Source organism: Belliella marina (assembly GCF_042682445.1).
Lineage (GTDB): Bacteria > Bacteroidota > Bacteroidia > Cytophagales > Cyclobacteriaceae > Belliella > Belliella marina.
This window is the reverse complement of the sequence record NZ_JBHUHR010000038.1, coordinates 1-56497: the sequence shown is the minus strand read 5'-3', so window position 1 is coordinate 56497 and position 56497 is coordinate 1. Positions and strand designations below refer to the sequence as shown.

General features: G+C 40.2%; 61 protein-coding genes and 4 tRNA genes (1 of these 65 cut by a window edge). 55 read left to right on the top strand and 10 right to left on the bottom strand.

The window, feature by feature from the left end:
* Together ade and ACFSKL_RS12350 are read left to right on the top strand one after the other, a co-directional pair.
* A protein-coding gene (gene ade, locus ACFSKL_RS12355; RefSeq protein WP_376886887.1) for an adenine deaminase crosses the window boundary here: on the top strand, positions 1 to 1251 show its 3' portion. 384 nt of this gene lie to the left of the window's left edge; the window shows 1251 of its 1635 coding nt (coding positions 385-1635); its start codon lies off the left edge, out of view; the stop codon is at positions 1249 to 1251.
* A gap of 234 nt (positions 1252 to 1485) precedes the next feature.
* On the top strand, positions 1486 to 2625 hold the full coding sequence (locus ACFSKL_RS12350; protein WP_376886886.1) for an acyl-CoA dehydrogenase family protein: 1140 nt from the start codon (positions 1486 to 1488) through the stop codon (positions 2623 to 2625).
* Positions 2626 to 3193: 568 nt separating this feature from the next.
* Here ACFSKL_RS12350 and ACFSKL_RS12345 read toward each other — a convergent pair.
* The 3 genes from ACFSKL_RS12345 to ACFSKL_RS12335 form a co-directional block, all read right to left on the bottom strand.
* Entirely contained in the window at positions 3194 to 3940 is a 747-nt protein-coding gene (locus ACFSKL_RS12345; protein WP_376886523.1) for an MIP/aquaporin family protein, read from the bottom strand.
* Positions 3940 to 5430, bottom strand: a complete 1491-nt coding sequence (gene glpK, locus ACFSKL_RS12340) for a glycerol kinase GlpK (RefSeq protein WP_376886522.1) — start codon at positions 5428 to 5430, stop codon at positions 3940 to 3942. The genes ACFSKL_RS12345 and glpK overlap by 1 nt, the downstream gene beginning before the upstream one ends.
* A 324-nt stretch (positions 5431 to 5754) precedes the next feature.
* Positions 5755 to 7317: a glycerol-3-phosphate dehydrogenase/oxidase gene (locus tag ACFSKL_RS12335; protein WP_376886521.1), complete on the bottom strand. Its 1563-nt coding sequence runs from the start codon at positions 7315 to 7317 to the stop codon at positions 5755 to 5757.
* A gap of 125 nt (positions 7318 to 7442) precedes the next feature.
* On the opposite strand from ACFSKL_RS12335, the gene ACFSKL_RS12330 reads away from it, so the two are divergent.
* Both ACFSKL_RS12330 and ACFSKL_RS12325 read left to right on the top strand, forming a co-directional pair.
* Complete coding sequence (locus ACFSKL_RS12330; protein WP_376886520.1) at positions 7443 to 8204, top strand: DeoR/GlpR family DNA-binding transcription regulator; 762 nt, start codon at positions 7443 to 7445, stop codon at positions 8202 to 8204.
* Positions 8205 to 8406: 202 nt separating this feature from the next.
* Positions 8407 to 8643 (top strand): hypothetical protein, encoded by a 237-nt coding sequence (locus ACFSKL_RS12325; protein ID WP_376886519.1) that lies wholly within the window; start codon positions 8407 to 8409, stop codon positions 8641 to 8643.
* Between the two features lie 400 nt (positions 8644 to 9043).
* Here ACFSKL_RS12325 and ACFSKL_RS12320 read toward each other — a convergent pair whose 3' ends face one another.
* The 6 genes from ACFSKL_RS12320 to ACFSKL_RS12295 form a co-directional block, all read right to left on the bottom strand.
* Complete coding sequence (locus tag ACFSKL_RS12320) at positions 9044 to 9547, bottom strand: SixA phosphatase family protein (RefSeq protein ID WP_376886518.1); 504 nt, start codon at positions 9545 to 9547, stop codon at positions 9044 to 9046.
* Between the two features lie 120 nt (positions 9548 to 9667).
* Positions 9668 to 10402: an RluA family pseudouridine synthase gene (locus ACFSKL_RS12315; protein WP_376886517.1), complete on the bottom strand. Its 735-nt coding sequence runs from the start codon at positions 10400 to 10402 to the stop codon at positions 9668 to 9670.
* A 178-nt stretch (positions 10403 to 10580) separates the two neighbouring features.
* A complete protein-coding gene (locus ACFSKL_RS12310; RefSeq protein ID WP_376886516.1) occupies positions 10581 to 12161 on the bottom strand; it encodes a peptide chain release factor 3 in 1581 nt (526 codons plus the stop codon).
* Between the two features lie 214 nt (positions 12162 to 12375).
* A complete protein-coding gene (gene frr / locus ACFSKL_RS12305) occupies positions 12376 to 12936 on the bottom strand; it encodes a ribosome recycling factor (RefSeq protein WP_376886515.1) in 561 nt (186 codons plus the stop codon).
* 21 nt (positions 12937 to 12957) lie between these two features.
* Entirely contained in the window at positions 12958 to 13668 is a 711-nt protein-coding gene (gene pyrH / locus ACFSKL_RS12300; RefSeq protein WP_376886514.1) for a UMP kinase, read from the bottom strand.
* 103 nt (positions 13669 to 13771) lie between these two features.
* Positions 13772 to 14266 (bottom strand): acyl-CoA carboxylase biotin carboxyl carrier protein subunit, encoded by a 495-nt coding sequence (locus tag ACFSKL_RS12295; RefSeq protein ID WP_376886513.1) that lies wholly within the window; start codon positions 14264 to 14266, stop codon positions 13772 to 13774.
* A 48-nt stretch (positions 14267 to 14314) separates the two neighbouring features.
* Here ACFSKL_RS12295 and ACFSKL_RS12290 point away from each other — a divergent pair, with 48 nt between their 5' ends.
* The 50 genes from ACFSKL_RS12290 (at position 14315) to eno (ending at position 51163) form a co-directional block, all read left to right on the top strand.
* Positions 14315 to 16903 carry a M1 family aminopeptidase gene (locus tag ACFSKL_RS12290; RefSeq protein ID WP_376886512.1) on the top strand — a complete coding sequence of 863 codons (2589 nt, stop codon included), beginning with the start codon at positions 14315 to 14317 and terminating at the stop codon, positions 16901 to 16903.
* A 154-nt stretch (positions 16904 to 17057) separates the two neighbouring features.
* A tRNA-Tyr gene (locus tag ACFSKL_RS12285) sits at positions 17058 to 17140 on the top strand.
* Positions 17141 to 17253: 113 nt separating this feature from the next.
* Positions 17254 to 17326: transfer RNA gene (locus tag ACFSKL_RS12280), tRNA-Gly, on the top strand.
* Between the two features lie 33 nt (positions 17327 to 17359).
* A tRNA-Thr gene (locus tag ACFSKL_RS12275) sits at positions 17360 to 17431 on the top strand.
* Between the two features lie 65 nt (positions 17432 to 17496).
* Entirely contained in the window at positions 17497 to 18684 is a 1188-nt protein-coding gene (gene tuf / locus ACFSKL_RS12270; protein ID WP_376886511.1) for an elongation factor Tu, read from the top strand.
* 116 nt (positions 18685 to 18800) lie between these two features.
* Positions 18801 to 18871, top strand: a tRNA-Trp gene (locus ACFSKL_RS12265).
* Between the two features lie 18 nt (positions 18872 to 18889).
* Positions 18890 to 19078: a preprotein translocase subunit SecE gene (gene secE / locus ACFSKL_RS12260; protein WP_241275180.1), complete on the top strand. Its 189-nt coding sequence runs from the start codon at positions 18890 to 18892 to the stop codon at positions 19076 to 19078.
* Positions 19079 to 19095: 17 nt separating this feature from the next.
* A complete protein-coding gene (gene nusG, locus ACFSKL_RS12255; protein ID WP_376886510.1) occupies positions 19096 to 19653 on the top strand; it encodes a transcription termination/antitermination protein NusG in 558 nt (185 codons plus the stop codon).
* A gap of 3 nt (positions 19654 to 19656) precedes the next feature.
* The gene (gene rplK, locus ACFSKL_RS12250; protein ID WP_076501241.1) at positions 19657 to 20100 is read left to right on the top strand and encodes a 50S ribosomal protein L11; all 444 of its coding nucleotides are present in this window, start codon (positions 19657 to 19659) and stop codon (positions 20098 to 20100) included.
* 10 nt (positions 20101 to 20110) lie between these two features.
* A complete protein-coding gene (rplA, locus tag ACFSKL_RS12245) occupies positions 20111 to 20809 on the top strand; it encodes a 50S ribosomal protein L1 (RefSeq protein WP_376886509.1) in 699 nt (232 codons plus the stop codon).
* 2 nt (positions 20810 to 20811) lie between these two features.
* Positions 20812 to 21348 carry a 50S ribosomal protein L10 gene (rplJ, locus tag ACFSKL_RS12240; protein ID WP_014772286.1) on the top strand — a complete coding sequence of 179 codons (537 nt, stop codon included), beginning with the start codon at positions 20812 to 20814 and terminating at the stop codon, positions 21346 to 21348.
* A gap of 51 nt (positions 21349 to 21399) precedes the next feature.
* A complete protein-coding gene (gene rplL, locus ACFSKL_RS12235) occupies positions 21400 to 21780 on the top strand; it encodes a 50S ribosomal protein L7/L12 (protein WP_241275184.1) in 381 nt (126 codons plus the stop codon).
* Between the two features lie 153 nt (positions 21781 to 21933).
* Positions 21934 to 25809, top strand: a complete 3876-nt coding sequence (gene rpoB, locus ACFSKL_RS12230) for a DNA-directed RNA polymerase subunit beta (RefSeq protein ID WP_376886508.1) — start codon at positions 21934 to 21936, stop codon at positions 25807 to 25809.
* A 47-nt stretch (positions 25810 to 25856) separates the two neighbouring features.
* The gene (rpoC, locus tag ACFSKL_RS12225; RefSeq protein ID WP_376886507.1) at positions 25857 to 30164 is read left to right on the top strand and encodes a DNA-directed RNA polymerase subunit beta'; all 4308 of its coding nucleotides are present in this window, start codon (positions 25857 to 25859) and stop codon (positions 30162 to 30164) included.
* 255 nt (positions 30165 to 30419) lie between these two features.
* Positions 30420 to 30743 carry a DUF3467 domain-containing protein gene (locus tag ACFSKL_RS12220; RefSeq protein WP_376886506.1) on the top strand — a complete coding sequence of 108 codons (324 nt, stop codon included), beginning with the start codon at positions 30420 to 30422 and terminating at the stop codon, positions 30741 to 30743.
* Between the two features lie 101 nt (positions 30744 to 30844).
* Entirely contained in the window at positions 30845 to 31228 is a 384-nt protein-coding gene (gene rpsL / locus ACFSKL_RS12215) for a 30S ribosomal protein S12 (RefSeq protein WP_014772291.1), read from the top strand.
* Positions 31229 to 31251: 23 nt separating this feature from the next.
* A complete protein-coding gene (gene rpsG / locus ACFSKL_RS12210) occupies positions 31252 to 31719 on the top strand; it encodes a 30S ribosomal protein S7 (RefSeq protein ID WP_241275188.1) in 468 nt (155 codons plus the stop codon).
* Between the two features lie 5 nt (positions 31720 to 31724).
* Positions 31725 to 33842 (top strand): elongation factor G, encoded by a 2118-nt coding sequence (gene fusA / locus ACFSKL_RS12205; RefSeq protein WP_376886505.1) that lies wholly within the window; start codon positions 31725 to 31727, stop codon positions 33840 to 33842.
* Between the two features lie 13 nt (positions 33843 to 33855).
* Complete coding sequence (gene rpsJ, locus ACFSKL_RS12200) at positions 33856 to 34161, top strand: 30S ribosomal protein S10 (RefSeq protein WP_241275190.1); 306 nt, start codon at positions 33856 to 33858, stop codon at positions 34159 to 34161.
* Between the two features lie 248 nt (positions 34162 to 34409).
* Complete coding sequence (rplC, locus tag ACFSKL_RS12195) at positions 34410 to 35042, top strand: 50S ribosomal protein L3 (protein WP_041779291.1); 633 nt, start codon at positions 34410 to 34412, stop codon at positions 35040 to 35042.
* Positions 35043 to 35046: 4 nt separating this feature from the next.
* Positions 35047 to 35676: a 50S ribosomal protein L4 gene (gene rplD, locus ACFSKL_RS12190; RefSeq protein ID WP_376886504.1), complete on the top strand. Its 630-nt coding sequence runs from the start codon at positions 35047 to 35049 to the stop codon at positions 35674 to 35676.
* A 4-nt stretch (positions 35677 to 35680) separates the two neighbouring features.
* Positions 35681 to 35968: a 50S ribosomal protein L23 gene (gene rplW, locus ACFSKL_RS12185; RefSeq protein ID WP_376886503.1), complete on the top strand. Its 288-nt coding sequence runs from the start codon at positions 35681 to 35683 to the stop codon at positions 35966 to 35968.
* Between the two features lie 13 nt (positions 35969 to 35981).
* A complete protein-coding gene (gene rplB, locus ACFSKL_RS12180; protein WP_241410236.1) occupies positions 35982 to 36806 on the top strand; it encodes a 50S ribosomal protein L2 in 825 nt (274 codons plus the stop codon).
* A gap of 2 nt (positions 36807 to 36808) precedes the next feature.
* Entirely contained in the window at positions 36809 to 37087 is a 279-nt protein-coding gene (gene rpsS, locus ACFSKL_RS12175) for a 30S ribosomal protein S19 (RefSeq protein WP_009034213.1), read from the top strand.
* Between the two features lie 2 nt (positions 37088 to 37089).
* Positions 37090 to 37479 carry a 50S ribosomal protein L22 gene (rplV, locus tag ACFSKL_RS12170; protein WP_376886502.1) on the top strand — a complete coding sequence of 130 codons (390 nt, stop codon included), beginning with the start codon at positions 37090 to 37092 and terminating at the stop codon, positions 37477 to 37479.
* Between the two features lie 9 nt (positions 37480 to 37488).
* Positions 37489 to 38223 carry a 30S ribosomal protein S3 gene (gene rpsC / locus ACFSKL_RS12165; RefSeq protein ID WP_241275195.1) on the top strand — a complete coding sequence of 245 codons (735 nt, stop codon included), beginning with the start codon at positions 37489 to 37491 and terminating at the stop codon, positions 38221 to 38223.
* Between the two features lie 22 nt (positions 38224 to 38245).
* Positions 38246 to 38665 (top strand): 50S ribosomal protein L16, encoded by a 420-nt coding sequence (rplP, locus tag ACFSKL_RS12160; RefSeq protein WP_241275196.1) that lies wholly within the window; start codon positions 38246 to 38248, stop codon positions 38663 to 38665.
* Between the two features lie 8 nt (positions 38666 to 38673).
* Positions 38674 to 38868 (top strand): 50S ribosomal protein L29, encoded by a 195-nt coding sequence (gene rpmC / locus ACFSKL_RS12155; RefSeq protein WP_241410238.1) that lies wholly within the window; start codon positions 38674 to 38676, stop codon positions 38866 to 38868.
* Positions 38869 to 38876: 8 nt separating this feature from the next.
* Positions 38877 to 39140, top strand: a complete 264-nt coding sequence (gene rpsQ / locus ACFSKL_RS12150; protein ID WP_241275198.1) for a 30S ribosomal protein S17 — start codon at positions 38877 to 38879, stop codon at positions 39138 to 39140.
* Position 39141: 1 nt separating this feature from the next.
* Positions 39142 to 39510 (top strand): 50S ribosomal protein L14, encoded by a 369-nt coding sequence (gene rplN, locus ACFSKL_RS12145; RefSeq protein ID WP_009053184.1) that lies wholly within the window; start codon positions 39142 to 39144, stop codon positions 39508 to 39510.
* 2 nt (positions 39511 to 39512) lie between these two features.
* Positions 39513 to 39857, top strand: a complete 345-nt coding sequence (gene rplX / locus ACFSKL_RS12140; protein ID WP_376886501.1) for a 50S ribosomal protein L24 — start codon at positions 39513 to 39515, stop codon at positions 39855 to 39857.
* The gene (gene rplE / locus ACFSKL_RS12135) at positions 39850 to 40410 is read left to right on the top strand and encodes a 50S ribosomal protein L5 (RefSeq protein ID WP_376886500.1); all 561 of its coding nucleotides are present in this window, start codon (positions 39850 to 39852) and stop codon (positions 40408 to 40410) included. Before rplX ends, rplE begins: the two co-directional genes overlap by 8 nt.
* A gap of 2 nt (positions 40411 to 40412) precedes the next feature.
* Positions 40413 to 40682, top strand: coding sequence for a 30S ribosomal protein S14 (gene rpsN, locus ACFSKL_RS12130; RefSeq protein WP_376886499.1), 270 nt, complete (start codon positions 40413 to 40415; stop codon positions 40680 to 40682).
* A gap of 83 nt (positions 40683 to 40765) precedes the next feature.
* Positions 40766 to 41161, top strand: a complete 396-nt coding sequence (gene rpsH / locus ACFSKL_RS12125; protein WP_241275201.1) for a 30S ribosomal protein S8 — start codon at positions 40766 to 40768, stop codon at positions 41159 to 41161.
* A 9-nt stretch (positions 41162 to 41170) separates the two neighbouring features.
* Positions 41171 to 41728, top strand: a complete 558-nt coding sequence (gene rplF, locus ACFSKL_RS12120; protein ID WP_376886498.1) for a 50S ribosomal protein L6 — start codon at positions 41171 to 41173, stop codon at positions 41726 to 41728.
* 5 nt (positions 41729 to 41733) lie between these two features.
* Positions 41734 to 42081: a 50S ribosomal protein L18 gene (rplR, locus tag ACFSKL_RS12115; RefSeq protein ID WP_376886497.1), complete on the top strand. Its 348-nt coding sequence runs from the start codon at positions 41734 to 41736 to the stop codon at positions 42079 to 42081.
* Between the two features lie 8 nt (positions 42082 to 42089).
* On the top strand, positions 42090 to 42608 hold the full coding sequence (gene rpsE, locus ACFSKL_RS12110; protein ID WP_376886496.1) for a 30S ribosomal protein S5: 519 nt from the start codon (positions 42090 to 42092) through the stop codon (positions 42606 to 42608).
* A 4-nt stretch (positions 42609 to 42612) separates the two neighbouring features.
* Complete coding sequence (gene rpmD, locus ACFSKL_RS12105) at positions 42613 to 42792, top strand: 50S ribosomal protein L30 (RefSeq protein ID WP_376886495.1); 180 nt, start codon at positions 42613 to 42615, stop codon at positions 42790 to 42792.
* A 2-nt stretch (positions 42793 to 42794) separates the two neighbouring features.
* Positions 42795 to 43241, top strand: a complete 447-nt coding sequence (rplO, locus tag ACFSKL_RS12100) for a 50S ribosomal protein L15 (RefSeq protein ID WP_376886494.1) — start codon at positions 42795 to 42797, stop codon at positions 43239 to 43241.
* A gap of 3 nt (positions 43242 to 43244) precedes the next feature.
* On the top strand, positions 43245 to 44567 hold the full coding sequence (gene secY, locus ACFSKL_RS12095; protein ID WP_376886493.1) for a preprotein translocase subunit SecY: 1323 nt from the start codon (positions 43245 to 43247) through the stop codon (positions 44565 to 44567).
* Positions 44564 to 45337, top strand: coding sequence for a type I methionyl aminopeptidase (gene map, locus ACFSKL_RS12090; protein WP_376886492.1), 774 nt, complete (start codon positions 44564 to 44566; stop codon positions 45335 to 45337). The genes secY and map overlap by 4 nt, the downstream gene beginning before the upstream one ends.
* Before the next feature lie 2 nt (positions 45338 to 45339).
* Positions 45340 to 45558 (top strand): translation initiation factor IF-1, encoded by a 219-nt coding sequence (infA, locus tag ACFSKL_RS12085; protein WP_040480068.1) that lies wholly within the window; start codon positions 45340 to 45342, stop codon positions 45556 to 45558.
* Positions 45559 to 45564: 6 nt separating this feature from the next.
* Positions 45565 to 45681, top strand: coding sequence for a 50S ribosomal protein L36 (gene rpmJ / locus ACFSKL_RS12080; RefSeq protein ID WP_014772314.1), 117 nt, complete (start codon positions 45565 to 45567; stop codon positions 45679 to 45681).
* A gap of 5 nt (positions 45682 to 45686) precedes the next feature.
* The gene (rpsM, locus tag ACFSKL_RS12075) at positions 45687 to 46064 is read left to right on the top strand and encodes a 30S ribosomal protein S13 (protein WP_014772315.1); all 378 of its coding nucleotides are present in this window, start codon (positions 45687 to 45689) and stop codon (positions 46062 to 46064) included.
* Positions 46065 to 46079: 15 nt separating this feature from the next.
* Positions 46080 to 46478: a 30S ribosomal protein S11 gene (gene rpsK, locus ACFSKL_RS12070; protein WP_014772316.1), complete on the top strand. Its 399-nt coding sequence runs from the start codon at positions 46080 to 46082 to the stop codon at positions 46476 to 46478.
* A 20-nt stretch (positions 46479 to 46498) separates the two neighbouring features.
* Entirely contained in the window at positions 46499 to 47104 is a 606-nt protein-coding gene (gene rpsD / locus ACFSKL_RS12065; RefSeq protein WP_376886491.1) for a 30S ribosomal protein S4, read from the top strand.
* A gap of 31 nt (positions 47105 to 47135) precedes the next feature.
* On the top strand, positions 47136 to 48125 hold the full coding sequence (locus tag ACFSKL_RS12060; protein ID WP_376886490.1) for a DNA-directed RNA polymerase subunit alpha: 990 nt from the start codon (positions 47136 to 47138) through the stop codon (positions 48123 to 48125).
* Positions 48126 to 48130: 5 nt separating this feature from the next.
* Positions 48131 to 48640, top strand: coding sequence for a 50S ribosomal protein L17 (rplQ, locus tag ACFSKL_RS12055; protein ID WP_376886489.1), 510 nt, complete (start codon positions 48131 to 48133; stop codon positions 48638 to 48640).
* Positions 48641 to 48764: 124 nt separating this feature from the next.
* Positions 48765 to 49862: a glutamine-hydrolyzing carbamoyl-phosphate synthase small subunit gene (gene carA, locus ACFSKL_RS12050; RefSeq protein ID WP_376886488.1), complete on the top strand. Its 1098-nt coding sequence runs from the start codon at positions 48765 to 48767 to the stop codon at positions 49860 to 49862.
* A 23-nt stretch (positions 49863 to 49885) separates the two neighbouring features.
* Positions 49886 to 51163, top strand: coding sequence for a phosphopyruvate hydratase (eno, locus tag ACFSKL_RS12045; protein ID WP_376886487.1), 1278 nt, complete (start codon positions 49886 to 49888; stop codon positions 51161 to 51163).
* Between the two features lie 916 nt (positions 51164 to 52079).
* Here eno and ACFSKL_RS12040 read toward each other — a convergent pair.
* On the bottom strand, positions 52080 to 53576 hold the full coding sequence (locus ACFSKL_RS12040) for a Do family serine endopeptidase (RefSeq protein ID WP_376886486.1): 1497 nt from the start codon (positions 53574 to 53576) through the stop codon (positions 52080 to 52082).
* Positions 53577 to 53856: 280 nt separating this feature from the next.
* On the opposite strand from ACFSKL_RS12040, the gene ACFSKL_RS12035 reads away from it, so the two are divergent.
* Positions 53857 to 56358 (top strand): mechanosensitive ion channel domain-containing protein, encoded by a 2502-nt coding sequence (locus ACFSKL_RS12035; protein WP_376886485.1) that lies wholly within the window; start codon positions 53857 to 53859, stop codon positions 56356 to 56358.
* Positions 56359 to 56497 lie beyond the last annotated feature (139 nt).

Here is a 56497-nt window from a genome sequence, read left to right as displayed (position 1 = left end):
ACTGCAGCTGATATCAATAAACTTCTTGAGAGAAAAGAGATAGTATACTTGGCAGAAATGATGAATTGGCCGGGTACTGTGAACAGGGATCCCCAGGTTATGGAAAAGATAGCCTTGGCTAAAAAGTATGGGAAACCTGTAGATGGACACGCCCCTGGATTGAAGGGGGAAGTTGCTGCAAAATATGCATCGGCTGGCATCACGACAGACCACGAGTGTTTTACCAAAGAAGAGGCGTTGGACAAACTCCAGTTGGGGATGAAAATAGCCATCAGGGAGGGGAGTGCTGCCAAGAATTTTGAGGCTTTGATCGATTTGATTGATCAGTATCCGGGGATGATTATGTTTTGCTCGGATGACAAACATCCGGACAACTTGGCTGTTTCGCATATCAATGAACTGGTGGCAAGGGCATTGAAGAAGGGGAAAAATGTTTTTGATGTTTTGAGGGCAGCATGCATTACTCCGATTGAGCATTACCGGTTGGAAGTTGGCATGCTCCGTGTAGGGGATGCTGCTGATTTTATCCTTTCGGAAGACATGGAAGAATTCAGAATAAAGGCTACCTATATCAATGGTGAACTTGTCGCAAAGGATGGAAAGACCTTGATTGGTAGGGTGGAAAATAAAGTCATCAACAACTTTCGGACTTCCTTGAAGACAAGTGTTGATTTTCGGATCAAAGCAGATAGTGCAGGAGTGAGGGTGATAGAAGCCTTGGATGGGCAATTGATCACACCTGAGATTCATGGGGCAATCAAGGTGGTGGGTGGATTTGCCAATTCCAATGTAGCCGAAGACATTCTGAAAATCACGGTAGTCAACCGCTATGAAGATGCACCACCAGCAGTAGCATTCATCAAAAATTTCGGGATCAAATCTGGGGCAATAGCTTCATCAGTCGGGCATGATTCGCATAATATCATTGCTGTTGGGGTGGATGATGACGCCATCACCAAAGCTGTAAATCTCTTGATCCAAGAAAAGGGAGGGGTCTCAACGGTTGATGGGGAAAAGGAAATGGTGCTCGCGCTTCCGGTTGGTGGAATCATGTCAACAGAAGATGGCTATAAGGTGGCAGAAGCCTATACGAAAATCGATCAGATGACAAAGTCTATGGGATCCAAACTCCAGTCTCCATTTATGACTTTGAGTTTTATGGCACTTTTGGTTATTCCCGATCTGAAGTTGAGTGATAAAGGGCTTTTTGATGGGCAGAAGTTTGAGTTTGTGGATGTGTTTTTGGCTTGAAATCAATTGGTTATGTAAATTACACTTCTTCAATTTTAAAATTTATATTTTGAGTTTTGGAAAGGATATGGAATAGAGTTTTTCAATATGGACTTTGTGAGGATTTATTCTTTTGGTTTTTAGGGAAATATATGCAGAATGATAGGTTTTAAGGAGTGATTTCGAACTTATGGTTTGGAAGGAAGTTTCTATATTAGAGGAAAATATAACCCAAATAAATAACTTGATATTATGATGAATTTTGAGCTCAATGAAAATCAGGCGATGATCGCCCAGATGATTAGGGATTTTGGAGCAAAAGAGATTACCCCATTCAGAAAAGAATGGGATGATAAACAGTATTTCCCAATCGAAGTATTCAAAAAGCTAGGAGAACTTGGTTTGATGGGTGTATTGGTTCCTACCGAATATGGTGGGGCTGGTTTTGGATACTTTGAATATGTCACAGCTATTTTGGAATTGTCTAAGTTGGATCCATCCATCGGGTTATCTATGGCAGCTCACAACTCACTTTGCTCAGGCCACATCATGATGTTTGGGAATGAAGAGCAGAAAAAGAAATATTTGCCAAAACTCGCCACCTGCGAGTATTTGGGTGCTTGGGGATTGACTGAGCCGAATACGGGGTCAGATGCAGGCAATATGCGTACTGTGGCTGTCGAAGATGGGGATTATTATGTAATCAATGGAGCGAAGAACTTTATCACACATGGAGTATCTGGTGATGTGGCAGTCGTGATAGCAAGGACAGGAGAAGTAGGTGATTCCCACGGGATGACGGCTTTTGTAGTGGAAAGAGGTACACCTGGATTTAAGGGAGGCAGGAAAGAAGACAAGCTCGGCATGCGTGCTTCGGAGACTGCTGAGATGATTTTTGAAGATTGCAGAATCCACAAGGATCAAATCCTTGGAGAGGTGGGTGCAGGCTTCATCCAATCTATGAAGATCTTGGATGGAGGAAGGATTTCTATTGCAGCCTTGTCATTGGGAATAGCAGAAGGTGCATTGGAAGCATCAATTCAGTATTCCAAAGAGAGGCAGCAGTTCAATCAGCCGATCAGTAAGTTTCAGGGCATTTCTTTTAAGTTGGCAGATATGGCCACTCAGGTGGAGGCTGCCAAGTTGTTGACTTTCAAGGCTGCGGATCTCAAAAACAGAGGAGAAAAAGTGACTTTGGCAGGAGCCAAGGCAAAACTATTTGCCTCAGAGGTTTGTGTTGCTGTTTCCAATGAAGCAGTCCAGATTTTTGGTGGTTATGGGTTTACAAAGGATTATCCTGTGGAGAAATATTATAGAGACTCTAAGCTTTGTACCATTGGTGAAGGTACTTCTGAGATTCAGAAGCTGGTGATATCGAGAGAAATATTGAAGTAGTCAACTACGCCACGGCACAAGTGTCGACTGTCAATAGACAACGGAGTTCAAATGACATCTTCTAACTTATGATGGTTATCCGTAGCTTTCATTTAGTTGATTTGATAGATAATCACGTAGTTATATATTAAGAGTCTAACTCTTCCAAAGTTTTAAACTTTGGAAGAGTTTTTTTATTCTATTGCTTTCCAGTTTCTGATTTGGATTTCTTCTCTTTCTTGATCGTCTTAAGCCTATTATATTATTGCAAAAAAAAAGGATGTCGTCCAAATAATGCCAAAGCCTTATTCTTGCAGGTTTCTTTTCGTCATTTTATGTAATCTTGGAATCCAATTCCTTATTTGCATAAAATATTATAATTTTCATAACGTATGAAAATCTTAGCGATAATTGCAATTTGGTAATATCTGGTTGATAAGATAGGTCAGCGCTCATTGATATCAAACTGTCACGTATTGATTCAGTACGCAATAGAACACTGATGATGCAGATTTAGCTGATTGGCACGGATAAAAATCAGCGTTCATCAGCTCAATCCCGATTCGGGACAGGCTCAGGGGCATTTCGATTAAACCATCCCACCGACTCCGAGCAAGAGATAGATCCCGGCGGCCAAAGAAGCCCCTATGATCGGACCTAGTATCGGTACCCAGCTGTATGCCCAGTCACTTCTGCCTTTGCCTTTGATCGGGAGGATCTGGTGCATGATCCTTGGTCCTAGGTCACGAGCAGGATTGATCGCATAGCCGGTAGTTCCTCCCAAGGATAAGCCTATCACCCATACCAAAAAAGCCACTGGCAATGCGCCAAGTGAGCCTAAGCCTATAGGAGTATTGTTCCCATCTTGCAAAATGGGCTCTGTAGAATAGAGTATCACAATAATCAATACTGAGGTGCCAACAATCTCAGAGATCAGGTTGGAGGAAAGGTTCCTGATGGCTGGTGCTGTTGCAAATGGAGCGAATTTCAAGCCTGGGTCATCTGTGGCATCGAAATGGTCTTTGTAGACCAGCCAAGCGATTCCCGATCCAAACATAGCTCCAAGAACTTGTGCCAATACATACTTGGGAACATCTCTCCAAGGGAAATCTCCTGTGATTGCCAGAGCAATACTGACAGCCGGATTGAGGTGCGCGCCACTGTGTGGACCAGCGACCACTACTCCTATAAATACGCCCAATGCCCATGCAGTGGTGATGACAATCCATCCTCCATTTTGTCCTTTGGTCTTGTTCAAGACCACATTGGCAACTACTCCCGAGCCCATGGCTAGCAAAAGGGAGGTGCCTACAAATTCTGCTACAAATACATCCATTATTCTACCCAGTTTTTAGATCTTTCTACTGCCTTATGCCAAAAATGTAGATATTTCTCGACTTTTTTCTTATCCATTTCTGGATCGAAGCTCTTATCTACTTCCCAGAGTGATTTGAGCTCTTCTTCATCTTTCCAAAATCCAACCGCCAATCCTGCCAAAAATGCTGCGCCGATTGCAGTGGTTTCGATGATCTTTGGCCTGGTGATTTTGCAATCGAGGATGTCAGCTTGAAATTGCATCAGGAAGTTGTTGGCTGTAGCTCCTCCATCTACCCTCAGTTCCTTTGTCGGTTCTCCACTGTCTTTTTCCATGGCTTTGAGGACATCATTCACTTGGTAGGCGATGGCTTCCAGGGCAGCCCTAGTCATATGGGCAATGGTTGTCCCCCTGGTAATCCCAAAAAACGCTCCCCTGGCATCCTGATCCCAGTGTGGAGCACCGAGACCAGATAATGCTGGGACAAAATATACTCCATCGTTGTCTTCTAGGCTGACCGCAAGTTTTTCGCTTTCTTTTGCATCTCCAAAAAACTCAATTCCATCCCTCAGCCATTGGATGGCAGCTCCACCAATAAATACTGAGCCTTCCAAGGCATAATTTACTTTTCCATTGATCTCCCAAGCCACGGTAGTCAGTAATCGATTCTCAGATTTTACAGGCTTTTCTCCTGTGTTCATTACCAAAAAACATCCTGTGCCATAGGTTGTCTTGGCCATGCCTGACTGGGTACAAAGTTGTCCGAAAAGTGCTGCCTGCTGGTCTCCGGCAATTCCGGCGATTGGGATTTTGACGGATAAAATATCACCGGATGTCTTGCAGTAGATTTCTGAACTTGATTTGACTTCAGGGAGCATGGATTCTGGGATGTCAAACAGTTCCAGCAATTCTTTGTCCCATTGCTTTTCATGGATATTGAAAAGCATCGTTCTACTGGCATTGGAAATGTCGGTTAGGTGGTTTTCACCTCCAGTGAGTTTCCATACCAACCATGTGTCTATTGTCCCAAAAGCCAATTCTCCATTTTTTGCTTTCGCTCTTGCGCCTTCTATATTATCAAGAATCCATTTGATTTTGGTAGCCGAAAAGTAGGCATCTAAGATTAACCCTGTTTTTGAAGCGATCGGCTCGGCTTTCCCTGCTTCCTTCAATTCATCACAGTAAGCGGATGTCCTTCTGTCTTGCCATACTATTGCGTTGTAAAGCGGTTTTCCTGTTTCTCTGTCCCACACGATGGTGGTCTCCCTTTGGTTGGTGATACCGATTCCGGCAATCTGATTTGCTTTGATATCTTCATTTGCCAATGATTCAATCATTACAGCTGACTGGCTGGTCCAGATTTCCTGCGGATCATGCTCCACCCATCCGGATTTTGGGAAATGTTGCTTAAAGTCTTTCTGTGCCACAGACACTATCTGACCTTTCTTGTCAAATATAATGGCTCGTGAACTTGTAGTGCCTTGGTCAAGTGCTAAAATATATTGGGACATTTTCTTTGGGTTAATGGTTAATTAGGTATTTGGTTATTTGTTGAATTATAGTTGGGAATAGGTTTGAGATATAATAGAAATATTGTAGAAATAAGATTGAAATACAATGGAAATAAAGTTGATATATTGCGGAAATACTTTTGATCAACAGCTATTATTTCTGAGAAGCCATATCTCAATAATATTTCGCCAGACTTGTCTGCAAAAGCCAAAGGCATATTTCCATTTATTTCACGCCAGTAATATTTCGCCATAGGCTTATTTCACTTCCAATATCTACAATATCCAAGAATATCAATCAATAACTTGTCCGCAGTGGCGGATCTATTTCAATATATATTTATTTGCTGTTTTTTCGAAATCGGTGATTGCTTGTTCTATCCATGTTTCGTCCATTTTGAGTTCTCTTGCCATGATTTCTGCAACTTTAGGTGCCATTGCGATAGCGGCTTTGGCATCGAGAAAGAGAATCCTAATCCTTCTGGCGAGAAGATCTTCTACTTTCATTGCCATTTCATTTTTTACAGCCCAGACCACTTCTGCTTCGGTATAGGGATAGGATGGGTGCAACAAGTTGCTAAATTGGGGGTTTTCTTCAATCATCTTTTGGATAGTGGCTGCATCTGCCCCGTAGCCTTGCCAGTGTCCTTTTTGCGGAGCAGTGGTATAGCCTCGGTAATGAATATTTGCTGAAGCACTTGGTTTGATGTTTTCTCCGGTTACTGTGGTGAATTTTTCCACAGTGTCTTCTCCCATTTTTCGGAATGTCGTCCATTTGCCGCCTGTGATGGAAGTCAAGCCACTTTCAGAGACGATTACCTTGTGGGAACGGGAAATCTCTTTGGTTTTGGTACTTCCTTCTTTAGGTGCTGCAAGTGGTCTTAGTCCCGCATAGACAGAAAGGACATCCGCTTTGGTGGGTGTTTTCACCATGTAAGCAGCGGCTGTTTCCAGCACAAAATCTATCTCTTTACTCAAAGCTTCTGGTTCCAGTTTGGCTTTTTCACGCAACGTGTCCGTAGTACCTACTACCAATTTGTCTTGCCACGGAACAGCAAAAAGAACCCGTCCGTCCGAAGTTTTTGGGATCATCAAGGCATCATTTCCACCAAGAAAAGATTTGTCCAAAACCAGATGGATTCCCTGGCTAGGTTGAATACTTTTCGGTGCATCTGGCTGGTCGAGTTGAAGGATTTTGTCTGCGAATACCCCTGTTGCATTGACCACCATCCTTGCCTTGATTTTATAGTTTTTCTTACCGATCAAATCCCTGACCTGAATCCCAGTAATCTTTCCTTTCTGGTTTTTGACCAAAGCATTGACTTTGGTATAATTGAGCATATTGCCCCCCATTTCATTGCAGGTGATGGCAATGCTCAAAGCCAATCTCGCATCGTCAAACTGACCGTCGTGATAGACCACGCCTCCCTTGAGACCATCTTGTTTGATCTGTGGAAGCCTGCTGAGTGTTTCTGCTTTTGAAATAAATCTGGATTTTCCCAATCGAAGCCTACCTGCCATCCAGTCATAGATTTTCAATCCTATGCTGTATTGAAGTCGATCAAAAAATGTATAGATCGGTATGATAAAAGGTTGGTTGTGGGTGAGGTGTGGGGCATTTTGTAAAAGCCTTCCCCTTTCTTTGAGCGCTTCCAAGACAAGCATTACATCTCCTTGTGCCAAGTATCGAACTCCTCCGTGAACTAGTTTTGTGCTCCTACTGGAAGTGCCTTTTGCAAAATCCGCTTTTTCGACCAATACCACAGAAAGCCCTCTCGAAAGTGCATCCAAAGCTACACCAAGCCCCGAAGCACCACCTCCAATGACTGCGATATCCCAAGTTTTGGTTTCTATTTCTAGTTTTTTAAGGTTTTCTATCCTATTCATTTCATCAGTATTTACTTCAAACATAATACAAAAAGAAACAAAAAGAAATAAATAGAAACTAAAAAATAGAAATTATTTATTTTTTGTATCCAAAAGCCTATCTTTAACAAAAAAAGAAAGCTTACATGACCATCACAGAAAGGCATAAATATATTTTGGATAAACTCAATGAAGCGGGGATTGTCCATGTAACTGATCTTAGTAAGGAGCTGGATGTTACTGTGGTGACAGTGAGAAAGGATCTGAAGTTGTTGGAAGACAAAGGGCTGCTTTACCGTTCCCATGGTTCGGCGACCCAAAATTCCCCCTATGTCAATGACAGACCTGTACATGAAAAGAAGCTTGAACGGGTGGAGGAAAAACTAAAAATCGCCCAAGCTGCAGTTCAGCTTGTGGTGGAGGATGAGGCGATCATTATCGGATCTGGAACTACAGTGGTGTCATTTGCCCAGATGCTTCCAAAAAACCAAAAATTGACAGTGCTTACAGCGGCCATGAATGTCACCTTGGCGTTGATTGACTCATCTGAAGTGGAGATCGTACAGCTTGGAGGAGTAGTCAGGAAAAGCAGTAGTTCTGTTGTGGGTAATTATGCTGAGGAAATGATGCGGAATTTTGCCTGCAGCAAATTGTTTTTGAGTGTGGATGGGATCAGTTTGGATTTTGGACTCACTACCTCCCATATGATGGAAGCACATCTCAATGCCCAAATGATCAAATCTGTACAAAAGACCATCGTTTTGGCGGATTCCAGTAAGTTTGGGAAAAAAGGTTTCGGTAAGATTTGTAATTTGGATGATATCGATGTGGTCATTACCGATTCCGGAATTCAGGAAATGTATAGGGAAAAATTGGAAGAAATGGGGATAGAGGTGAGGGTGGTTTGATAGCAGCTTTTCAAAAGTTTATATTATTGCCTAAAATCTTTCAGGTTTTTTCGATAACCATTCAGGATACTGGAATAAATTAATGTAGATATAGTGAAGGCTTTCCTTTTAGGAGATGCACCTTTTAGGATAGTTTTTTGCGTTTTTAAGTCTTAATATAAATAAGATTCATTAATTTTATTTTGCACATTCAAGCTTAATTATGACTATTAAAGCAAAAATTATTGAAAAAATCGAACACATTGATGATGAAGAGCTCTTAAATGAAATTTATTCATGGGTAGAAAATATTGAAGGAACTGGATGGAATCATTCATTTGAAAAAGCTGAAATACTAGCTGTTCAAGAAGGCTATGAGCAATATTTGGCAGGAAAAACATTCTCTCAAAAGGAAGCGTCTGAACAATTTGAAAAATGGCTGTCTCAAAAAGAGAAATAAAGTGGACCCAAAGAGCAATAAATGATAAAGTTTCTATTTTAGATTATTGGTATAATAGGAATAAGTCTACCTATTACCCGATTAAACTTAACTTAGAATTTAAGAAAACTCTTATTCTTTTAGCTAAATCTCCAGAAATTGGATTGAAATTCAATGGTAATCCGCAAATTCTTTTTAAATTAGTTAGAGGCTATAGACTCTACTATTGCTATGACAGTATTTCTTTAACATTGTTAACGATATGGGACACCAGAAGAAACCCTGATACTTTTAAAGTTTGAATTTACCGAAGTTCGGTTTATTCTTTTTGAATGATTTATAAACTAGGGGGCATTAACAGAAAAGATTACTTGCAATAAGGATACTAATCAAGTGGGTATTCAGGCATAATTGTAGAGAATTAAAACTCTTTATACAACCTTCTCACTACACTCGAACTTCCGTCAGATTCCAGAGTCACTTCGAAGATATAATCATATTCTATATCCTCCAGTTCTTCAAACTTACCACCCTCGTCTACGAAATAATTGACAAGGTGATGAATGGTGTTGCTGTGGCCTACTACCACCACATTTCCTTTCCTTTTCTTTAGCTCTTCTACCAAATCGTCATGATTTTGGGGGTCATAGATCTCAATGGCTATTCCTGCAATATTGGAAATGGGCTGCAAAGTAGCTTTGGTCCTTACCGTACTTGTGCTGAATGCATGCTTGATTTGCTTGTCTGTCAATATTTGGCCCAACTTTTTGGATCTCACTGTGCCTGCTACACTGAGTTGGGGATCGTCTGTGTCCAGCATTTTTTCGGCATGCCTTACGATGTAGACTGTTTTGGCCTCTTGCTTTGGCGAACAGCCAAAACCAATAATGATCAATGTCAGGATGATAAGAAAGCTATTCTTCATTTGGTGATTCTTTTAACTTTTCAATTCGGGCAATAACTACAAATAACCTGTCCGCAGTGGCGGATCAAATATCAATCAATATCAAAATATCATACCTTCTAAATTAACAGAAGATTTACATTACCCACTAAACGTATTGTCCAGATACTGATCCTTGGCTTTGATCTCTTCAAACTCCAGGTATTGCTCCCAAAATGGCTCTTCCGGCAAAGCTGCACGAAGGATTAATTTTTCTTTCTTGATGGGATGGATAAATACCAAATGGAAGGCATGTAGATTGATACTCAAATCAGGGTTTGGTTTTACGAAACCATATTTCACATCTCCCCTGATCGGACAGCCTATGGATGCCAGTTGAACTCGGATTTGGTGCGGCCTTCCTGAAACCGGCCTTACTTCCATCAGCCAATGGTCATTGAGCTTGCCCAATCTTTTGTAATTCAATTCTGCTTTTTGTGAGCCTGGAACTTCTTTTTCAAAAGCACTCACATAATTGCGCTGCTCGTCTTTGACCAAATAATGGGTCAATTTGTCCATTTCCTCCCTTGGTTTCTTTTTCACGATAGCCCAATAGACTTTGTGGATGTCTCTTTTTCTGAAGAGTTCCATCATTCTCTCAAGTCCCTTGGAAGTACGGGCAAAGACTACCAGTCCACTGACAGGTCTGTCAAGCCTATGAACAGGATGAAGAAATACATCACCTGGTTTATTGTATTTTTCTTTGATATACTCTCTACAATAATCTGTGAGGGTCTTATCCTTGGTTTTATCTCCTTGTACCAATATTCCGGCAGCCTTATTCACCACCAAAAGATGGTTGTCTTCATAGACGACTGAGAATGGTTTTTTTTTCATGTTTTATAAACTGTTTTTCAATTGTCACATGGTCCCGAAAGCTCGGGATGACGATTAAAATAATCATTTTTGTGTATTTTGATGATTATTTTAATCGTGTCGATTTCATATTTCTAAATTTAACAAGTTCAAAAAATATCTACAATACCTTTGATATAATAGAGTCACTCAATTTTCATCAAAATTCCGAAGTGAAATGGAATTCGATTTCAGGGTAATTGTCCTGTACCATTTGTAGCCAAGATTTGGATTCTGCCATGAAGACGAATTTCCCGTCCTTATCCCTTGCAATGTGCCTGTTTTTTGATTGGACAAATTCATCCAGCTTCTTTTTGTCCAGACTGCTGATCCAACAAGCCTTGTAAAGCTGCATAGGTGCAAACTCCACGGATGCGTTGTATTCCTGCTTCAGCCTAAATTGAATTACCTCAAACTGAAGCTGACCAACTGTGCCGATGACTTTTCTAGAACCCATATCAAAAGTGAATAGTTGCGCTACTCCTTCTTCCATCAGCTGTTTCAGGCCTTTTTCCAATTGCTTGGTTTTCATGGCGTCCTTGTTGATGACTTCTTTGAAAATCTCTGGGGAAAAACTGGGAATGCCTTTGAAGGTCATGTTTTCGCCATCAGTCAGGGTATCACCTATTTTTAGGTTTCCTGTGTCATAAAGACCGATGATATCTCCTGGAAATGCCTCATCCACCATTTCCCTATCCTGCGCCATGAATTGTGTCACATTCGAAAACCGAAGTGGTTTTGGTCCTCTGACATGATTGTAAGGCTTGTTCCTTTCAAATTTCCCCGAGCAGATCCGAAGAAAAGCGATTCTGTTTCTGTGGTTCGGATCCATGTTAGCGTGGATTTTGAACACAAATCCAGAAAACTTAGACTCTGACGGAAGTACTTCCCTGTCTTCGGTATTTCTGCTTTTTGGAGCAGGGGCGATACGGATAAAGGTGTCCAGCATCTCATTCACCCCAAAGTTGTTCACGGCAGAGCCGAAAAAGACTGGGGCAACTTTTCCTTCCAAGTATTCTTTGGTATCAAAATCGGGATATACTCCTTCTATCAACTCTACATCCTCTCTCAGTTGATCCGCATTGTTGCCACCAATCAATTCGTCTAAACGACTCTCTGAAAGATCATCAAAAACTGCACGGTCATCACTCAATTTTCTTTGGCTAGGACTGAAGAGGTTGAGTTTCCTATCATAAAGGTTGTAAACTCCCTTAAAGCCTTTTCCCATTCCTATAGGCCAAGACAAAGGGCGTACTTGGATATTCAATTTCTCCTCTACTTCATCAAGCAATTCGTAAGGGTCGCGCCCTTCACGGTCGAGCTTGTTGATAAAACAGATCACTGGGGTATTTCGCATGCGACATACTTCCATCAACTTTTCTGTCTGTATCTCCACGCCCTTCACACAATCAATCACCATAATAACGGAATCGACCGCAGTCAATGTTCTATAGGTGTCTTCTGCGAAATCCTGGTGGCCTGGAGTATCGAGTAGGTTGATTTTGATGTCTTTATATTCAAATCCCATCACGGAAGTAGCCACAGAGATACCTCTCTGTTTTTCTATCTCCATCCAATCGGATTTGGTTGCAGTATCGATTTTATTGGATTTGACTGCACCGGCAGTCTGGATTGCCCCTCCAAATAGAAGCAACTTCTCTGTCAATGTGGTCTTCCCTGCATCAGGGTGGGCAATAATGGCGAAAGTTCTTCGCTTGGCTATTTCTTTATTCAAACTCATCTGGAAGGGATTCAATATTTTTCCAAGGGGCAAAGGTACGCTTTTATATGGGATTATTATAAATGTTGGAACAAGTCCATTTTGAAAAGTACAGACATAAAAAAGTCTTCCCCTTGATGATTGGAGAAGACTTTTTTTATGAATATGTAATGCTGTATATCTGCTTTCAAACCAGTAGCCACATATATTTCTGGCTGCTGTTGAATGTTGAGGATTATACGGTCATGATCTCCACCTCTTTTTTTGCAAGAAGTTCATCGACTTTTGTTGAATACTGGTCGGTGAATTTTTGTACGGTGTCTTCTGCTCTTTTGATGTCATCTTCGGATGCGCCATCTTTTTGGAGTTTCTTCAAAGAATCATTGATGTCTTTTCTGACGGTTCTGATGCTTACCTTTCCTGATTCAGACTCAGCTTTAGCCATTTTGACCAATCCTTTTCTTCTCTCTTCGGTAAGTGGTGGGATTGTAAGGATGATGATTTCACCATTATTCTGAGGGGCAAGGCCCAAATCGGAATTGACAATGGATCTTTCTATTTCTGAGATCAAGTTTCTTTCCCAAGGCTTGATAGACAAAGTTCTTGCATCTGGAGTAGTCACAGATGCCACTTGCTGAAGTGGGGTGGGTGCTCCATAATAGTTCACCATGATGCCGTCAAGCAAATTAGGCATTGCTTTGCCGGCACGTATTTTTACTAATTCCTGAGCAGTGTGGTCCACTGCCTTTTGCATAAGTTCTTTAGCTTCGTCTAAGTGCAATTGAATTTCTTCCATGATTTAGTTTCTATATATGGATTATAATGATGTGATTAATGTCCCAATTTCTTCACCAGTCGCCAATTTCATCAGATTTCCTTCTTTGTTCATATCGAAGACGACTATTGGCAGATTATTTTCCTGACAAAGTGTAAACGCAGTCATATCCATTATGTTGAGGTTTTTTTCATAAGCCTCTTGGAATGAAAGTGTATTGTACTTTGTGGCAGACTTGTCCTTCTCTGGGTCGGCAGTGTAGACTCCATCTACTCTTGTGCCTTTCAGCACGACTTCAGCTTCAATCTCAATCGCCCGTAAACTGGCAGTGGAATCTGTAGTGAAATATGGATTTCCAATCCCGGCACCAAAAATTACGATTCTGCCTTTTTCCAAATGTCGGATCGCCCGTCTCCTGATAAATGGCTCACATACACTTTCTACCTTTATCCCCGACATCAGTCGCGTAAACATGCCGTTTTGTTCCAAGGCGCTTTGAAGCGCCATCGCATTGATCAATGTAGCCAACATGCCCATGTAATCGCCCTGGACCCTGTCTATACCTGTTTTTTCTGCTTGTACTCCCCTATAAATATTACCCCCGCCGATCACAATGGCAATCTCAACACCAAGTTCTTTTACCTTTTTGATTTCTTCGGCGTACTTTTGCAGTCTATTGGGGTCGATGCCATAATTGTTCTCGCCCATTAGTGACTCCCCGCTCAGTTTTAGCAATATTCTTTTGTACTTCATTTTTAGTGTTTATTTTGAAAAGCGATGCTTGTTTGAAAGATTTATGAAAATGATAAATTTTACAAATATAAACGCTTCATTTCAGAATTCTAAAGGTGAATACTTAAAATTGAATAAGTACTTGGTTTTTCTCAACACTGTCGCCCTTTTTTATTTTGACCGCCTTGACGATGCCGTCTCCCGGAGATTTGATGATGTTCTCCATTTTCATGGCCTCAAGGATCAATACTGGGTCTCCTTTTTTTACTTCATCTCCTACGGAGACTTTGATGTCAAAAATCAAACCAGGCATTGGTGCTTTGATGTCTTTTGCAAGGTTTCCTTGGTTGGTGTTCATCCCCAATTTCTCCAAAAGCAAATCAAATTTATCTTGGAGTTTAACTGTCGCAGGCTTGTTGTTCAATTTTAACTTGATGGTTTTTTCAGCTGGGTTTATGTCTACTAACTCCAGGTTGAAAGACTTACCACCATGGATGATATGATAGAACCTTTCTCCTGTTTTTTTGAAATCCCAGCTAACAATTTCTTCGTTGACAAGAATTGAGTCACCTGAATTCTCAACTTTTATTACGGAATTATCGATACTTACTGAATACATTTCTTTTATTTTGCGCCAATATACGATTTATCTTTAAAAGGTCTTTTTATGAAAACCCAATATATCCAGCTTCTTCCCTGTCTGATAATCCTGTTTTTGTTTTCTTGCAAAAGCAACGAAAGCTTGACCAGCGCAGACAATGCCATTATAGAACCCGTCAGCGAAAAATTCGAGAACAACTTGAATCTCATGAGGGAGAAGGAAGCATTGATCTCGGACTACAATCCTTCAAGGACCAGACATTTTGATTTGTTGCACACCAAGCTGGATCTGGCCTTTGATTTTGAAAAGGAATGGGTATATGGAGAAGCACGATTGACGCTGAAGCCTTATTTTTTCGACCAAAGCACATTGGTTCTTGATGCAAAGGATTTTGACATCCATTCGTTTAGATTAATCATCGGGAATGAAGAAAGGGAATTGAATTATCGATATGATTCTAGGCAGGTTACTGCCTATCTTCCCAGTAGTTTCTCTGCAAATGATACACTGAATGTGGTGATAAAATATACTGCGAAGCCAAACGAAAACCCCAAATCAGGAAGTAAGGCAATCACCGATACAAAGGGACTTTATTTTATCAATGCATCGGGTGAAGATGATAAGCCAATTCAGATATGGACACAGGGAGAGACTGAGCATAATTCTAAATGGTTTCCTACATTGGACACGCCAAACGAAAGGGCTACACAAGAGATTAGCCTGACGGTTGACCAAAAATTCAAAACCATCAGCAATGGGGAATTGATAGATACAAAGATAAACCCTGATGGGACAAGGACGGATCATTGGGATATGAACTTGCCACATGCGCCATATTTGGCGGCAGTGATTGTAGGTGAATTTGTGGAGATTCAGGATTCTTGGGAAGATGTCCAGGTAAATTATTATGTAGAAGAAAAATATGCAGAAGGGGCAAAGACGGTATTTAAGAATACTCCCGAAATGATTGGGTTTTTCTCAAAAATCCTAGGTGTAAGATATCCATGGCAAAAGTATGATCAGGTTGTGGTCAGGGATTTTGTTTCCGGAGCGATGGAAAATACCACTATTTCTGTCTTTATGGAACAGCTTAACCTGACCGAAAGAGAAGCCTTGGACAGCGAGTGGGATGGGATCATTGCCCACGAGCTTTTTCACCAGTGGTTTGGGAATTATGTCACTACAGAGTCCTGGGCAAACCTCACTTTGAATGAAGCCTTTGCAAATTACTCCGAATATCTTTGGTACGAATACAAAGAGGGGACGGATGAAGCTGATCTTCACCATATTTCTGAAATGGAGCAGTATTTCGATGAGGCAGTTGAAAAGCAGGTTGATTTGATCAGGTTTTACCATAAGGATTCCGAAGAAATGTTCGATAGCCATTCTTATGCGAAAGGCGGTAGGATACTACATATGCTAAGAAGGCATCTTGGCGATGAAGCATTTTTCAGGTCTTTGAATTTGTACCTGACAAAACATGCCTTTTCGAGCGTTGAGACCCACGACCTTCGTTTGGCTTTTGAACAAGTGACAGGCATGGATCTGAATTGGTTCTTTAACCAATGGTTTTTTGCCGCTGGCCATCCGATTTTGGAATATGCAGTGGATTACAGTGAAAGGAACAATCTGTTGTTGACAGTTAGCCAAAAACAAGACTTGGAAAACACGCCGCTTTATAGAATCCCCTTCAAAGTAAGTTGGTACACGGATGGCGAAAGATTTGAGAAAGAATTTGAATTGAATCAAGGCAGGCAACAATTCGCAATAGAAAATGCAGACCCGGTATATGCCCTTTATTTTGATGAAAGGTCAGAGTTGTTGGCCGAAAAAGTGAGTAATAGAGGGGAGGAGCATTTTGTGAGACAATTTAATGATTCACAGTTTGGGATAGCAAGGTATGAAGCGCTGGATAGTTTGGGGAGTACATTTGCCGATGAGGCTTTTTTCCCAGAGATTGTGAGAAAAGCCTTATCCGACCCGTTATGGTCTGTCAGGGAAATGGCATTGCTTCAGATAGCCAGAAACCCGAATCTGGTGATGCAGATAGCGGGGGTTGAGGATATACTTTATGAAATAGCAGATAGTGACAAACAGCATACAGTAAGATCAGGTGCTATTGAGTTGCTGTCGCTAATAGATCCTGATAAATATGCCTCTTCATTCTTAAGGTGGATGAATCACCCTTCATATTACGTGTCAGGTGCGGCTCTGAGTGCTTACTTAGAGAACCAAGAAAATGTAAACAGGGCTGAGATAGTGCAGAGGTTTGAAGAAGAGGAAAACATCAGGGTAGTAGTGGCCTTGGCCGATTATTATATTTCCGAAGACATCCAAGGTCAAGAAGGATGGTTTCACGATAGGTTGTTAGCCATGAGCGGGCAATCGTTATATTATTTCATTGGTTATTATGGGGATTATTTTTCTAAGCTTCAATCTCCAGAAGAAAGTAAAGTGGCAGTGGACAAATTGTATGAGTTGGGGTCAAACCATCAGGCTTTCTATATCCGGGCGGTAGCTTTCCAATCCCTATTTGGCTTTGTGGATGATGAGGGGGTTCTGGAGAAGATTAAGGAATTATATGAGAAAGAAGAGGATGAACAGGCGAAAATGTACATGGAATATTACCTTTCTCCATACCTTGAAGAAAATTAATTCGTTGATTTCGAAAAGATTAATTTGAACATTGAAAAAAACCAAAGAAAATAATTCACATAATTTTGAATGTTTAAGAAAAGGGTATAATTTTGCCATCCGTTAAGATAGCGAAAAGCGGAAACAGCATAGAGCTATCCAAACGAAATCAGTTGGGGGAATACCAAAGCGGCCAACTGGGACGGACTGTAAATCCGTTGACTTATGTCTTCACAGGTTCGAATCCTGTTTCCCCCACATTGCGTTATTGTCAAAAATTTCATTACTTTTGCAATCACGTAATCAAAAGGGGGAGTAGCTCATCCCGATAGCAATCGGAAGTTGAGTGGCAACCAAAAAGAATATTAAAAGCGGGAGTAGCTCAGTTGGTAGAGCGGCAGCCTTCCAAGCTGCAGGTCGCGGGTTCGAGCCTCGTCTCCCGCTCTATGCTTTTATAGGGCATTCAGAATGTTACCAGCCGACGTAGCTCAGGGGTAGAGTACTTCCTTGGTAAGGAAGGGGTCACGGGTTCAAATCCCGTCGTTGGCTCAGAAACATTAGAATTGGGAAAAAAATAAATTTATATCTTTAACTAAAACAGAGGATTTTCACGCATGGCAAAAGCAACCTTTGACCGTTCCAAACCGCACGTTAATATCGGTACGATTGGTCACGTAGACCATGGAAAGACAACTTTGACTGCTGCCATTACTACAGTATTGGCCAAAAAAGGTCTTTCTGAACTAAGAGATTTCTCTTCTATCGACAACGCTCCAGAAGAAAAAGAAAGAGGTATTACTATCAACACTTCTCACGTTGAATATCAGACTGAAAAGAGACACTACGCACACGTAGATTGTCCAGGTCACGCTGATTACGTGAAGAACATGGTAACTGGTGCTGCTCAGATGGATGGCGCTATCCTTGTGGTAGCTGCAACTGACGGACCTATGCCTCAGACTAGAGAGCATATCCTTCTTGCTCGTCAGGTAGGTGTACCAGCACTTGTTGTATTCTTGAACAAAGTGGATTTGGTAGATGATCCTGAACTTCTTGAACTTGTAGAAATGGAAGTAAGAGAGTTACTATCATTCTATGATTTTGATGGTGACAATATCCCAGTTATTTCTGGATCTGCCCTTGGTGGATTGGAAGGAAATGACAAATGGGTAGATAAAATAATGGATTTGATGGACGCAGTTGATGAGTTCATTCCAATTCCAGAGCGTCTTGTAGACAAAGACTTCTTGATGCCTGTTGAAGATGTATTCTCGATCACTGGTCGTGGTACAGTAGCAACTGGTAGAATCGAAAGAGGTGTAATCAACTCTGGTGATCCAGTTGACATCATCGGTATGGGTGCTGAAGGCTTGAAGTCTACAGTTACTGGTGTTGAGATGTTCCGTAAGATCCTTGACAGAGGTGAAGCTGGTGACAACGTAGGTCTTTTGTTGAGAGGTATTGAAAAGTCTCAAATCAAGAGAGGTATGATCATCTGTAAGCCAGGATCAGTGAAGCCACACGCTCACTTCAAGGCTGAAGTTTACGTTCTTTCGAAAGAAGAAGGTGGACGTCATACTCCATTCTTCAACAAATACCGTCCACAGTTCTACCTTAGAACTACTGACGTAACAGGAGAGATCAAACTTCCTGAAGGTGTTGAAATGGTTATGCCAGGTGATAACGTTACAATCGAAGTTAACTTATTGAATAAAGTTGCCCTTGAGAAAGGTCTACGTTTCGCTATCCGTGAGGGTGGTAGAACAGTAGGTGCTGGTCAGGTAACTGAAATTCTTGACTAATCTTTAAGATTATCACATATTGACAAATGCGATCTTGAATATTTTTTCGGGATCGCATTTGTTTCTTCAACCTTTTATCACTACTTTTGCGTTCCTTTTAGGAGCCAAATAATCCTACGGGCATAGTTCAATGGCAGAATAGCGGTCTCCAAAACCGTTGATGGGAGTTCGAATCTCTCTGCCCGTGCAACAAGAAAGTAAAACCATGAATATCAAAAACTTTGTCGTTGAGTCTATAGACGAAATGAAGAATAAGGTCACATGGCCTTCCCATTCATTTTTACAGAACAGTGCTGTTTTGGTCATCGTCGCTTCATTAATCTTCTCACTGTTGATCGGTGCGATAGATTTGGGTTTCGAGAATTTGATGAAATGGTTTTATGATTTATTTTAATTGAATTAAAATTACTGATGGCTGAACATAAGTGGTATGTACTTAGGGTGGTAGCAGGACAAGAGAAGAAGACTAAAGCTTATTTAGACAACGAAATTGTTCGACAAAAACTGGAGGATTATATTCCCGAGGTTTTGATACCATCCGAGAAAGTTTACGAAATGCGCAATGGCAAGAAAAGAGTTAGGGATAGAAATTTCTTTCCTGGCTATGTCTTGGTAAATGCGGATTTGACTCACGGTGAAGCAAATCATGTAATTACAAGTATACCGGGTGTAATCGGTTTCTTAGGGTCAAACCAAGGGGGGGCTTCCAAAACCCCTGAGCCATTACGTCAGTCAGAAATCAACAGGATCTTAGGTCGTGTTGAGGAGATTGATGAGTTTGCAGAGAAATTGGATACTCCATTTATAGTTGGAGAGACCGTAAAAGTAATGGACGGTCCTTTCAGTGGATTCTCGGGTACAATAGAAGAGGTGTTTGAAGATAAGAAGAAATTGAATGTTATGGTCAAGATCTTTGGACGAAACACCCCTGTAGAGTTAAACTTTATACAAGTAGAAAAACAAGACTAGGAAATGGCTAAGGAAATCACTGGTTATGTGAAATTACAGGTGAAAGGTGGCCAGGCAAATCCATCGCCTCCAGTAGGTCCAGCCCTTGGTTCCAAGGGTTTGAACATCATGGAGTTCTGTAAGCAATTCAATGCCAGAACCCAAGATAAAATGGGTTCAGTATTGCCTGTTTTGATTACTGTTTATTCTGACAAATCTTTTGACTTTGTAGTAAAAACTCCTCCAGCTGCCAATATGCTGATTGAGGCTGCAAAGATCAAGGGAGGTTCGTCAGAGCCGAACAGGAAAAAAGTAGGGTCTGTTACCTGGGATCAGGTAAAAGAAATTGCTGAAGTGAAAATGCCTGACTTAAATGCTTTTAAAGTTGAGTCTGCCATGAAAATGATTGCAGGAACAGCGAGAAGCATGGGTATCACAGTATCTGGAAAAGCACCTTGGGAGGAATAAAATAAAAACTATGGCTAAGTTAACAAAAAAGCAAAAAGAAGCTCTTTCTAAGTACGACGCAAGCCAACAGTACTCCCTAGAGGAAGCTTCTTCTATTGTGAAGCAAATCACTAACACCAAATTTGATGCTTCGGTTGATCTTGACGTTCGTTTGGGCGTAGATCCACGTAAAGCTGATCAAATGGTAAGAGGAGTAGTTGCATTGCCACATGGCACAGGTAAGGATGTTAAGGTTTTGGTACTATGTACCCCTGACAAAGAAGCTGAAGCTAAAGAGGCTGGTGCAGACTATGTTGGATTAGACGACTATATAGCAAAAATTGAAGGCGGTTGGACTGACATTGATGTCATTATCACCATGCCTAACGTGATGGCTAAGGTTGGTAGATTAGGTAGGGTTTTGGGACCTAGAGGCTTGATGCCTAACCCAAAATCAGGAACAGTAACTTTGGAAGTTGGTAAGGCTGTTAAGGAAGTGAAAGCTGGTAAGATCGATTTTAAAGTCGACAAATTTGGAATTATCCATGCCGGCGTTGGTAAAGTTTCATTCACTGCTGAACAAATTCAGGAAAATGTGAAGGAATTGATCAGCACTATTTCCAAGCTGAAGCCTACTTCATCAAAAGGAACCTATTTCAGAAGTATTCATTTGTCTAGCACAATGTCACCTGGAATTATTGTAGATAAAGGTAGTATTCAAGGAATTTAATCATGACTAGAGACGAAAAAAGAGAAATAATCGAAAGTCTTACCGAGAAATTCAGAGAAAACCCGTATTTCTACATTACTAATGCTTCAGGTTTTAATGTTGCTCAGGTAAATGCTTTCAGAAGAGCGTGTTTTGAAAAGGGCGTTGAGTACAAGGTTTATAAAAATACTCTGATTGCGAAAGCTTTGGAGAACCTTGACGGAGACTATGCCAAATTTTCAGAAGCTACTCTAAAAGGCTTTTCGGGAATCGTATTTTCCAAAGAAATTGGAAATCTTCCTGCTAAAGTAATTCTTGATTTCAGAAAGAAACAAGGTAAGAAAGAAACAAGACCAGTTTTCAAAGGTGCGTATATAGATTCAGATGTTTTCATCGGAGAGAATCAACTAGAAATGTTGTCAACTCTGAAATCTAAAAACGAACTTTTGGGAGACGTTATCGGTCTTCTTCAATCTCCGGCAAAAAACCTTATCTCTGCCCTACAATATGGACAGAATACTGTGGCTGGGCTTGTTAAGACTCTCTCTGAGAAAGAATAATCATAATCATCAAATCAATTAGTTAAAAACAACAATTTAAATATTAATACAATGGCAGATCTTAAACAACTTGCTGATCAGTTGGTAAACTTGACTGTAAAAGAAGTAAAAGAATTGGCTGATATTTTGAAAGACGAGTATGGTATCGAACCTGCTGCTGCTGGTGCTGTAATGGTAGCTGGTGGTGGTGCTGGTGATGCTGGTGCTGCTGAAGAAGAAAAAACAGCTTTCGATGTAATCCTTAAAGCTGCAGGTGGTCAAAAACTTGCTGTAGTTAAGCTTGTGAAGGAATTGACAGGTCTTGGCTTGAAAGAAGCTAAAGAACTAGTTGATAGTGCTCCTAAAGCTGTAAAAGAAGGAATTGCTAAGGACGAAGCTGAAGCTTTGAAAAAGTCTCTTGAAGAGGCTGGAGCTGAAGTAGAAGTTAAGTAATTTGAAAAGCTTTACCATCTGGTAAAGGTTATGGTAATAGACCTGACTGTAAAGTCAGGTCTTTTCCTGTTTGTGCGCAGGAAAAAAATTGCACTATTTCAAGCGAAAATTGTCGCATTTGGTTATTAATTATCACTATAAATATATACTGCCTTGGCTATCCAGAATCAAACCGAAAGGAAAAGTTTCTCATCTATTAAGGTAGTCAAAGACTATCCGGATTTCTTAGATATCCAATTACAATCCTTCAAAGATTTTTTCCAACTGGATACTCCAGCTGAGAAAAGAAGACAGGATGGTCTTTTCAAGGTGTTTTCTGAGAATTTCCCAATTAGTGATTCTAGAGAAAACTTCACACTTGAATTTATTGACTATACAGTAGATCCTCCAAAATACAACATTGAAGAGTGTATTGATAGAGGCCTAACCTACTCTGTACCGCTTAAAGCAAAACTTCGTCTATTGTGTTCTGATGAAGACAATGAGGATTTTGAAACAATTGAGCAGGAAGTTTTCTTGGGAAATCTTCCGTATATGACAGAGAAAGGATCCTTTGTGATCAATGGTGCAGAAAGAGTAATTGTTTCTCAGCTTCATAGATCTCCAGGTGTATTCTTTGCTCAAAGTAAGCATACCAACGGTACCAAGTTGTATTCTGCCAGAATTATACCTTTCAAAGGTAGCTGGATAGAATTTGCTACCGATATCAACAATGTGATGTATGCTTACATTGATAGAAAGAAAAAATTCCCAGTAACTACACTTTTGAGAGCTATTGGTTTTGGTTCTGATAAGCAGATATTGGATCTTTTTGGCCTTTCTGAAGAGATCTCTGCTACTAAAGCCAATTTGAAAAAAATCACTGGAAGAAAGCTTGCTGCTAGGGTTTTGAGAACTTGGGTAGAGGATTTCGTGGATGAGGATACTGGTGAGGTAGTTTCTATTGATAGAAATGAAGTACTTTTAGAAAGAGATTCTATTCTTTCTGATGAGGATATTGAACTGATCTTGGAATCTGGCGCAAAGTCGATCATTCTTCATAGGGAAGATGTCAATGTAGCTGATTATTCTATCATCTACAATACCCTTCAGAAGGATAACTCCAACTCTGAAAAAGAAGCTGTTGAGGTGATTTACCGTCAACTTAGAAATACTGAAGCTCCTGATGAAGCGACTGCAAGAGAAGTAATCCATGGATTGTTCTTCTCTGACAAGCGCTATGACTTGGGTGAAGTTGGTAGATACAGGATCAATAAGAAATTGGGATTGAATATCGATTCCGAAAAGATCGTATTGACTACCGAAGATATCATCAACATTGTAAAATACCTGATTGGATTGATTAATTCCAAAGCTGTTGTCGATGATATTGATCACTTGAGCAATAGAAGGGTAAGGACAGTTGGTGAACAATTGTACTCCCAGTTTGGTGTAGGTCTTGCCAGAATGGCCAGAACCATCAGAGAGAGAATGAATGTTCGTGACAACGAAGATTTCAAACCTGTTGATTTGATCAATGCTAGAACACTTTCTTCAGTGATCAACTCATTCTTTGGGACAAACCAACTTTCCCAGTTTATGGATCAAACCAATCCACTAGCTGAGTTGACCCACAAAAGAAGACTTTCTGCTTTGGGTCCAGGTGGTCTTTCCAGAGAAAGAGCCGGTTTTGAAGTTCGAGATGTTCACTATACACACTATGGTCGTCTTTGTACCATCGAAACCCCTGAAGGACCAAACATTGGTTTGATCTCTTCTCTTTGTGTTCACGCAAAAGTGAATTCAATGGGCTTCTTGGAAACTCCCTACAGGAAAGTAAAAGAAGGTAAGGTAAGCATGAATACAGAAGATATTGTATTCTTGACTGCCGAGGAAGAAGATGACAACAATATCGCTCAGGCAAACGCTCCTTTGGATGATGAAGGATTGTTCTTGAATGATAAAGTCAAAGCGAGATTTGAAGGTGATTTCCCTGTATTGGATCCAAAAGAGATCAGTTACATGGACGTTGCACCAAACCAAATCGTATCGGTAGCAGCTTCATTGATTCCTTTCTTGGAACATGATGATGCCAACCGAGCATTGATGGGATCCAACATGCAGCGTCAAGCAGTTCCTTTGTTGAAAGCCGAGGCACCTATCGTGGGTACTGGCTTGGAAGGCAAAGCGGCAATTGACTCTAGGGCATTGATCATCGCTGAGACAGATGGTGTGATTGAGTATGTTGATGCTACTAAAATCACCGTGAAATATGATCTTACTGAAGATGACCTATTGGTTAACTTCAGTGACGAATATAAAACATACAACTTGGTCAAGTTCAGAAGAACTAACCAAGATACTACTATCAACTTGACTCCTTTGGTGCTGAAAGGCCAAAAGATTTCAAAAGGTCAGGTATTGGTAGAAGGATATGCTACAAACAATGGCGAGCTTGCCTTGGGAAAAAACCTTCGGGTAGCATACATGCCTTGGCAAGGATATAACTTTGAAGATGCAATTGTAATCTCAGAGAGGGTTGCCAGAGAAGATATCTTTACTTCAATTCATATCGAAGAATTCCAATTGGAGGTTCGTGATACCAAAAGAGGTGAGGAGGAATTGACTTCTGAAATCCCGAATGTATCCGAAGAGGCCGTTAAGAACCTTGATGAGAATGGTATCATCAGAGTTGGTGCTGAGCTGAAAGAAGGTGATATAATCATCGGTAAGATCACTCCAAAAGGTGAAACTGATCCAACTCCAGAAGAGAAATTGCTTCGTGCGATCTTTGGAGACAAAGCTGGTGATGTCAAAGATGCTTCATTGAAAGCTTCTCCATCTTTGAATGGAGTTGTGATTGAGACGAAGCTATTCTCTAGACCTAAAAAAGACAAAGATCTTAGGGCAAAATCAAAAGCTGAAGTTGAGAAATTGAAAGGGCAATACTCAAAAGACCTTTTGGGTATGAGAGCGAGAATGATCAACAAGCTTGTTCAGCTTTTGGATGGTAAGACTTCTCAAGGAGTAAGACATAAGTTTGGTGATGAAATCATCAGCAAGGGAGTGAAGTTCAATGCCAAAAACATCGAGCAAAACCTGTTCCCTGCCAAAAATCCTTACAGAGATGAATCTAATTATAATGTTCAGGAAGAGGCAAATCTTGTTTCTGATATTATTTTGGATGATTGGACTGATGATCAGCATGTAAATAGCCTGATTCAGAAGCTTGTCAAGAATTACATCAATTCGAGAAATGACATTTCCGGTATTTTCAAAAGGGATAAATTCACTTTGGAAGTTGGGGATGAATTACCTGCAGGTATCGTTCAGTTAGCGAAAGTCTATGTAGCTAAAAAACGTAAACTGAAAGTTGGTGATAAGATGGCTGGACGTCACGGTAACAAAGGTATCGTTGCTAGAATCGTTAGGGATGAAGACATGCCATTCTTGGAAGATGGAACGCCAATGGATATCGTATTGAACCCACTAGGTGTACCTTCTAGGATGAACATCGGTCAGATTTTCGAAACGGTACTTGCTTGGGCTGGACATAAAATGGGCAAGAAATATGCAACACCAATTTTCGATGGTGCGACAATGGAAGAAGTTGCAACAGAATTGGAAAAGGCAGAATTGCCGGCATTTGGAAGAACCTATCTATATGATGGCCTGACAGGTAAGAAGTTTGACCAGCCTGTGACAGTAGGGATTGCCTATATGTTGAAACTAGGACACTTGGTAGATGATAAGATGCACGCAAGGTCTATCGGTCCATACTCACTCATCACACAGCAGCCACTTGGTGGTAAAGCGCAGTTTGGTGGACAGAGATTTGGAGAGATGGAAGTGTGGGCATTGGAAGCATTCGGTGCGTCTCATGTTCTTCAGGAAATCCTGACTGTGAAGTCTGATGATGTAGTGGGCAGAGCAAAAGCCTATGAAGCAATCGTAAAAGGAGAAAACCTTCCGAAACCAAATATTCCGGAATCCTTCAACGTATTGGTTCATGAACTTAGAGGTCTTGCTCTAGAAATCACCTTAGACTAATTCAAAAAATACGGGCCGCAAGGCCCTTAACATACTCATCAAATATTATGGCGTTCAGAAAAAACAAAAAACTAAACAACGACTTTTCTAGAGTCACTATTAGTTTGGCCTCTCCAGAATCTATTCTGGATAGTTCACATGGTGAAGTAACGCAGCCCGAAACAATCAACTATAGAACTTACAAACCAGAAATGGGAGGTTTGTTCTGTGAGAGGATTTTCGGTCCTGTAAAAGACTGGGAATGTCATTGTGGAAAATATAAGCGCATAAGATATAAAGGTATCATTTGTGACAGATGTGGTGTTGAAGTGACCGAGAAAAAAGTGCGTAGAGAGAGAATGGGCCATATTGAGCTTGTTGTCCCTGTAGCGCATATCTGGTATTTCAAATCCCTTCCAAACAAAATTGGATACTTGTTGGGTCTTCCAACAAAAAAATTGGATCAAATCGTATATTATGAAAGATACGCAGTCGTTCAAGCTGGTATAAAAGCTGAAGACGGGATACAGTATCTTGACTTTTTGACTGAAGACGAGTATTTGGATATCATGGATAAGCTTCCAAAGGAAAACCAAATGCTTGATGATGAAGATCCAAATAAATTCATCGCCAAAATGGGTGCTGAAGCGATCGAAATGTTGTTGGCAAGACTTGATCTTGATGACCTTTCCTACAGCTTGAGACACCAGGCAGCTACAGATACTTCCCAGCAAAGAAAAGCGGAAGCTTTGAAAAGGCTGAAAGTTGTAGAAGCATTCAGAGATGCCAGAACCAGAATCGAAAACCGTCCTGAGTGGATGGTTGTTAGAATGGTTCCAGTTATTCCACCGGAATTGAGACCGTTGGTTCCTTTGGATGGTGGTAGATTTGCTACTTCTGATTTGAATGATCTTTACAGAAGGGTGATCATTAGAAACAACCGTCTGAAAAGATTGATCGATATCAAGGCGCCTGAGGTGATTTTGAGAAACGAAAAGAGAATGCTTCAGGAAGCTGTCGATTCCCTATTTGACAACTCAAGAAAAGTCAACGCAGTAAGATCTGATGGTAACCGTGCCCTGAAGTCACTTTCTGATATGTTGAAAGGTAAGCAAGGTCGATTCCGTCAAAACCTATTGGGTAAAAGGGTCGATTATTCTGGTCGTTCCGTTATCGTCGTAGGACCTGAATTGAAGCTTCACGAATGTGGTTTGCCTAAAAATATGGCAGCAGAGCTTTTCAAGCCTTTTATCATCAGAAAGTTGATCGAAAGAGGTATTGTAAAGACTGTAAAGTCAGCTAAGAAGATCGTAGACAGAAAAGATCCTGTGGTATGGGATATCCTTGAAAATGTATTGAAAGGACATCCGGTACTTCTTAACAGAGCTCCTACACTTCACAGGTTGGGTATCCAGGCTTTCCAGCCAAAATTGATCGAAGGAAAAGCGATTCAGTTGCACCCATTGGTATGTACTGCATTCAACGCCGATTTTGATGGTGACCAGATGGCTGTACACGTACCATTGGGACATGAAGCTATTTTGGAAGCCTCTACATTGATGCTTTCTTCGCATAACATCCTTAACCCTGCAAATGGTGCACCTATTACTGTACCATCACAGGATATGGTTTTGGGTCTTTATTATGTAACCAAAGGAAAAAAATCAACACCTGAAGAGATTGTTTTGGGTGAAGGACAAACTTTCTACGGTGAGGAGGAAGTGATCATTGCGATGAACGAAGGGCGAGTTTCCCAACATGCTTTGATCAAATGTAAAGTGAAGGTCAGAGAGGAAAATGGTGAGATTGTTGAAAAAATCATCGATACCGTTGCAGGTAGATTGATCTTCAACCAATTCGTTCCTGAGGAAGTAGGTTATGTAAATGAACTATTGACGAAGAAAAAGCTTCAGCAAATCATTGCGGAAGTTGTAAAAATCTGTGGTATAGCCAGAACAGCCCAGTTCCTTGATGATATCAAGCACCTAGGTTTCCAAATGGCATATACTGGTGGACTTTCCATGGGATTGAACGATGTTATTATCCCTGATGAAAAAGATCCGTTGATCAACAAGGCTAAAGAGGAAGTTGACCAAGTTTGGAACAACTACTTGATGGGTCTGATCACAGACAATGAAAGATATAACCAGGTTATTGACATCTGGACAAGAACAAACTCTAATTTGACCAACATCTTGATGCGTCAAATGGAAGAAGATAAGCAAGGTTTCAATGCAATCTACATGATGATGCACTCAGGAGCCAGGGGTTCCAGGGAACAAATTCGTCAGTTGGGTGGTATGAGGGGATTGATGGCCAAGCCACAAAAGAACCTACAAGGTTCTGTAGGTGAGATCATCGAGAACCCGATTCTTTCAAACTTCAAAGAAGGTTTGGATGTATTGGAGTACTTTATCTCAACTCACGGTGCGCGTAAAGGTCTTGCCGATACTGCATTGAAAACTGCCGATGCTGGTTACTTGACTAGGAGATTGGTAGATGTTGCCCAGGATATGATTATCTCTGAAGAGGATTGTGGTACATTGAGAGGTCTTGTCGTTCAGCCATTGAAAGACAATGACGAAATCGTTGAGCCGCTTTCAGAGAGGATTGTTGGTAGGGTTTCTGTACATGATGTAGTAGACCCTATTACAGAGGAAATCTTGGTAAGTGCTGGTGAGGAAATCTCTGATGACATTGCCAAAAGAATTGATGAATCTGCCGTAGAAGAAGTTGAAATCAGGTCTGTATTAACTTGTGAGACTCGTAGGGGAGTTTGTACCAAGTGTTACGGTAGAAACTTGACTACCGGCAACATGGTTCAGAATGGTGAATCTGTTGGTGTAATTGCAGCACAGTCTATCGGTGAGCCAGGTACGCAGCTGACATTGAGAACATTCCACGTTGGTGGTACTGCATCTAACATTTCGGTAGAAGCAAGCATCAACGCCAAGTTTGAAGGTGTGATCGAATTTGAAGAGGAATTAAGATGGATCAACACTACCAATAAAGATGGCGAAGCAATCGCAATCGTAATGGGTAGATCAGGAGAGATCAAGATCAACGATTCCAAAGGAAAGTTGCTTGTTTCCAACCATGTACCTTATGGTGCTATCTTGAATGTGAAAGATGGTCAGAAGATAGGAAAAGGTGATTCACTTTGTACTTGGGATCCATACAATGCTGTGATCTTGTCAGAATTTGATGGTGAAATCGAATTTGATGCAATCATTGAAGGCATTACTTTCAAGGAAGTGGCAGATGATCAGACTGGTTACAGAGAGAAAGTAATCATCGATACAAAAGATAAAACCAAAAACCCTGCTGTAATTGTAAATTATGGTGAGGAGAATAAGTCTTATAACATACCAGTTGGAGCTCACTTGGCTGTTGAAGTAGGTGAAAAAGTGAAGGCTGGACAGATATTGGTGAAAATCCCAAGATCAGTAGGTAAGACAAGGGATATTACCGGTGGTCTTCCAAGGGTTACCGAATTGTTCGAAGCAAGAAATCCATCCAACCCGGCTGTAGTTTCTGAAATCGATGGTGTGGTGACTTATGGTGGTATCAAGAGAGGTAACCGTGAGATTTTCATCGAATCCAAAGATGGAGTAAGAAAGAGATACATGGTGTCATTGTCCAAACATATCCTTGTTCAGGAAAATGACTTCATCAGAGCAGGTGAACCATTATCTGATGGGGCTATCACTCCAAACGACATCTTGGCTATCAAAGGGCCAACTGCTGTGCAGGAATATTTGGTAAATGAAATCCAGGAAGTATATAGACTTCAAGGTGTAAAAATCAACGATAAGCATATTGAAGTAATCGTAAGCCAAATGATGCAAAAAGTAGAAATACTTGATGCGGGTGACACAGGATTCCTTCAAAACCAAGTTGTTGATAAATGGGCTTTCAGGGAAGAAAATGACAACATCTTGGATAAGAAAGTTGTGATGGAACCTGGAGATTCGAGCACATTGAAGGCAGGTATGATTATCTCTGCAAGAAGATTGAGAGACGAGAATTCAAGCCTGAAGCGTAAAGACCTGAAATTAGTACAAGTTAGAGATGCTGAAACAGCCGTTTCTAGGCCTACACTACAGGGTATTACAGCAGCATCTTTGGGTACAGAAAGCTTTATCTCTGCAGCATCATTCCAGGAGACTACCAAAGTCTTGAGTGAAGCGGCTATCAGAGGAAAGCGTGATGAACTACTCGGCTTGAAAGAAAACGTAATCGTAGGCCACTTGATTCCTGCGGGAACTGGTCAGCGTAACTTCAAGGATATCATTGTTGGTTCTTTGGATGAATACGAAAGACTTTCGGTTGAAAAAGAAAGATCAATCAAAAAATCAAAAGAAGTATTGAAATAATAACTGTTTTGATGAAGATAAAAAAGGCCTGTGTAAAAGCAGGCCTTTTTTATCTTCTTTTTGAAAATGGGGATTTAGTTGTTGAGAGGTTGTATTATATACGATCTTCGATATTTCAATAACCATAGCCAGGAGAGTTTGGGATATAGATGGTTCTCTATTGACGATTTCCTTCCTGATAATCACAAAGAATAATATATTAGTAAATAGAGGTCGGGAATCTTTCCCTGAATTAAACTACAATTATACAATCTTATGGAAGACGATAAATTGGCCAACCAAAACCAGCAGATCAATGTGGAGCTATCCGAGGAAGTTGCAGAGGGAGTTTATTCAAACTTGGCGATGATAGCACATTCGAATTCGGAATTCGTGATTGACTTTATCAGACTGATGCCTGGAGTACCCAAGGCGAAAGTAAAGTCAAGGATTATAATGACTCCTGACCATGCAAAAAGATTGCTTGCGGCCTTGAAGGATAATATCAATAAATACGAAAGTGCATTTGGAAAAATACAGGGAGGTGATGAAGGTCCATCTTTTCCATTGAATTTCGGAGGGACTCCAGGGGAGGCATAATAAAAATATAACGTCTTAATTTTGTTTGTTTTACCTATTTGTTTACCTTTGCAGTCCAAAATTCACAAGTTTACAAGGAACAAAATAAATTTTATCAGTTAATGCCTACTATACAACAGTTAGTAAGAAAAGGTAGAACTACCCTTGAGACCAAGTCCAAGTCTAGAGCTTTGGATGCATGTCCTCAGAGAAGAGGGGTTTGTACAAGGGTGTACACTACCACGCCTAAAAAGCCTAACTCAGCGATGAGAAAAGTGGCTAGGGTAAGATTGACGAACGGAAAAGAGGTTAACGCCTACATTCCTGGAGAGGGTCACAATTTGCAGGAGCACTCGATCGTATTGATCAGAGGTGGTCGTGTGAAGGATCTTCCAGGTGTACGTTACCACATCATCCGAGGTGCACTAGATACAGCAGGAGTAAAAGACCGTAAGCAAGGTCGTTCCAAGTATGGTGCGAAGCGTCCTAAGGCCGCTAAGAAATAATATTACAAAAACATTTAGAAAAAATGAGAAAAGCGAAACCAAAAAAGAGATATATTCTTCCTGATCCGAAGTTTAATGATACTTTGGTAACAAAGTTTGTTAACTGTCTGATGGTGGATGGTAAGAAGAGTATTGCTTACAGGATTTTCTACGACGCAGTCGAGAAAGTTGAACAAAAAGTAGGTGAGAACGGTCTTGAGGTTTGGAAAAAAGCGCTTAACAATATAACTCCCGCTGTCGAGGTGAAGAGTCGTAGAGTTGGTGGTGCTACTTTCCAGGTCCCAATGGAAGTTAGACCTGAAAGAAAGTTGTCCCTAGGAATTAAGTGGATGATCACTTATGCCAGAAGAAGGGGTGAGAAGACCATGATGGATAGATTAGCTGGAGAAATCATCTCTGCCGCAAAAGGTGAAGGTGCTGCTGTGAAGAAGAAAGATGATACCCATAGAATGGCTGAAGCAAATAAAGCATTCTCACACTTTAGATTTTAATTGAAATGGCAAGAGACTTAAAATTTACAAGAAACATTGGAATTGCTGCACACATTGATGCAGGTAAGACTACAACTACTGAACGTATCCTATTTTATTCTGGTGTAAGCCATAAAATCGGTGAGGTTCATGATGGTGCAGCTACCATGGATTGGATGGCGCAAGAGCAAGAGAGAGGGATTACCATCACTTCTGCTGCAACCACAGTTTTTTGGAATTATAGAGACAACAAGTACCAAATCAACATCATCGATACTCCAGGACACGTGGATTTTACCGTAGAGGTAAACCGTTCCCTTAGAATTTTGGATGGGTTGGTATTCCTTTTTAGTGCTGTTGATGGCGTAGAGCCTCAGTCAGAAACCAACTGGAGACTAGCTGATAATTACAAAGTAGCCCGTATCGGTTTCGTAAACAAAATGGACCGTGCCGGTGCCAACTTCCTTGAGGTTTGTAAGCAGGTGAAAGAAATGTTGGGTAGCCATGCAGTTCCTTTGCAGCTTCCTATCGGTGCAGAAGACAAATTTAGAGGTGTTGTTGATTTGATCAACAACAGAGCTATCGTTTGGAATGAGGATGATTTCGGAATGACTTTCGAAGAAGTTCCAATTCCTGAGGATATGAAAGAAGAAGTAGCTCAATACAGAGAGTATCTTTTGGAATCAGTTGCTGAGTTTGATGAGTCTTTGATGGAGAAATTCTTCGAAGATTCTGAGTCTATCACAGAGGCTGAAATCCTTAACGCACTTCGTCAGGCTACTATCGCAATGAAAGTAGTACCTATGGTGTGTGGATCATCTTTCAAAAACAAAGGTGTGCAGACTATGCTTGATCTAGTGATGGAATTGCTTCCTTCTCCATTGGATAAGGACGATATCATTGCTACTGGTTTGGATTCTGAGGAAGAGGTGAAAATCGCTCCTGATGAAGCAGAACCATTTACCGGTCTTGCATTCAAAATCGCAACAGATCCATTTGTAGGTCGTCTTTGTTTCGTGAGGGCTTATTCAGGTGTTCTTGAATCAGGTTCTTATGTATTCAATAGCCGTTCTGGAAACAAAGAGCGTATCTCAAGGGTATTCCAAATGCACGCAAATAAGCAAAACCAGATTCCAAGATTGGTAGCTGGTGATATTGGTGCAGTAGTTGGCTTTAAAGATATCAAGACTGGAGATACACTTTGTGATGAGAAACGTAAGGTTGTTCTTGAATCAATGGTGTTCCCTGAGCCAGTTATTGGTTATGCGATTGAGCCTAAGACACAAGCTGATGTTGATAAATTGGGTATGGCAATAGCCAAACTTGTAGAAGAAGATCCTACCCTTGTAGTAAATACTGACCATGAGACTGGACAGACTATCTTGAGAGGTATGGGTGAACTTCATTTGGATATCATCATTGATCGTTTGAAGAGAGAGTTCAAGGTTGAGATCAACCAAGGAGCACCTCAAGTTGCCTATAAAGAAGCTTTGTTTGGTTCTGTTGAGCACAAAGAAGTATATAAAAAGCAGTCAGGTGGTAAAGGTAAATTTGCGGATATCGTATTTGAACTTGGACCGAAAGATCCTGATCCTGAGACAAACGAAATCAAAGCAGGGCTGGATTTCGTGAATGGAATCGTAGGTGGTGTAATTCCAAAAGAATTTATCCCTGCTATTCAGAAGGGTTTTGCTGAATCTATGAAAAATGGACCATTGGCAGGTTATCCTGTAGAGTCTATGAAAGTTAGATTGTTCCATGGTTCATTCCACGATGTCGATTCCGATGCTTTGTCATTCGAATTGGCAGCAAGAATCGGATTCAAGGAAGCAGCAAAGAAATGTAAGCCACAATTATTGGAGCCAATCATGGCGGTAGACGTAGTTACACCAGATGAATATACTGGTCCAATTACTGGTGATTTGAATAGAAGAAGAGGTTTGATGAAAGGTATGGATACAAAAGGTACTTCTACTGTAGTCAAAGCTAGTGTGCCTCTTTCCGAGTTGTTTGGCTATGTTACTGATTTGAGGACAATCACATCAGGTAGAGCAACAGCTTCATTGACCTTCTCACATTACGAGCCTGTACCTAACAATATCGCAGAAGCTGTGATAGCGAAAGTTAAAGGTGAAAAAGCCTAAATTCTAAGCGAAAATGAATCAGAAAATCAGAATAAAATTAAAATCATACGATCACAGCCTGGTGGATAAGTCATCTGAGAAGATCGTGAAAGCAGTAAAAGCAACTGGTGCTATCGTCGTTGGGCCTATTCCTTTGCCTACTAAGAAGGAAAAGTTCACGGTATTGAAGTCGCCACACGTAAATAAGAAAGCAAGAGAGCAATTTCAACTTTGTACATACAAAAGATTGGTTGATATCTACAGCAATAGTTCCAAAACTGTTGATGCTTTGATGAAAATCGAACTTCCTAGTGGAGTTGATGTTGAGATCAAAGTCTGACAGTAGGATCTTACAGCATGGAAAACCTATCCGCTTCGGTGGATGGGTTTTTCTTTTGCCTGTATCATATGAAAAGGTGAGGTACTGATTAAACAGAAATAAGTTTCATTTTACCAAACATTTTTTCATAAATAATTGAAAATATTAAAGTTGGAGTTTGTAAGGTGGAATTAAATTCCTAACTTTGCAGTCCTTTAAAGGGCACTTGCGTGTAATCGCCTGTGCGTAATTATATTATATATCAGAAGATGTCTGGAATAATAGGTAGAAAAGTAGGAATGACTAGCATTTTTAGTGCCGATGGACGTAACGTCGCATGCACGCTAATAGAAGCTGGTCCTTGCGTAGTGACGCAAGTAAAAAATTTAGAAACAGACGGGTACAACGCTGTTCAGTTGGCTTATGGTGAGCGTAAGGAGAAAAACACTCCGAAGCCACTAATCGGACACTTTAAAAAGGCCGGTACAACTCCAAAGCAGAAAGTTGTAGAATTCAGAGACTTCAGAGTCGAATTCGAAGGTCAGGTTGATCTTGGAAAAACCGTTGAAGCTGGTCAGGTATTTATCGAAGGAGACTTTGTGGATGCTATCGGTACTTCAAAAGGTAAAGGTTTCCAAGGTGTAGTTAAACGTCATGGTTTTGCCGGTGTTGGTGGACAAACCCACGGTCAGCACAACAGAGGTAGACACCCTGGTTCCATTGGTGCTTGTTCTTGGCCATCAAGAGTATTCAAAGGCATGAGAATGGCAGGTAGAACAGGTGGTGATAGAGTTAAAGTTATCAACTTGAAAGTGTTGAAGATTTACGCAGAGAAAAACTTGCTATTGGTAAGTGGCTCTGTCCCTGGTCCAAAAAATTCTTTCGTTATCCTAGAGAAGTAAGACAATGGAATTAGCAGTATTAAAACATAACGGCGAAGAGACAGGTAGAAAAGTAACGCTTTCAGAAGAGATTTTTGGTGTTGAGCCAAATGATCACGCTATCTACCTTGATGTAAAACAGTTTTTGGCAAACCAAAGACAAGGTACGCACAAATCAAAAGAGAGAAATGAAATTGCTGGATCTACCAAAAAGATCAAAAAGCAAAAAGGTACTGGCGGAGCTAGAGCCGGATCCATCAAATCTCCAGTGTTCAGAGGAGGAGGAAGAATTTTCGGTCCTAGACCAAGAAACTATTCTTTCAAATTGAACAAGAAATTGAAGCAAGTGGCAAGAAAGTCAGCTTTGACTTATAAAGTAAGAGAAAATAGCCTAATGGTTTTGGAAAATGTTTCATTTGAAGCTCCAAAGACAAAAGATTATATAGCATTCTTGAACGGACTTTCTTTGACAGATAAAAAGACACTTTTGGTGCTTCCTGAAGACAACAAAAATGTTTATCTATCCAGCAGAAATTTACCTAAAGCAAAGGTGGTTTCAGTAAATGATGTAAACACTTACGAATTGCTTAACGCCGACAACTTGATGTTGTGTGAAGGTTCTGTAAGTATTTTGGAAACCCTATTATTGAAGTAAGACAATGGAAATTCTAAAAAAACCTTTGATTACGGAAAAGATTTCTGCGATGAACGAAAATGGTGTTTATGGATTTGTAGTTGAAAAAACTGCAAAGAAGCCAGAAATCAAAAGAGCCGTAGAGAAAATGTATGGTGTTAAAGTTGTAGACGTAAGAACTATGCGTTATGCTGGTAAGTCGAAAACCAGATACACCAAAGCGAAAGTTGTAAGTGGATTTACCAATACCTTCAAAAAAGCGATTGTACAGGTTGCTGAAGGTGATGTAATCGATTTTTACGGAGAAATTTAATTGAATCAGAATCATGGCAGTTAAAAAATTAAAGCCTGTAACCCCAGGGACCAGATTTAGAGTTGCTCCAGCATTTGATGAAATTACAACATCAAAGCCAGAGAAATCTTTATTGGCTCCTTTGAAGAAGTCAGGCGGTAGAAATAATGTAGGTAAAATGACCTCCAGATATATTGGAGGTGGCCATAAGAGAAGACTTAGAATCGTTGATTTTAAGAGAACCAAGTTTGGGATACCAGCGGTAGTTAAATCTATCGAATATGATCCAAACAGAACAGCACGTCTAGCTTTGTTATATTATGTTGACGGTGCAAAGGCTTACATTATTGCCCCGGAAGGTTTGCAAGTAGGACAAACAGTGATTTCCGGTGAAAGCGTAGCTCCAGAAGTGGGTAACGCAATGCAATTGGTAAATATCCCTTTGGGTACCATTGTTCACAATTTGGAATTGAAGCCTGGTAAAGGTGGTGCATTGGCACGTAGTGCCGGTGGATACGCCCAGGTAGTAGCTAGAGACGGCAAGTATGTAACGGTTAAATTGCCTTCAGGTGAAATGAGACTGATACTTGGTGTATGTATGGCGACTATAGGTGTTGTTTCTAATGGAGACCACATGAACGTAGTGTTAGGAAAAGCTGGTAGAAACCGTTGGTTGGGAAGAAGACCTAGAACAAGAGGTGTAGCCATGAACCCTGTCGATCACCCTATGGGTGGTGGTGAAGGACGTTCGTCAGGTGGACATCCAAGATCTAGGACTGGTTTACTTGCAAAAGGTAAGAAGACCAGGTCTCCTAAGAAGTATTCAAATAAATTCATTATCAGTAAAAGATCTAAATAACTATGGCACGTTCATTAAAGAAAGGTCCTTATATAGAGCATCACTTGGCCAAAAAAGTGGATGTAATGAACGAGTCCGGGAAAAAATCTGTCATCAAGACTTGGTCAAGAAGATCAATGATTTCCCCGGATTTTGTAGGCCATACCTTTGCTGTGCATAATGGAAACAAGTTTATTCCAGTATTTGTAACAGACAACATGGTAGGTCATAAATTGGGAGAATTTGCTCCTACAAGAAACTTTAGAGGTCACATTGCCAAAAAGGATAAAGGAAAGAGATAATCATGGAAGCAATAGCAAGATTAAACAACGTTCCTACTTCTACTCGCAAAATGCGATTGGTAGCTGACCTTGTAAGAGGTAAAAGAGTAGGGCATGCATTAAGTATATTGAAGTTTACACCTAACCACGGTGCTATTAAATTAGAGAAACTTCTTCTTTCTGCTGTGGCCAACTGGCAAGCAAAAAATCCAGAAGAAAAACTTGAAGAAGCTGATTTATACATCAAGACAATTCAGGTAGATGGTGGTCGTATGTTGAAAAGACTGAGACCTGCTCCTCAAGGAAGAGCACACAGAATACGTAAAAGATCAAATCATGTGACTTTGGTAGTTGATGCATTCAGCACCGCAGTTACCGCTGATGAAGTACAAACAAAAGAAAACTCTAATTAAGATTAGACTATGGGACAAAAAGTAAACCCTATTGGTTTTAGACTTGGTGTAGTCAAAGGTTGGGATTCTAACTGGTACGGAGGTAAAGATTTTGCTGAGAAGCTTTATGAAGACCAACAAATCAGGAAGTATGTAAATGCTAGAATTCCCAAAGGTGGTATCTCTAAGGTAATTATCGAAAGGACTTTGAAAAGAATCACCCTTACAATCCACACTGCCCGTCCGGGAGTTGTGATTGGTAAAGGTGGAGCTGAAGTTGATAAACTTAAAGAGGAGTTGAAAAAATTGACCAACAAAGATGTTCAGATCAACATTTTTGAAATTAAGCGTCCTGAATTGGATGCGAAATTGGTTGGAGAATCAATTGCTCAACAACTACAAGCTCGTATTTCTTTCAGAAGGGCAATGAAGCAATCCATTGCTGCTACAATGAGAGTTGGAGCTGAAGGAATCAAAGTAAAACTTTCAGGTAGATTGGGCGGAGCCGAGATGGCAAGATCCGAGATGTACAAAGAAGGAAGAATTCCTTTGCATACATTGAGAGCTGACATCGATTACGCTATTTCTGAAGCAAACACCATCTATGGTATCATTGGTATCAAAGTTTGGATATTCAAAGGTGAAGTTTACGGTAAGAGAGATCTTTCTCCAAACGTAGGTGCAGCCAACGAGCCAAAAGGTGGAAACAACGCTAGAGGAAAGAGAAGAGAAGGCGGTCCAAAAAGAAGAAAGAGAAATAACTAATTTTCACCCTAAGTGAGAAATCATGTTACAGCCAAAAAGAACTAAATATAGAAAAATGCACAAGGGCAGAGTCAAAGGCATTGCACAGAGAGGGCACACGCTTTCTTTTGGCAACTTTGGCATCAAGTCCCTTGAAGCTGGATGGATAACCTCCCGTCAGATAGAAGCAGCAAGGATTGCTATGACGAGAGCGATGAAAAGAGAAGGTCAGGTTTGGATCAGAATTTTCCCTGACAAACCTATCACCAAAAAACCTGCAGAGGTTCGTATGGGTAAAGGTAAGGGAGCTCCTGAATACTGGGTTGCAGTAATCAAACCAGGTACTATCCTTTTCGAAGCAACAGGAGTGAGTCAAGAAGTCGCTAAAGAGGCATTGAGACTTGCACAACAGAAACTTCCTGTAAGTACAAATTTTGTAGTACGTAGGGATTACGTAGGATAAGACAAGCTATGAAAAATTCAGAAATCAACTCACTTTCGACAAGTGAACTAATCGAGCGTATCGCCGCTGAGCAAGCAAATTTGACAAAAATGCGTTTTGCCCATGCAATCTCTCCGATTGAGAATCCTAATAAATTAAAAGAGACAAAGCGTACAATCGCGAGATTGAAGACTGCTTTGACGGCATCACAATTAGCTAAATAAGAATCAAGATGGCTACTACTGAGAGAAATCTACGTAAAGAAAGAATAGGAAAAGTAGTCAGCAACAAGATGGACAAGTCCATCACAGTTGCCGTGGAGAGAAGGGTGAAGCACCCTATCTACGGTAAGTTTGTTGCCAAGACTACCAAATTTATGGTTCATGACGAGAATAACGAGTGCCAAGCAGGCGACCTCGTTAAGATAAGCGAAACTCGTCCGCTGAGTAAGAATAAGCGTTGGAGATTAGTAGAAATTATAGAAAAGGCTAAATAACATGGTACAACAAGAATCCAGACTAAGCGTAGCGGATAATTCAGGTGCTAAAGAAGTGCTTGTAATCCGCGTATTGGGAGGAACCAAGAAAAGATATGCTTCTATCGGGGATAAAGTTGTAGTGACTGTTAAATCCGCTCTTTCTTCCAGTAACATGAAAAAAGGTACCGTTTCCAAAGCGGTGATCGTGAGAACAAAGAAGGAAATTAGAAGAAAAGACGGTTCTTATATCCGATTTGAAGATAATGCTGCCGTTCTCCTTAACAACAACGACGAACCTAGAGGAACTCGGATCTTCGGTCCTGTCGCGAGAGAATTGAGAGAGAAGCAGTTTATGAAGATTGTATCTTTGGCCCCAGAAGTATTGTAATCATGGAAAGAAAATTCAATAAACAACCCAAATTACACATCAGAACGGGTGATACTGTAAAAGTATTGTCAGGTGATGATAAGGGTAAGACAGGTAAAGTACTTTCTGTAAACCTTGAGAAAAGGAGAGCAGTGGTAGAAGGCATCAATACAGTGACTAAACACGTGAAGCCTACCGCTACCAATCCCCAAGGTGGAATTGAGAAGAGAGAGGCTGCTGTACATATTAGTAACCTAATGTTGGTAGATCCTAAATCAGGTGAAGCTACCAGAATCGGTAGAAAACTAGGTGAAAACGGAAAATTAGTTAGATATTCTAAGAAAACTGGGGAGGTGATCAATGGCTAATCCTAGAATGAAAGAAAAGTACATTACTGAAATTGCTCCGGCATTGAAGGAGAAATTCCAGTATAAGTCAGCAATGCAAGTACCTAAGTTGACAAAGATTGTGTTGAACAAAGGTATCGGTGCAGCTGTAGCTGACAAGAAATTGGTAGATCAAGGTGTTGAAGAACTTTCTTTGATCACTGGGCAAAGAGCCGTAGCTACTAAGGCTAAGAACTCCATCTCTAACTTTAAGTTGAGAGAAGAGATGCCAATCGGTGCAAAGGTGACTTTGAGAGGTGATAGGATGTATGAATTCCTTGACAGATTAGCTACTGTAGCTCTTCCGCGTGTAAGAGATTTCAAAGGTATCAGTGATAAAGGTTTTGATGGAAGAGGAAATTATACGCTTGGTGTGACTGAGCAGATTATCTTCCCTGAGATCAGCATTGAAAAAGTAAACAGAATCTCTGGTATGGATATCACTTTTGTGACCACTGCTGAGACAGATGAAGAAAGTTTTTCTTTATTGAAAGCTTTCGGTATGCCTTTTATCAACAAAAATAATCCTCAATAATCATGGCAAGAGAATCATTAAAAGCTCGTGAGAGAAAAAGAGAACGTCTTGTAGCCAAGTACGCAAAGAAGAGAGCAGACCTAAAAGCTGCCGGTGATTACGAAGCCTTGGATAAGCTACCTAGAAATGCTTCTCCTGTCAGACTTCATAATAGATGTAAATTGACAGGTCGTCCAAAAGGTTATATGAGAAAATTTGGAGTAAACAGGGTAACTTTCAGAGAAATGGCTTCTGCTGGAAAAATTCCTGGTGTTACCAAATCAAGCTGGTAAAAATCGGACAAAAGTTTTTATTCTTAAAATCATTGTGTAACTTTGCACGCCCGAAATGGGTGTGCAGTTAGACTTATATAAATATGACTGATCCAATAGCTGATTATTTGACCAGATTGAGAAATGCCATCAAGGCGTCTCACAGAATCGTTGAGATTCCTGCTTCCAATATCAAAAAGGAACTTACCAAAGTCCTTCATGATAAGGGGTATATTCAAAATTACAAGTTTGAAGAAGAAGGTCCTCAGGGATCCATCAAAATTGCTTTGAAATACAACCCTGCCACCAAGCAGAATGCGATTGTAAGCCTTACTAGAGTTAGTAAGCCTGGTCTAAGAAAATATGTTAAACATGACGAGCTTCCTAGAGTAATCAATGGTCTAGGTGTGGCTATCATGTCCACTTCGAAAGGTGTAATGACCGATAAAGAAGCCCGTACCGAAGGTATAGGCGGCGAAGTACTTTGTTACGTTTATTAATTAACCGTTATGTCTAGAATAGGTAAAAAACCAATAAATCTACCAGAGGGTGTTACTGTAGACGTGTCAGCACACAATACTGTCACTGTTAAAGGTCCCAAAGGTACTCTGACTCAGGATGTGAATCCCGATATTGCCGTTGCGGTTGAAGGTAATCAAATCGTCGTGACAAGACCTACTGAATCCAAGAGACACAAATCTCTTCATGGATTGTATAGATCTTTGTTGAACAACATGGTTATCGGTGTTTCCGATGGTTACAAAAAAGAATTGGAATTGGTAGGTGTAGGTTACAAAGCCTCCAACCAAGGTCAAATTCTTGAATTGTCACTTGGCTACTCCCACAACATTTTCTTCTCACTTCCTGATTCAATAGCATTGAAGACAGAAACTCCAAAAGGTAAAAACCCTTTGGTGACTTTGGAAGGTATCGATAAGGAATTGATCGGACAAGTAGCTGCAAAAATCAAATCTCTACGTAAAGTTGAGCCTTACAAAGGTAAAGGTGTTCGTTTCGTAGGTGAGATTGTAAGACGTAAAGCTGGTAAAACCGCAGGTAAAAAATAATTAAGATGGCTTTTAATAAGAATTCAAGAAGACTTAGAATCAAGAAAAGTATCCGTAGAAAAATCAGCGGAACAGATTCTAGACCTCGTTTGTCAGTATTTAAAAGCAATACTGGTATATACGCACAATTGGTTGATGACCTTAAGGGTCATACACTTGCGCAAGCCTCTTCCAAAGAACTTGGAGCTAAGAATAATACGATCTCTGTTTCTAAGGAGGTTGGTAAAAAATTGGCAGAAAGAGCTGTTGCTAATGGTTTTGCTTCGGTCGTATTTGACAGAAGTGGATACCTATATCATGGTAATGTTAAAGCTCTTGCTGATGGTGCAAGGGAAGGTGGCCTTAAATTTTAATAGATATTATGTCTCAACTTAAAAGAAAACCCATAAGGGCAACAGATACAGAACTAAAAGAGAAAGTAGTTGCTATCAACCGTGTTGCTAAGGTAGTAAAAGGTGGTAGAAGATTTTCTTTCTCTGCTATAGTTGTAGTAGGAGATGGTAATGGTGTAGTAGGTTATGGATTAGGTAAAGCTAACGAAGTAACAGATGCTATCACCAAAGGTATCGAAGACGCCAAGAAAAATCTTGTACGTGTTCCTATCTTGAAAGGTACCATTCCTCACGAGCAATTAGGTAAGTATGGTGGTGGTTTCGTATTGATCAAGCCAGCTGCTCCAGGTACTGGAGTTATAGCAGGTGGTGCGATGCGTGCCGTACTTGAAAGTGCTGGTGTTACAGACGTATTGGCTAAATCAAAAGGCTCTTCCAATCCTCACAACGTGGTAAAAGCTACTATTGATGCTTTGATCCAATTGAGAGATGCTATTGCTGTTTCTCAGCAAAGAGGTGTAAAAATGTCAAAAGTTTTTAACGGTTAAGGATATGGCTAAGATTAAAGTAACGCAAGTAAGAAGCACTATCAAAAGACCAAAAGATCAAAAAGCGACTATCGTTGCTTTGGGTCTTGGTAGAATCAACAAGTCTGTGGAAGTTGAAAATACTCCCCAGATTGCTGGAATGGTAAGAAAAGTAAGTCACCTTGTAAAAGTGGAGGAAGCTTAATTATGAAATTACATACATTAAAACCTGCTGAGGGATCTGTAAAAGCTAGGAAAAGAATAGGCCGTGGTACTGGTTCTGGTAGAGGTGGAACTTCTACAAGAGGTCACAAAGGTGCTAAATCTAGATCTGGTTACAAATCCAAATTGGGATTTGAAGGTGGTCAAATGCCACTTCAAAGAAGAGTTCCTAAATTCGGTTTCAAAAGTCTTAATAGAATTGAGTGCAAGCCAATCAACCTTTCTGCTTTGCAGGAATTAGCCGATAAATTCAGTTTAGATACTGTTTCTTTCGATAGTTTGGTTGAGCATGGACTAGTTTCTAAAAAAGATGTTGTAAAAGTCCTTGGTAGAGGCGAACTTACAGCGAAATTGAATGTAAGTGCCCATTATTTCTCTGCATCTGCAACAGAAGCTATTGAGAAAGTTGGCGGAACAGTTAACAAGATTTAATAAATGAAAAAGTTTATCTCAACAGTTAAGAATATCTTTACTATTGAAGATTTAAGAGTTCGAATCTTGAATACAATCGGTTTTCTGATTGTATTCAGATTGGGTTCTTTTATCGTTTTACCAGGAGTAGATCCATCAAAGTTGGGTGATGCACCTGAAGGTATATTCGGTTTAATAGATACATTCCTTGGGGGTGCGTTTAGCAATGCATCCATTTTTGGTTTGGGTATTATGCCGTACATTTCTGCATCTATCGTGTTGCAGTTATTAACTGTTGGAGTACCTTATTTTCAGAAGTTACAAAAAGAGGGTGAATCTGGTAGAAAAAGAATCAATCAGATCACTAGGGTATTGACCATCGCAATCACTGTGGCACAGGGTATCGGCTATATTACAGCTACTATCCTTCCTACTGGGGCAGTAATGGTAAGTACTACGCTCTTTATGTTTAGTTCATTGATATTGCTTTCTGCCGGGACTATGTTCTGTATGTGGTTGGGAGAGAAGATCACCGAGAAAGGTATCGGCAATGGTATTTCCATGTTGATCATGATCGGTATTATCTCAAGATTCCCTGGTGCCATTATTGCAGAAGGGCTTTCAAAAGGGACTTCGGGAATGTTACTTATCATTATAGAGGCAGCAATATTGTTCTTTGTAGTATATGGTGTAGTAGCATTGACTGAAGCCACTAGAAGAATCCCTGTACAGTATGCCAAGCAAGTAGTGGGAGGGAAAGTTTATGGAGGTCAAAGACAGTATATACCAATCAAGGTAAATGCTTCAGGTGTAATGCCTATCATCTTTGCACAATCATTGATGTTCTTGCCGGCTATGATTGCGCAGATCTGGTCTTCGGAAAATGATATCGCCAATTACATAGGTAGTACCTTTTCAGATTTCACTTCATGGCAGTACAATTTGGTATTTGCCTTGATGATTATTCTATTCACATTCTTCTATACTGCTATCACGGTCAATCCTGAGCAGATATCTGAAGATTTGAAAAGGAATGGTGGATTCGTTCCGGGCATCAAGCCAGGTGCACCTACCTCTGAATTTATTGATAACATTATTTCTAGAATAACGCTTCCTGGCTCTGTGCTTCTGGCATTGGTAGCTATACTTCCAGCCTTTGCCATTATAGCAGGTGTTGGGGTTGAATTTGCTCAATTCTATGGTGGTACATCTCTACTTATCATGGTAGGTGTGATCATGGATACATTGAGACAGATTGAAAGTTACTTGTTGATGAGACATTATGAAGGCATGATGAAGAGTGGGAATATGAAAAATAATCCATCGGATTACGCAGCCGTAATATGATTCAATACAAGACTTTCGAGGAGGTCCAGTTAATTAAAGAAAGTGCTCAAATATTAGGCAAAGCCCATGGGGAAGTTGCCAAACATGTAAAAGCAGGTGTACAAACCTCTTTTCTTGACAAAATAGCGGAGGAATATATAAGGGATCACAAAGGTGTTCCTTCCTTCAAAGGTTACAATGGTTTTCCTGCATCACTTTGTATTTCAGTAAATGAAGTGGTGGTTCATGGATTTCCGAGTAATTATGTTTTGAAAGATGGCGATATAATCTCAATAGATTGTGGAGTCTTTCACCAAGGTTTTCATAGCGATTGCGCTTATACTTACCCTGTCGGTGAAGTTTCTTCAGATATTTTGTCATTGCTCAAAGCAACAAAGGAGTCCTTGTTTCTGGGAATAGAAAAGGCAGTTTTTGGAAATCGGATTGGCGATATTGGCAATTCGATTCAAAAATATGTTGAATCAAAAGGTTTTACTGTTGTAAGGGAATTGGTAGGGCATGGATTGGGGAGAAATCTCCATGAATCTCCTGAGGTTCCAAACTATGGTAAGCGTGGCAGCGGACCGCTTCTGAACGAAGGCTTGGTCATTGCGATCGAACCGATGGTAAATCTAGGGACAAGGAATATTGTACAAGAGAGGGATGGATGGACAATCAGGACAGCTGATAGAAAAGCATCTGCACATTATGAGCATACAGTAGCCATTTTCAAAGATAGAACTGAGATCTTGACTACACATCAATATATAGAAGAAAACTATAAATTCTAAATATGGCTAAACAGACATCTATTGAACAAGATGGTACTATAATAGAAGCATTGTCTAATGCAATGTTTAAAGTGGAACTTGAAAATGGGCATCAATTGATTGCGCATATTTCAGGTAAAATGAGAATGAACTATATAAAGATTCTTCCAGGAGATAAAGTGAAGTTAGAACTGTCTCCCTACGATCTTTCTAAAGGTAGAATTGTTTATCGATACAAATAAACTGTCATGAAAGTAAAGGCATCAATCAAGAAAAGAAGTGTTGACTGTAAAGTGATCAGAAGAAACGGAAAGCTTTATGTGATCAACAAAAAAAATCCTAAGTTTAAACAAAGACAAGGTTAATAATTATGGCAAGAATTGCAGGAGTTGACATTCCAGACAACAAGCGAGGAGAAATCGGCTTAACCTATATTTTCGGTATAGGAAGAAGTGCGGCAAAAGCTATCCTTGAGAAAGCGGGCATTTCCTTTGACAAGAAAGCGGGTGAGTGGGATGATGAAGAATCTACCGCTATTAGAAATATTATAGCTGAAGAATACAGAACAGAAGGTGTTTTGAAATCTGAGATTCAGCTTAATATCAAAAGATTAATGGATATTGGTTGTTATAGAGGTTTGAGACATAGAAAAGGTCTTCCTTTGAGAGGTCAAAAAACCAAAAATAACGCTAGGACTAGAAAAGGTAAGAGAAAGACTGTTGCTAACAAAAAGAAAGCAACTAAATAAATCTTGATTTAGATTATGGCTCAGAAAAGAAACGATAAAGCTAAAGGTAAAAAAAGAGTAGTTAAAGTAGAAGCGGTAGGCCAAGTGCATATCAAAGCTTCCTTTAACAATATCATCATCTCTATTACCAATAATTCTGGACAGGTGATCTCTTGGGCTTCTGCCGGTAAGATGGGATTCAGAGGTTCAAAGAAGAACACACCTTATGCAGCACAAATGGCAGCACAAAACTGTGGCCAGGTTGCATATGATTTAGGATTGAGAAAAATTGAGGTTTTTGTAAAAGGTCCTGGAGCGGGTAGAGAATCTGCTATCAGAACTTTGCAAAATGTAGGTCTTGACGTAACTACGATTATAGATGTGACCCCACTTCCACACAATGGATGTCGTCCTCCAAAACGTAGAAGAGTTTAATTCATTAAAGAAGATATAGAATGGCTAGATATAGAGGTCCAAAGGCAAAGATTGCCAGAAAATTCGGTGAGCCTATTGAAGGACAAAGCAAGGCACTTCAGAAGAAAAACTACCCTCCAGGGCAACATGGTAGAGGTAGAAGAAAAAAGCAGTCTGAATATGCTATTCAGCTTGCCGAAAAACAAAAAGCTAAATACATCTACGGTATTTTGGAAAGACAATTCTCCAAAATGTTTGATATAGCTTCCAGAAAACAAGGTATCACAGGTGAAAACTTGTTGCAATTGTTGGAGTCTAGATTGGACAACGTCGTTTATAGATTGGGTATCGCCCCTACAAGAAGAGCTGCTAGACAGTTGACTTCCCACAAGCATATCTTAGTAAACGGAGAATTGGTTAATATTCCATCTTATAATTTAAAACCTGGTGATGTTGTATCCGTAAGAGAGCGTTCAAAATCTCTTGAAGCGATCACTGCAAGTTTGGCAGGAAAAGGTACAGCACGTTATTCTTGGTTAGAGTGGGATAACGCTTCATTAGCAGGTAAGTTCGTAAGCATTCCAGTGAGAGAGGATATTCCGGAGAATATCAAAGAACAACTGATTGTTGAACTTTACTCTAAGTAATATTAATTCAGACTTAAAAAGAACTATTGATATGTCCATACTAGCATTTCAAATGCCCGAAAAAGTGGTGATGGAAAAAGCTGATGATTTTCACGGCTTATTTACATTCAAACCACTTGAAAAAGGCTATGGGGTCACCATTGGTAATGCCTTAAGGAGAATTTTATTGTCTTCTTTAGAAGGTTATGCCATCACTTCCGTGAAACTTCCAGGGGTGGTTCATGAGTTTTCCACAATCGAAGGTGTTGTAGAAGATGTTACCGATATTATCCTTAACCTGAAGCAGGTTAGGTTTAAGAAGGTACATGAAGCTATCGACAGTAAAGTTACCGTAGAAGTTAAAAATCAGTCCGTTTTCACTGCTGGAGATATCGCGAAATTCACCTCTTCTTTTGAGGTTCTGAATCCCGATTTGGTGATTTGCCACTTGGATGAATCAAAAAGTCTAGAAGTTGAACTTACAATAGAAAAAGGAAGAGGATATCTTCCTGCTGAGGAGTCTAAACCAAAAGAACAGGTTTTTGGAGTAATCCCAATCGATGCCATCTTTACACCTATCAAGAATGTGAAGTATAGCATAGAAAACACTAGGGTAGAACAAAAAACTGACTTTGAAAAATTGATCCTTGAAGTAACTACAGATGGTTCTATCCATCCTGAAAAAGCACTTCAGGAATCTGCTAAGATTCTTATTCAGCACTTTATGTTATTCTCTGATCAAACAATGGTATTGGACTCTTCTGGAGTTTCTGAACCAGAGCCTATTGATGAAGAATTCTTGCACATGAGAAAGTTATTGAAAACTTCTCTTGGTGATTTGGATCTTTCAGTACGTGCATTCAATTGTTTGAAAGCTGCTGACGTGAAGACTTTAGGTGATCTTGCCAAATTGGAGATTTCTGATATGATGAAATTCAGAAACTTCGGTAAGAAGTCATTGGCTGAATTAGAGCAATTAATCCAAGAAAAAGGTTTGACTTTTGGAATGGATTTGTCTAAGTATAAACTTGATGAAGAGTAAATAAAATGAGACACGGTAAGAAATTTAACCACCTTGGAAGGACGGCAAGTCATAGAAAAGCAATGCTTTCTAACATGGCTTCCTCACTGATTCTTCACAAGCGTATTTCTACAACGCTTGCAAAGGCTAAGGAATTGAGAAAATATGTAGAGCCTCTTATCTCTAGAGCTAAAGAAGATACTACACACAACAGAAGAATTGTATTTTCATACCTTCAAAGCAAAGATTCTATCAAGACTCTTTTCGGAGAAGTAGTTGAAAAAGTTGCGACTAGACCTGGTGGATACACTAGAATAATCAAAACTGGTAATCGTTTAGGCGATAACGCTGAAATGTGTATCATTGAGCTTGTTGATTTCAACGAATTGATGTTGAAAGAAGCTAAGCCTGCTAAGAAAACTACTAGAAGAAGTAGAAGAGGTTCCGGTGCTGCTGCAGAATCAGCTGTGATTGCTGATGAGACTGCGACAGAAGTGAAAGAAGATGATAAAAAAGAAGATAACGCTGCAGAATAATATGTTGCTATGATCTTCATATAAAGGGATTGGACTTTGGTTCAATCCCTTTTTTTATATCCTTTGAATATTAAGAAGACATATCCTTAGAATTTTCTTAAATTTGACCAGTCTTAAAGAAAAAATGAACAAACAAAAAGCTACTTTATTATTGGCCGATGGAACAATTTTCCATGGCACTCTCATTGGTAAGCCAGGGACAAATGGCGGTGAAATATGTTTCAATACAGGGATGACCGGTTATCAGGAGATCTACACTGACCCTTCCTATACTGGACAGATTGTTGTCTCTACGACCTCACACATTGGAAACTATGGTGTAATAGAAGATGAGGTTGAATCTGATAGCCCTACCATTGCAGGTATAGTTGTCAATTCCTTTTCTGAAATACATAGCAGGTTGGATGCAAGTGGTTCTCTTCAAGATTATCTTGCCAGCCACAATATTACAGGTATTGCCGATATCGACACAAGGAAATTGGTAAGACATCTTCGTTCCCAAGGAGCTATGAATGCAATCATCAGCTCAGAGTATGAAGGAGATCTTGCAGGACTCAAGGCTGAATTGAACATGGTGCCGGATATGAATGGACTGGAATTGTCTTCCAAGGTATGTACCAAGGAGCCATATTTTTTTGGAGATGAAAACTCGCAAATCCGTGTTGCTTGCCTAGACTTTGGGATTAAGAAGAATATCCTGAGAAATCTTGCCGATAGAGGGGTTTATTGTAAAGTTTTTCCTGCGAAAACTAGTATAGAAGAATTGTCTGCTTGGAATCCTTCAGGTTATTTCCTTTCAAATGGACCTGGCGATCCAGCAGTGATGGATTATGCAGTAAGTACCACAAAGAGTATCTTGGATACTGGTTTGCCTGTATTTGGGATTTGTCTTGGACATCAGGTTCTTGCCGAAGCATGTGGAGTATCCACCTACAAAATGCACCATGGCCACAGAGGTTTGAACCATCCAATCAAGAATATCCTGACGGGTAAAAGTGAGATAACATCCCAAAACCATGGTTTTGTGGTGAAAAAGGAGGACGTGGAAAACAACAAAGAACTTGTGATTACACATGTTCATCTCAATGATGGGACGATAGCTGGGATTAAATTGAAGAACAAACCTGCTTTTTCTGTACAATATCATCCTGAATCATCTCCAGGACCTCATGATTCGAGGTATTTGTTTGATGATTTCGTATCTTTAATGACCAAAAATTAAAACCTAATAAACCATTTTAAATTATGACATTAATTCAATCAATTCACGCAAGACAAATTTTAGACTCAAGGGGAAATCCTACGATAGAAGTGGATGTTTTCACCGAGAACGGTGCTTTTGGTAGAGCAGCTGTACCTAGTGGAGCTTCTACTGGCATCAATGAAGCTGTAGAGCTTCGTGATGGGGATAAGTCCAAGTACCTCGGAAAAGGAGTCCTAAAGGCTGTTTCCAATGTGAATGATATCATTGCACCAGAATTGTTGGGACTTGATATTTTTGAGCAAAATACAATCGATCAGATCATGATCGATTTAGATGGTACCCCCAACAAAAGCAAGTTGGGAGCCAATGCAATTCTTGGTGTTTCTTTGGCTGTTGCCAAAGCTGCGGCTATGGAAGCAGGCCAGCCACTTTATCGTTATGTAGGTGGGGTAAATGCGAACACACTTCCTGTGCCTATGATGAATATCATCAATGGTGGGTCGCACTCCGATGCACCAATCGCATTTCAGGAGTTCATGGTTAGGCCTGTTGGTGCTAGCAGTTTTTCAGAAGCTATCAGAATGGGGGCAGAGATCTTCCACCATTTGAAAAAAATCCTTCATGATAAAGGTTTGAGTACGGCTGTTGGTGATGAAGGTGGTTTTGCGCCAAACTTCTCAGGTGGTACAGAAGAAGCATTGGCTTGTATCCTTGATGCGATTTCAAATGCTGGTTACAAAGCAGGTGATGATGTGACGATTGCTTTGGATTGCGCAGCTTCCGAATTTTACAAAGACGGTAACTATGATTACAAGAAGTTTGAGGGAGATTCCGGTAAAATCAGATCTAGGGAAGAGCAGGTTGCTTACCTTACCGAATTGACTGAAAAATATCCAATTGACTCAATCGAAGATGGTTTTGCGGAAGAAGATTGGCAAGGTTGGGCTTTGTTGACAGCTAAGATAGGAGACAAAGTTCAATTGGTTGGTGATGATTTGTTTGTTACCAATGTGAAATTCCTTCAAAGGGGAATTGAGGAAAAATCCGCAAATTCAATTTTGATCAAAGTAAACCAAATCGGTACCTTGACTGAAACTTTGAATGCGATTTCCCTTGCCCACAAAGCTGGATTCACAGCAGTGATGTCACATAGATCTGGAGAGACAGAAGATTCTACCATTGCTGATTTGGCGGTAGCAGTGAACTGTGGGCAGATCAAGACTGGATCTGCATCAAGATCTGACAGAATGGCGAAATATAACCAGTTGCTTAGAATCGAAGAACAATTGGGGGATTCAGCTATTTTCCCTAAAAAGTAAAAATGATTATCCGCAACCCTGTCCATTGATGACAAAAAGGATTGTGGAAAGTTGACAATATACAGCGTAACAAAAAAAGCAGCTTTCGAGCTGCTTTTTTTGTTACGAAATCTGCAAACAGAGCTTTATCTGAGAGTACAGAAACCCAATTGATGCTATGGCCTATCAAAATAGCATTGATGGCAAATCAGTGTGAAATCCCATATTCAAAATTGATAAAATGAATAAAGTGGATTTTTATACTTAATTATAATCCAATTATTTTAAAATTTGGAGTTTGACGATTTTATTCGACAAAAACATCTGCTATATCTTCTCGGATTTCCGGCTCTGAATTTTCTGAATATGCACCATTCTTGAGGTGTTCTTGATAAATCTGAGATTCCATACAAAACATTCCTCTACCGGGGAAATAAAATACAGAGTCCCCAACATTTATGGATTTTTTCGTTTGAAGGCATATGCCTTTCTGCTTGGATTCAATAAATTTTCCCATGAGTGATTTTAAATCATTAATCTTCTTTAAGATACAAATCTAATTCCACAATAGAAACACTTATTTTTATTTGTTTCCCCTATTCGGACCTAGATTCCAAAGGGGTGTTTTAATGATCTGTAAGATAGTTTGTTATGTAAAAGCCTTCGTGGTTGCAGAAAAAAATAAATTTAACGAAATTTTTTTGATAGCTTGGGAAGTGCTCTTGCTCAATAGGATTTGATATTTACAGACACGGCTGTTATCAAGGACTTCGGGGTTGGGAGAGAGTATCGACTGCTACAGCAGGCAGCAGGACGTGGAGGGTTTGTAAACTCCACAAACCTATACGCTGGATGTATTGATCTTGTTTTGTGAAGAAAAGAAAAAGACCGATCTAATGACCGGTCTCTTTCCAAACAACTCAAACACTTGGTATTCTTATTCGACTTTAAGTTCAAAGTAATATTCTTGGCCATTGGGATATAATCCCAAGACTACTATTTCCTCACCTTTATTTTCTTCCAATACCGAAAGCACATCACTTGCACTGGTGATTCTAAACCTACCTTCAGCCCCCAGTATGGAGGTTATGATAAAGCCGGGACGTGCGCCGGATTTTTTCCAGATATCATTTTCAACACTTAGGATTGTTGCACCCCCCTGGATTTTCAATTTCTCCTTGATGTTTTCTTTCAAATCCTCAAATGTAACCCCATTGAAACTAGCTACGACAGGGACTTCTTTTTTGATGATTTTTGTGTCACCGGAAATGTTCTTCAAGGTTACTTGTGTTTCCATTTCCTTTCCATTTCTTAAATATTTTAAGGAAACCCGATCTCCAGGGCGCTTACGGGCTACCATTTCTTGTAGGGTCGCTGTAGTGTTTGTCCTTACACCATCGACACCTATAATGACATCACCTTTTTGGAGGCCAGCATCTGCACCGCCGCTTCCTTCATTGACGCTGGAAACGTACACCCCTTGGCTTAACCCAAGATTGAGGTCTAATTCCTCGTCCATTTCAGGAGAGACATCGATGATTGTGACCCCCAACAAACCTCTTTGCACAGTTCCGAATTCCAATAGATCGTCCATGACTTTTTTTACCAGGGTACTTGGCACGGCAAATGCATAGCCATTGAAAGTGCCAGTCCTAGATGCAATTGCGGTGTTGACTCCTATCAGTTCCCCTGCGAGGTTTACCAAAGCTCCACCAGAGTTTCCCGGATTCACTACTGCATCCGTTTGAAGGAATGACTCTATGGAAAGGTTGTTCTCAGCTGTTCTGAGAATGCCGATATTTCTTGCTTTTGCACTGATAATTCCGGCAGTAACTGTAGATGTCAAGTCGAAAGGGTTTCCGACGGCCAGTACCCATTCACCGATTTTGGTGTCATCTGAGTTGCCAAATTTTACGTAGGGAAGACCTTTTGCTTCAATTTTCAACAATGCCAAGTCGGTAGTAGGATCCGTTCCGATCACCCGGGCTGTATATCTGGTGTTGTTTTCCAATGAAATATCTACTTTGGTTGCATTCTCAATCACGTGGTTGTTGGTGACAATGTACCCGTCTTCCGAAATGATCACACCTGACCCGGAGCTTCTGCCTTCTCGTGGTGGTTGGTTTCTTTCAGGTGGCCTAAACCCAAAGAATTCCTCGAAAGGATCTGCATTTCTTTGTCTTTGGGAGACTGTTACAGAGCTTTTGACATGCACTACTGCCGGAGTGACTTGTTGGGCAGCGGCTACGAAATTGATGCCATCCGGGACAGTGAATTTGGAATCTGACAACCAGTTTACCAAACTGGCATCTTGTTTTTCACTGAAATTGGTGGCTGTATTTTGTTTGGATAAATAGCTGGCGCCTGCCAAAGCAACTATACCACCTATCAGAGAGGCTAAAATAATGCCTAGGAAAAACTGCTTTTTATTCATTTTGATTTGCGTTTAAGTTCTAAGTAAGATACACGAAATTTACGAGTATCGGTTATCAAAAATCAAGCTTTTCAAAAGATCGATCTATGTATTTAACATGGTTTAACACTTTGTGAAAAGCTGTTGGATGCTATATCTATACAACAATTTTAACACAAATGAGTTTAGAAAATTGAATAGAATTCCTTCCCCAAACATTTCCGATTCGTCTATCTTCCAAGCTGATTTTTTCAATTTATCACGTATATTGAATTTTATTTCAAAAGAAATCTTAACCTGTATGAAATTCTTCAGCCTAATTGTATACTTGATATTCTTTGCTTTTACCGCAAATGCTATACATTTTGATGTGCAAGGGCTTGATACTTTGTTGAAAGTGTCAGATAAAGTAGAGAAGCAAAAGGTGGAGGAAGCCGAAAAGCCATCTTTGGAGGGAAGCATCAGAAAAAGCCAAGATTATACCATACAACTCAATAGAATGAATTTCACCTTGGGTAAGGTATTGGATTCATTGGAAATCATCGAAGATTTCCCTAGTGTTGAGCGCTTGTCAATGGTGGTTCAGAATAGATTGGAAGACAATGAATCGACGCTCAGTATGCGATACTTGCAAGAGCTTGATAATCTGCTGAAAAACATAAGGAATCAAGTGTTGGTAGCTGAGCGGAAAGTTACTGCCAGAATTGAGGAATTGGTTTCTGTTAGGGAACAGTTGGAAAAAATCAAGGAAGATGAATTGTTCCGGTTGGATTTGAGGGATTCGTCCATTTTGCCTGAATACCAAAATGCCCTTTCCCAATTGCGGGGTCAAGTTCAGGAAACTGAAAGGGTATTGAGTGAGCAGCGGATTTACACGGCAAGTTTTCAGACTAGAATATCAGGGGTGATGGTTAGGCTCTCAGAGTTGTCTGAGGCTATTGCCATGGAGTTGAGAAAATCCGAAAAAGCACTTCTGTTAAAAGATTTCAATTATATATGGGAAAAGCCTGATTATCAAAGTTCGTCGAGGTTAAGGGAGGTGTTTATAGAATCAATCAGGTTGAATGAAGCTATTTTTTATAGATATTTGAAAAGTCATTTAGGTTTGACCGTTTTTTTTATCCTTGTGATATTGGCAATCTATTTTTGGATAAGGAATATTCTGGCTGCGATTGAATCCCAAAAAGAATTCTCCAAGATCATTATTGAAAGGGCAAAGTACGTTCCCAAAAGTCCCTTTTTGAGTGTTTTGGTGATTTTACTGCCTATACTTCCATTTTTTTACCCGAACCCTACCATATCTTTTATGACTGTATTGCTTTGGATAGTGGTTTTTGCGGTGACGATCTTATTGATAGGAAGGTTTCCGAAGGGACTCTTCAAAAATTGGCTTGTATTTGTGTTTATATTTTTGATTTACACAATCAGCAACCTTTATAGAGATATCAACTATTCGGAAAGATGGTACCTTATATTGCTGAGTTTAGTTGGGATTTATTTGGCTTTGAGAATTGTCAAATTCCAAAAAAACAATCCCAATTCATTTCCCTCTTTTATCAAAATTTTGGTAAACTTCTATATTGCCATGCAGGGCTTGTCTTTACTTGCCAACTTTCTGGGAAGGTTTACCTTGGGTAAGCTACTTGGTGTAGCGGCGACGATCAGCTTTACCCAATCTGTCGTGCTCTATCTCTTTGTGCTGATCATCATGGAAGTCATATACCTTCAAATCGAATTGAGGGGTAAAGGGGAAAATGATTTCACATCCTATATTGACTTCCACGGTATCCAGGTTCGCTTGAAAAAGGTTTTGTTCGGATTGGCCGGAATGATTTGGGTTTATTATTTTTTCGATAATCTTTCATTATTGGATATAGTCCTAGAGTACAGTCATGAATTTCTCACAACCCAAAGGAGTCTAATCAATACTACCTTCACATTCGGGAATATTCTGGTTTTCTTCGTGATAGTATATGTCTCCAGTGTATTGGCTAACAATGTTGCTTATTTTGCCACTATAAAGGATCAGCAGAAAGGGTCTGCACGGGATAAAAGACTTGGATCCTCTATACTTTTGATCAGACTGGGGGTGCTTTCTGTCGGTTTTGTTATGGCTGTAGGAGCTTCGGGGATTGGTTTTGATAAGATCGCAATCGTATTGGGAGCTCTTTCCCTAGGAATCGGTTTTGGTCTGCAAACCATAGTGAACAACCTGGTCTCCGGGGTTATATTGGCATTTGAGAAACCTATCCAAATAGGAGACGCCATAGAGGTGGGAGGAAGATCGGGTACAGTGAAGGATGTCGGGATCAGGTCGAGCAAAATCCAAGCTTATGATGGCTCTGAGATCATCATCCCCAATGGGGACTTACTCTCTCAGCACTTGATCAACTGGACACTTTCTGACAAAAAACGTAGGGTAGAACTGATTATCGGAGTTAGTTATAAATCAGATATGGATTTGGTTTCTTCAATTCTATCTGAACAAATTCAGCTGGAAGAGATTATGAAAAAACCAGAGCCAAGGGTGCTTTTGCAAAATTTTGCAGACAGTGCTGTAGAGTTTCGGGTGTTGTTTTGGGTGGAAAATTTTGATCTTTGGGTGGAAATAAGGAACACGGTGATGAGGGGGATTTTTAAGTCATTCAAGGAAAATGGGGTAGAGATTCCTTTCCCTCAGAGAGATTTGAATTTCCGTACTTTTCCAGGGTTGTTGGATGAGAAGGTAAAGTCGGTAGGGGAGTTGAAGGATCTAAAGGAGTTGGGAGATATTGAGAACAAAGATGGTTCAAAAAATGAATAATAAAAGAGGTGTCCTCACAAGTGGCAATCGCTTTTTTTAGGGCTTCTTGCTCAACACTTAAACGACTGAATATCAACTATATACCTAACAAAAACATAACATAAAAACCCCGAATTTGGCAGTATTCAGCTTTTTTCGG

What these genes read in the sequence shown, in the direction of transcription:
- ACFSKL_RS12350 (WP_376886886.1), top strand. Translation starts at nt 1,486, where the DNA reads ATGAATTTTGAGCTCAATGAAAATCAGGCGATGATCGCCCAGATGATT.
- ACFSKL_RS12345 (WP_376886523.1), bottom strand. Translation starts at nt 3,940, where the DNA reads ATGGATGTATTTGTAGCAGAATTTGTAGGCACCTCCCTTTTGCTAGCC.
- glpK (WP_376886522.1), bottom strand. Translation starts at nt 5,430, where the DNA reads ATGTCCCAATATATTTTAGCACTTGACCAAGGCACTACAAGTTCACGA.
- ACFSKL_RS12335 (WP_376886521.1), bottom strand. Translation starts at nt 7,317, where the DNA reads ATGAATAGGATAGAAAACCTTAAAAAACTAGAAATAGAAACCAAAACT.
- ACFSKL_RS12330 (WP_376886520.1), top strand. Translation starts at nt 7,443, where the DNA reads ATGACCATCACAGAAAGGCATAAATATATTTTGGATAAACTCAATGAA.
- ACFSKL_RS12325 (WP_376886519.1), top strand. Translation starts at nt 8,407, where the DNA reads ATGACTATTAAAGCAAAAATTATTGAAAAAATCGAACACATTGATGAT.
- ACFSKL_RS12320 (WP_376886518.1), bottom strand. Translation starts at nt 9,547, where the DNA reads ATGAAGAATAGCTTTCTTATCATCCTGACATTGATCATTATTGGTTTT.
- ACFSKL_RS12315 (WP_376886517.1), bottom strand. Translation starts at nt 10,402, where the DNA reads ATGAAAAAAAAACCATTCTCAGTCGTCTATGAAGACAACCATCTTTTG.
- ACFSKL_RS12310 (WP_376886516.1), bottom strand. Translation starts at nt 12,161, where the DNA reads ATGAGTTTGAATAAAGAAATAGCCAAGCGAAGAACTTTCGCCATTATT.
- frr (WP_376886515.1), bottom strand. Translation starts at nt 12,936, where the DNA reads ATGGAAGAAATTCAATTGCACTTAGACGAAGCTAAAGAACTTATGCAA.
- pyrH (WP_376886514.1), bottom strand. Translation starts at nt 13,668, where the DNA reads ATGAAGTACAAAAGAATATTGCTAAAACTGAGCGGGGAGTCACTAATG.
- ACFSKL_RS12295 (WP_376886513.1), bottom strand. Translation starts at nt 14,266, where the DNA reads ATGTATTCAGTAAGTATCGATAATTCCGTAATAAAAGTTGAGAATTCA.
- ACFSKL_RS12290 (WP_376886512.1), top strand. Translation starts at nt 14,315, where the DNA reads ATGAAAACCCAATATATCCAGCTTCTTCCCTGTCTGATAATCCTGTTT.
- tuf (WP_376886511.1), top strand. Translation starts at nt 17,497, where the DNA reads ATGGCAAAAGCAACCTTTGACCGTTCCAAACCGCACGTTAATATCGGT.
- secE (WP_241275180.1), top strand. Translation starts at nt 18,890, where the DNA reads ATGAATATCAAAAACTTTGTCGTTGAGTCTATAGACGAAATGAAGAAT.
- nusG (WP_376886510.1), top strand. Translation starts at nt 19,096, where the DNA reads ATGGCTGAACATAAGTGGTATGTACTTAGGGTGGTAGCAGGACAAGAG.
- rplK (WP_076501241.1), top strand. Translation starts at nt 19,657, where the DNA reads ATGGCTAAGGAAATCACTGGTTATGTGAAATTACAGGTGAAAGGTGGC.
- rplA (WP_376886509.1), top strand. Translation starts at nt 20,111, where the DNA reads ATGGCTAAGTTAACAAAAAAGCAAAAAGAAGCTCTTTCTAAGTACGAC.
- rplJ (WP_014772286.1), top strand. Translation starts at nt 20,812, where the DNA reads ATGACTAGAGACGAAAAAAGAGAAATAATCGAAAGTCTTACCGAGAAA.
- rplL (WP_241275184.1), top strand. Translation starts at nt 21,400, where the DNA reads ATGGCAGATCTTAAACAACTTGCTGATCAGTTGGTAAACTTGACTGTA.
- rpoC (WP_376886507.1), top strand. Translation starts at nt 25,857, where the DNA reads ATGGCGTTCAGAAAAAACAAAAAACTAAACAACGACTTTTCTAGAGTC.
- ACFSKL_RS12220 (WP_376886506.1), top strand. Translation starts at nt 30,420, where the DNA reads ATGGAAGACGATAAATTGGCCAACCAAAACCAGCAGATCAATGTGGAG.
- rpsL (WP_014772291.1), top strand. Translation starts at nt 30,845, where the DNA reads ATGCCTACTATACAACAGTTAGTAAGAAAAGGTAGAACTACCCTTGAG.
- rpsG (WP_241275188.1), top strand. Translation starts at nt 31,252, where the DNA reads ATGAGAAAAGCGAAACCAAAAAAGAGATATATTCTTCCTGATCCGAAG.
- fusA (WP_376886505.1), top strand. Translation starts at nt 31,725, where the DNA reads ATGGCAAGAGACTTAAAATTTACAAGAAACATTGGAATTGCTGCACAC.
- rpsJ (WP_241275190.1), top strand. Translation starts at nt 33,856, where the DNA reads ATGAATCAGAAAATCAGAATAAAATTAAAATCATACGATCACAGCCTG.
- rplC (WP_041779291.1), top strand. Translation starts at nt 34,410, where the DNA reads ATGTCTGGAATAATAGGTAGAAAAGTAGGAATGACTAGCATTTTTAGT.
- rplD (WP_376886504.1), top strand. Translation starts at nt 35,047, where the DNA reads ATGGAATTAGCAGTATTAAAACATAACGGCGAAGAGACAGGTAGAAAA.
- rplW (WP_376886503.1), top strand. Translation starts at nt 35,681, where the DNA reads ATGGAAATTCTAAAAAAACCTTTGATTACGGAAAAGATTTCTGCGATG.
- rplB (WP_241410236.1), top strand. Translation starts at nt 35,982, where the DNA reads ATGGCAGTTAAAAAATTAAAGCCTGTAACCCCAGGGACCAGATTTAGA.
- rpsS (WP_009034213.1), top strand. Translation starts at nt 36,809, where the DNA reads ATGGCACGTTCATTAAAGAAAGGTCCTTATATAGAGCATCACTTGGCC.
- rplV (WP_376886502.1), top strand. Translation starts at nt 37,090, where the DNA reads ATGGAAGCAATAGCAAGATTAAACAACGTTCCTACTTCTACTCGCAAA.
- rpsC (WP_241275195.1), top strand. Translation starts at nt 37,489, where the DNA reads ATGGGACAAAAAGTAAACCCTATTGGTTTTAGACTTGGTGTAGTCAAA.
- rplP (WP_241275196.1), top strand. Translation starts at nt 38,246, where the DNA reads ATGTTACAGCCAAAAAGAACTAAATATAGAAAAATGCACAAGGGCAGA.
- rpmC (WP_241410238.1), top strand. Translation starts at nt 38,674, where the DNA reads ATGAAAAATTCAGAAATCAACTCACTTTCGACAAGTGAACTAATCGAG.
- rpsQ (WP_241275198.1), top strand. Translation starts at nt 38,877, where the DNA reads ATGGCTACTACTGAGAGAAATCTACGTAAAGAAAGAATAGGAAAAGTA.
- rplN (WP_009053184.1), top strand. Translation starts at nt 39,142, where the DNA reads ATGGTACAACAAGAATCCAGACTAAGCGTAGCGGATAATTCAGGTGCT.
- rplX (WP_376886501.1), top strand. Translation starts at nt 39,513, where the DNA reads ATGGAAAGAAAATTCAATAAACAACCCAAATTACACATCAGAACGGGT.
- rplE (WP_376886500.1), top strand. Translation starts at nt 39,850, where the DNA reads ATGGCTAATCCTAGAATGAAAGAAAAGTACATTACTGAAATTGCTCCG.
- rpsN (WP_376886499.1), top strand. Translation starts at nt 40,413, where the DNA reads ATGGCAAGAGAATCATTAAAAGCTCGTGAGAGAAAAAGAGAACGTCTT.
- rpsH (WP_241275201.1), top strand. Translation starts at nt 40,766, where the DNA reads ATGACTGATCCAATAGCTGATTATTTGACCAGATTGAGAAATGCCATC.
- rplF (WP_376886498.1), top strand. Translation starts at nt 41,171, where the DNA reads ATGTCTAGAATAGGTAAAAAACCAATAAATCTACCAGAGGGTGTTACT.
- rplR (WP_376886497.1), top strand. Translation starts at nt 41,734, where the DNA reads ATGGCTTTTAATAAGAATTCAAGAAGACTTAGAATCAAGAAAAGTATC.
- rpsE (WP_376886496.1), top strand. Translation starts at nt 42,090, where the DNA reads ATGTCTCAACTTAAAAGAAAACCCATAAGGGCAACAGATACAGAACTA.
- rpmD (WP_376886495.1), top strand. Translation starts at nt 42,613, where the DNA reads ATGGCTAAGATTAAAGTAACGCAAGTAAGAAGCACTATCAAAAGACCA.
- rplO (WP_376886494.1), top strand. Translation starts at nt 42,795, where the DNA reads ATGAAATTACATACATTAAAACCTGCTGAGGGATCTGTAAAAGCTAGG.
- secY (WP_376886493.1), top strand. Translation starts at nt 43,245, where the DNA reads ATGAAAAAGTTTATCTCAACAGTTAAGAATATCTTTACTATTGAAGAT.
- map (WP_376886492.1), top strand. Translation starts at nt 44,564, where the DNA reads ATGATTCAATACAAGACTTTCGAGGAGGTCCAGTTAATTAAAGAAAGT.
- infA (WP_040480068.1), top strand. Translation starts at nt 45,340, where the DNA reads ATGGCTAAACAGACATCTATTGAACAAGATGGTACTATAATAGAAGCA.
- rpmJ (WP_014772314.1), top strand. Translation starts at nt 45,565, where the DNA reads ATGAAAGTAAAGGCATCAATCAAGAAAAGAAGTGTTGACTGTAAAGTG.
- rpsM (WP_014772315.1), top strand. Translation starts at nt 45,687, where the DNA reads ATGGCAAGAATTGCAGGAGTTGACATTCCAGACAACAAGCGAGGAGAA.
- rpsK (WP_014772316.1), top strand. Translation starts at nt 46,080, where the DNA reads ATGGCTCAGAAAAGAAACGATAAAGCTAAAGGTAAAAAAAGAGTAGTT.
- rpsD (WP_376886491.1), top strand. Translation starts at nt 46,499, where the DNA reads ATGGCTAGATATAGAGGTCCAAAGGCAAAGATTGCCAGAAAATTCGGT.
- ACFSKL_RS12060 (WP_376886490.1), top strand. Translation starts at nt 47,136, where the DNA reads ATGTCCATACTAGCATTTCAAATGCCCGAAAAAGTGGTGATGGAAAAA.
- rplQ (WP_376886489.1), top strand. Translation starts at nt 48,131, where the DNA reads ATGAGACACGGTAAGAAATTTAACCACCTTGGAAGGACGGCAAGTCAT.
- carA (WP_376886488.1), top strand. Translation starts at nt 48,765, where the DNA reads ATGAACAAACAAAAAGCTACTTTATTATTGGCCGATGGAACAATTTTC.
- eno (WP_376886487.1), top strand. Translation starts at nt 49,886, where the DNA reads ATGACATTAATTCAATCAATTCACGCAAGACAAATTTTAGACTCAAGG.
- ACFSKL_RS12040 (WP_376886486.1), bottom strand. Translation starts at nt 53,576, where the DNA reads ATGAATAAAAAGCAGTTTTTCCTAGGCATTATTTTAGCCTCTCTGATA.
- ACFSKL_RS12035 (WP_376886485.1), top strand. Translation starts at nt 53,857, where the DNA reads ATGAAATTCTTCAGCCTAATTGTATACTTGATATTCTTTGCTTTTACC.